The 57,671-nt window shown below is 69.8% G+C and carries 51 protein-coding genes and 1 pseudogene (1 of these 52 running past the window's edge); 27 read left to right on the top strand and 25 right to left on the bottom strand.

The features are described 5' to 3' along the window. On the top strand, positions 1–445 hold the final stretch of the coding sequence (locus NXI30_22230; GenBank protein MCR9096948.1) for an MFS transporter. Its footprint begins 836 nt before the window's first position; the window shows 445 of its 1,281 coding nt (coding positions 837–1,281); its start codon lies off the left edge, out of view; the stop codon is at positions 443–445. Here the strand turns inward: NXI30_22230 and NXI30_22225 are convergent. Beyond that, the gene (locus NXI30_22225) at positions 442–1,623 is read right to left on the bottom strand and encodes a PfkB family carbohydrate kinase (protein MCR9096947.1); all 1,182 of its coding nucleotides are present in this window, start codon (positions 1,621–1,623) and stop codon (positions 442–444) included. The two genes, NXI30_22230 and NXI30_22225, sit on opposite strands and share 4 nt — an antisense overlap. Before the next feature lie 130 nt (positions 1,624–1,753). Next, a complete protein-coding gene (locus NXI30_22220) occupies positions 1,754–4,783 on the bottom strand; it encodes a PQQ-like beta-propeller repeat protein (protein ID MCR9096946.1) in 3,030 nt (1,009 codons plus the stop codon). A 150-nt stretch (positions 4,784–4,933) separates the two neighbouring features. On the opposite strand from NXI30_22220, the gene NXI30_22215 reads away from it, so the two are divergent. After that, a complete protein-coding gene (locus NXI30_22215) occupies positions 4,934–6,028 on the top strand; it encodes an aldo/keto reductase (GenBank protein ID MCR9096945.1) in 1,095 nt (364 codons plus the stop codon). Beyond that, positions 6,025–7,290, top strand: a complete 1,266-nt coding sequence (locus tag NXI30_22210; GenBank protein ID MCR9096944.1) for a beta-lactamase family protein — start codon at positions 6,025–6,027, stop codon at positions 7,288–7,290. Before NXI30_22215 ends, NXI30_22210 begins: the two co-directional genes overlap by 4 nt. A 26-nt stretch (positions 7,291–7,316) precedes the next feature. Here the strand turns inward: NXI30_22210 and NXI30_22205 are convergent, their stop codons facing one another. Next, positions 7,317–8,342 (bottom strand): alpha/beta hydrolase, encoded by a 1,026-nt coding sequence (locus NXI30_22205; GenBank protein ID MCR9096943.1) that lies wholly within the window; start codon positions 8,340–8,342, stop codon positions 7,317–7,319. Between the two features lie 124 nt (positions 8,343–8,466). Here NXI30_22205 and NXI30_22200 point away from each other — a divergent pair, with 124 nt between their 5' ends. The 3 genes from NXI30_22200 (at position 8,467) to NXI30_22190 (ending at position 10,837) form a co-directional block, all read left to right on the top strand. Further along, complete coding sequence (locus NXI30_22200; protein MCR9096942.1) at positions 8,467–9,654, top strand: cytochrome P450; 1,188 nt, start codon at positions 8,467–8,469, stop codon at positions 9,652–9,654. Between the two features lie 46 nt (positions 9,655–9,700). Next, positions 9,701–10,180 (top strand): VOC family protein, encoded by a 480-nt coding sequence (locus NXI30_22195; GenBank protein ID MCR9096941.1) that lies wholly within the window; start codon positions 9,701–9,703, stop codon positions 10,178–10,180. A 102-nt stretch (positions 10,181–10,282) separates the two neighbouring features. Then, positions 10,283–10,837, top strand: a complete 555-nt coding sequence (locus NXI30_22190; GenBank protein MCR9096940.1) for a superinfection immunity protein — start codon at positions 10,283–10,285, stop codon at positions 10,835–10,837. A 68-nt stretch (positions 10,838–10,905) separates the two neighbouring features. Here NXI30_22190 and NXI30_22185 read toward each other — a convergent pair whose 3' ends face one another. Then, positions 10,906–11,856 carry an LLM class flavin-dependent oxidoreductase gene (locus tag NXI30_22185; GenBank protein MCR9096939.1) on the bottom strand — a complete coding sequence of 317 codons (951 nt, stop codon included), beginning with the start codon at positions 11,854–11,856 and terminating at the stop codon, positions 10,906–10,908. A gap of 112 nt (positions 11,857–11,968) precedes the next feature. On the opposite strand from NXI30_22185, the gene NXI30_22180 reads away from it, so the two are divergent. The 6 genes from NXI30_22180 to NXI30_22155 all read left to right on the top strand — a co-directional run bounded on the left by NXI30_22180 (position 11,969) and on the right by NXI30_22155 (position 17,842). Next, positions 11,969–13,156 (top strand): transporter, encoded by a 1,188-nt coding sequence (locus NXI30_22180; protein MCR9096938.1) that lies wholly within the window; start codon positions 11,969–11,971, stop codon positions 13,154–13,156. Then, complete coding sequence (locus NXI30_22175; protein ID MCR9096937.1) at positions 13,153–13,590, top strand: Zn-ribbon domain-containing OB-fold protein; 438 nt, start codon at positions 13,153–13,155, stop codon at positions 13,588–13,590. Before NXI30_22180 ends, NXI30_22175 begins: the two co-directional genes overlap by 4 nt. 56 nt (positions 13,591–13,646) lie before the next feature. Further along, entirely contained in the window at positions 13,647–14,732 is a 1,086-nt protein-coding gene (locus tag NXI30_22170) for an acyl-CoA/acyl-ACP dehydrogenase (protein ID MCR9096936.1), read from the top strand. Further along, the gene (locus NXI30_22165; protein MCR9096935.1) at positions 14,732–15,895 is read left to right on the top strand and encodes an acyl-CoA dehydrogenase family protein; all 1,164 of its coding nucleotides are present in this window, start codon (positions 14,732–14,734) and stop codon (positions 15,893–15,895) included. The genes NXI30_22170 and NXI30_22165 overlap by 1 nt, the downstream gene beginning before the upstream one ends. Before the next feature lie 61 nt (positions 15,896–15,956). Continuing rightward, on the top strand, positions 15,957–16,520 hold the full coding sequence (locus tag NXI30_22160) for a nuclear transport factor 2 family protein (protein MCR9096934.1): 564 nt from the start codon (positions 15,957–15,959) through the stop codon (positions 16,518–16,520). 2 nt (positions 16,521–16,522) lie between these two features. Continuing rightward, positions 16,523–17,842 carry an amidohydrolase gene (locus NXI30_22155; protein MCR9096933.1) on the top strand — a complete coding sequence of 440 codons (1,320 nt, stop codon included), beginning with the start codon at positions 16,523–16,525 and terminating at the stop codon, positions 17,840–17,842. Here NXI30_22155 and NXI30_22150 read toward each other — a convergent pair. Continuing rightward, complete coding sequence (locus NXI30_22150; GenBank protein MCR9096932.1) at positions 17,825–20,113, bottom strand: FG-GAP-like repeat-containing protein; 2,289 nt, start codon at positions 20,111–20,113, stop codon at positions 17,825–17,827. The two genes, NXI30_22155 and NXI30_22150, sit on opposite strands and share 18 nt — an antisense overlap. A gap of 275 nt (positions 20,114–20,388) precedes the next feature. On the opposite strand from NXI30_22150, the gene NXI30_22145 reads away from it, so the two are divergent. Continuing rightward, complete coding sequence (locus NXI30_22145) at positions 20,389–21,159, top strand: glucose 1-dehydrogenase (GenBank protein ID MCR9096931.1); 771 nt, start codon at positions 20,389–20,391, stop codon at positions 21,157–21,159. A gap of 37 nt (positions 21,160–21,196) precedes the next feature. Further along, entirely contained in the window at positions 21,197–21,598 is a 402-nt protein-coding gene (locus NXI30_22140; protein MCR9096930.1) for a GFA family protein, read from the top strand. Positions 21,599–21,652: 54 nt separating this feature from the next. Here the strand turns inward: NXI30_22140 and NXI30_22135 are convergent, their stop codons facing one another. From NXI30_22135 to NXI30_22110, 6 genes are all read right to left on the bottom strand, one after another. Continuing rightward, complete coding sequence (locus NXI30_22135) at positions 21,653–23,563, bottom strand: NAD(P)/FAD-dependent oxidoreductase (GenBank protein ID MCR9096929.1); 1,911 nt, start codon at positions 23,561–23,563, stop codon at positions 21,653–21,655. Between the two features lie 65 nt (positions 23,564–23,628). Then, a complete protein-coding gene (locus tag NXI30_22130; GenBank protein MCR9096928.1) occupies positions 23,629–24,405 on the bottom strand; it encodes a ubiquinone biosynthesis protein COQ4 in 777 nt (258 codons plus the stop codon). 82 nt (positions 24,406–24,487) lie between these two features. After that, on the bottom strand, positions 24,488–24,961 hold the full coding sequence (locus NXI30_22125; protein MCR9096927.1) for a nuclear transport factor 2 family protein: 474 nt from the start codon (positions 24,959–24,961) through the stop codon (positions 24,488–24,490). Between the two features lie 36 nt (positions 24,962–24,997). After that, a complete protein-coding gene (locus tag NXI30_22120; GenBank protein ID MCR9096926.1) occupies positions 24,998–25,582 on the bottom strand; it encodes a DUF1990 domain-containing protein in 585 nt (194 codons plus the stop codon). Positions 25,583–25,668: 86 nt separating this feature from the next. Further along, on the bottom strand, positions 25,669–26,595 hold the full coding sequence (locus tag NXI30_22115; GenBank protein MCR9096925.1) for a sterol desaturase family protein: 927 nt from the start codon (positions 26,593–26,595) through the stop codon (positions 25,669–25,671). 20 nt (positions 26,596–26,615) lie between these two features. Further along, complete coding sequence (locus NXI30_22110; GenBank protein MCR9096924.1) at positions 26,616–27,434, bottom strand: SDR family oxidoreductase; 819 nt, start codon at positions 27,432–27,434, stop codon at positions 26,616–26,618. Between the two features lie 103 nt (positions 27,435–27,537). On the opposite strand from NXI30_22110, the gene NXI30_22105 reads away from it, so the two are divergent. Together NXI30_22105 and NXI30_22100 are read left to right on the top strand one after the other, a co-directional pair. After that, positions 27,538–28,422 (top strand): SMP-30/gluconolactonase/LRE family protein, encoded by an 885-nt coding sequence (locus NXI30_22105; GenBank protein ID MCR9096923.1) that lies wholly within the window; start codon positions 27,538–27,540, stop codon positions 28,420–28,422. Positions 28,423–28,719: 297 nt separating this feature from the next. After that, positions 28,720–28,884, top strand: a pseudogene (locus tag NXI30_22100) (cation transporter). Between the two features lie 67 nt (positions 28,885–28,951). Here NXI30_22100 and NXI30_22095 read toward each other — a convergent pair. The 5 genes from NXI30_22095 to NXI30_22075 all read right to left on the bottom strand — a co-directional run bounded on the left by NXI30_22095 (position 28,952) and on the right by NXI30_22075 (position 34,478). Next, positions 28,952–29,845, bottom strand: a complete 894-nt coding sequence (locus tag NXI30_22095) for an oxidoreductase (protein ID MCR9096922.1) — start codon at positions 29,843–29,845, stop codon at positions 28,952–28,954. Positions 29,846–29,987: 142 nt separating this feature from the next. Next, positions 29,988–30,455 carry a DUF3465 domain-containing protein gene (locus NXI30_22090; protein MCR9096921.1) on the bottom strand — a complete coding sequence of 156 codons (468 nt, stop codon included), beginning with the start codon at positions 30,453–30,455 and terminating at the stop codon, positions 29,988–29,990. Next, a complete protein-coding gene (locus tag NXI30_22085; GenBank protein ID MCR9096920.1) occupies positions 30,452–32,911 on the bottom strand; it encodes a DUF87 domain-containing protein in 2,460 nt (819 codons plus the stop codon). Before NXI30_22085 ends, NXI30_22090 begins: the two co-directional genes overlap by 4 nt. A gap of 52 nt (positions 32,912–32,963) precedes the next feature. Then, positions 32,964–33,374, bottom strand: a complete 411-nt coding sequence (locus tag NXI30_22080; GenBank protein ID MCR9096919.1) for a cupin domain-containing protein — start codon at positions 33,372–33,374, stop codon at positions 32,964–32,966. A gap of 63 nt (positions 33,375–33,437) precedes the next feature. Further along, positions 33,438–34,478 (bottom strand): AraC family transcriptional regulator, encoded by a 1,041-nt coding sequence (locus NXI30_22075; protein MCR9096918.1) that lies wholly within the window; start codon positions 34,476–34,478, stop codon positions 33,438–33,440. Positions 34,479–34,675: 197 nt separating this feature from the next. On the opposite strand from NXI30_22075, the gene NXI30_22070 reads away from it, so the two are divergent. Beyond that, positions 34,676–35,434 (top strand): ubiquinone biosynthesis protein COQ4, encoded by a 759-nt coding sequence (locus NXI30_22070; protein MCR9096917.1) that lies wholly within the window; start codon positions 34,676–34,678, stop codon positions 35,432–35,434. Between the two features lie 70 nt (positions 35,435–35,504). Here the strand turns inward: NXI30_22070 and NXI30_22065 are convergent, their stop codons facing one another. Next, a complete protein-coding gene (locus NXI30_22065; protein ID MCR9096916.1) occupies positions 35,505–36,971 on the bottom strand; it encodes an NAD(P)/FAD-dependent oxidoreductase in 1,467 nt (488 codons plus the stop codon). 215 nt (positions 36,972–37,186) lie between these two features. On the opposite strand from NXI30_22065, the gene NXI30_22060 reads away from it, so the two are divergent. From NXI30_22060 to NXI30_22040, 5 genes are all read left to right on the top strand, one after another. Beyond that, entirely contained in the window at positions 37,187–37,900 is a 714-nt protein-coding gene (locus NXI30_22060; GenBank protein ID MCR9096915.1) for a peptidylprolyl isomerase, read from the top strand. Positions 37,901–37,998: 98 nt separating this feature from the next. Next, positions 37,999–38,460: a hypothetical protein gene (locus tag NXI30_22055; GenBank protein ID MCR9096914.1), complete on the top strand. Its 462-nt coding sequence runs from the start codon at positions 37,999–38,001 to the stop codon at positions 38,458–38,460. 67 nt (positions 38,461–38,527) lie between these two features. Next, positions 38,528–39,436: an amidohydrolase family protein gene (locus NXI30_22050; GenBank protein MCR9096913.1), complete on the top strand. Its 909-nt coding sequence runs from the start codon at positions 38,528–38,530 to the stop codon at positions 39,434–39,436. A gap of 9 nt (positions 39,437–39,445) precedes the next feature. After that, complete coding sequence (locus NXI30_22045) at positions 39,446–40,360, top strand: TauD/TfdA family dioxygenase (GenBank protein MCR9096912.1); 915 nt, start codon at positions 39,446–39,448, stop codon at positions 40,358–40,360. A 21-nt stretch (positions 40,361–40,381) separates the two neighbouring features. Beyond that, on the top strand, positions 40,382–43,681 hold the full coding sequence (locus tag NXI30_22040; GenBank protein MCR9096911.1) for a DUF1080 domain-containing protein: 3,300 nt from the start codon (positions 40,382–40,384) through the stop codon (positions 43,679–43,681). A gap of 13 nt (positions 43,682–43,694) precedes the next feature. Here the strand turns inward: NXI30_22040 and NXI30_22035 are convergent, their stop codons facing one another. Beyond that, the gene (locus NXI30_22035) at positions 43,695–44,606 is read right to left on the bottom strand and encodes an alpha/beta hydrolase (protein MCR9096910.1); all 912 of its coding nucleotides are present in this window, start codon (positions 44,604–44,606) and stop codon (positions 43,695–43,697) included. 133 nt (positions 44,607–44,739) lie between these two features. On the opposite strand from NXI30_22035, the gene NXI30_22030 reads away from it, so the two are divergent. Then, positions 44,740–45,795 (top strand): hypothetical protein, encoded by a 1,056-nt coding sequence (locus NXI30_22030; protein MCR9096909.1) that lies wholly within the window; start codon positions 44,740–44,742, stop codon positions 45,793–45,795. Here NXI30_22030 and NXI30_22025 read toward each other — a convergent pair. The 7 genes from NXI30_22025 to NXI30_21995 all read right to left on the bottom strand — a co-directional run bounded on the left by NXI30_22025 (position 45,776) and on the right by NXI30_21995 (position 53,816). Further along, positions 45,776–46,897, bottom strand: coding sequence for an alginate lyase family protein (locus NXI30_22025; protein MCR9096908.1), 1,122 nt, complete (start codon positions 46,895–46,897; stop codon positions 45,776–45,778). The two genes, NXI30_22030 and NXI30_22025, sit on opposite strands and share 20 nt — an antisense overlap. A 115-nt stretch (positions 46,898–47,012) precedes the next feature. Continuing rightward, positions 47,013–48,545, bottom strand: coding sequence for an oligosaccharide flippase family protein (locus NXI30_22020; GenBank protein ID MCR9096907.1), 1,533 nt, complete (start codon positions 48,543–48,545; stop codon positions 47,013–47,015). Then, positions 48,542–49,888 (bottom strand): O-antigen ligase family protein, encoded by a 1,347-nt coding sequence (locus tag NXI30_22015; protein ID MCR9096906.1) that lies wholly within the window; start codon positions 49,886–49,888, stop codon positions 48,542–48,544. Before NXI30_22015 ends, NXI30_22020 begins: the two co-directional genes overlap by 4 nt. Continuing rightward, entirely contained in the window at positions 49,885–51,057 is a 1,173-nt protein-coding gene (locus NXI30_22010; protein ID MCR9096905.1) for a glycosyltransferase, read from the bottom strand. Before NXI30_22010 ends, NXI30_22015 begins: the two co-directional genes overlap by 4 nt. Further along, positions 51,054–52,313: a glycosyltransferase family 4 protein gene (locus NXI30_22005; GenBank protein ID MCR9096904.1), complete on the bottom strand. Its 1,260-nt coding sequence runs from the start codon at positions 52,311–52,313 to the stop codon at positions 51,054–51,056. The genes NXI30_22010 and NXI30_22005 overlap by 4 nt, the downstream gene beginning before the upstream one ends. After that, complete coding sequence (locus tag NXI30_22000; protein MCR9096903.1) at positions 52,313–53,125, bottom strand: hypothetical protein; 813 nt, start codon at positions 53,123–53,125, stop codon at positions 52,313–52,315. Before NXI30_22000 ends, NXI30_22005 begins: the two co-directional genes overlap by 1 nt. Before the next feature lie 4 nt (positions 53,126–53,129). Then, on the bottom strand, positions 53,130–53,816 hold the full coding sequence (locus tag NXI30_21995) for a sugar transferase (protein MCR9096902.1): 687 nt from the start codon (positions 53,814–53,816) through the stop codon (positions 53,130–53,132). A 366-nt stretch (positions 53,817–54,182) separates the two neighbouring features. On the opposite strand from NXI30_21995, the gene NXI30_21990 reads away from it, so the two are divergent. The 4 genes from NXI30_21990 to NXI30_21975 all read left to right on the top strand — a co-directional run. Continuing rightward, a complete protein-coding gene (locus tag NXI30_21990; protein MCR9096901.1) occupies positions 54,183–55,637 on the top strand; it encodes a hypothetical protein in 1,455 nt (484 codons plus the stop codon). After that, entirely contained in the window at positions 55,634–56,668 is a 1,035-nt protein-coding gene (locus tag NXI30_21985) for a polysaccharide deacetylase family protein (protein MCR9096900.1), read from the top strand. The genes NXI30_21990 and NXI30_21985 overlap by 4 nt, the downstream gene beginning before the upstream one ends. A gap of 27 nt (positions 56,669–56,695) precedes the next feature. Next, the gene (locus NXI30_21980) at positions 56,696–57,331 is read left to right on the top strand and encodes a polysaccharide export protein (GenBank protein MCR9096899.1); all 636 of its coding nucleotides are present in this window, start codon (positions 56,696–56,698) and stop codon (positions 57,329–57,331) included. Continuing rightward, the coding region (locus tag NXI30_21975) for a hypothetical protein (protein ID MCR9096898.1) at positions 57,331–57,671 on the top strand (341 nt) is incomplete at its 3' end. The genes NXI30_21980 and NXI30_21975, both read left to right, overlap by 1 nt.

The raw sequence follows: 57,671 nt of genomic DNA, 5'->3' as shown, positions 1-57,671 counted from the left end.
CCTCACGATGCTGTGGGGCTCCGCGGTGCTCGCGGTGATCGGGCTCTGGATCCTTCCCCTCGCGGACTCGCCGATCAGCGGCTTCCTCGCCGCGACGGTCTGGGGGCTCGGCGTCTGCTTCCTGTGGCCCACCATGCTCGCGAACGTCTCCGAGCGCTATCCGAAGGGCGGCGAGCTCTTCATCGGACTGATGGGCGTCGCGGGGGCGCTCTCGATCCAGTACGTGCTCCCAGCCCTGGGCTCGATCACCGACTCGGTCAAGAACGAGCTGGCGGGGAGCGCCGACGCCTTCGCGACGCTCTCGGCGGCGGAGCAGGCCCCGCTGCTCCAGGCCGCGAACGAACGCGCCTTCCACACCCTCGCCGGCTTCGTGGCGCTCCTGATCGTCGTGTTCGGGGCGATCGCGATCTCCGAGCGGGCGCGCAGCGATTCGGCGGAGCGCTAGGCGTCGAAGGCACGATCGATCAGGAAGAGCTCGTGCTCGGACAGGTCGGTCTGGACGCCGCGCTTTCGGCCGGGGAGCCGCCCCTTCTTCTCGAAGGCCACCAGACGATCGAGGTCGGGGCAGTCCGCGGCGCCACCGATCGTCGTGCAGGCGTGGGCCGCGCAGGCCCGTCCCGCCGCGAGGGCCATCGCGAGCGGCGATTCCGGTCCGTCGTCGGACTCCAGTACGAAGCGGTCGAGGGCGAGGCTCGCGACGATCCCGGCGCCCATCGCATCCCCGGCCCCGGTCGAGTCGACCACCTCCTCGATCAGGTAGGGCCAGGCCGCCACCGGTCGGTCGCTGCCTGCGAGCTGGCCGATCGCGCCGAAACGCTCCAGGGAAACGACCACCGTACAGCGATCCCGGAACCAGCCGAGGATCGAGGCGAGGGAGCCGTCCGGGAGGTCGGCGTCGCGGCAGAAGCGGCGCACCTCGCCGATGTCGAGCTGGAACACGTCCACGTGGTCGCGCAGCGTCTTCTCCCATCGCTTCGTACCGAGCTTGAATTGGGCGCTGCCGAAATTCACGACCTTGGGAATGCCCTGCAGCTCGGGTGCGGCCAGGACCCGTTCGGTGATCTCGCCGGCGAAACCGACCTCGCCCCGCGACTTGCGCTTGCGGTCCGCGTGGACGTGACCGACGACGACCACGTCCGGTCGACCGCGCGGCGATCCGAGTCGCTTCAGGTGCCGCTCGACGTGCTCCGGGAAGGCCGCCATCAGGTCCGGAGAGAACTCGTTGAGAACGGCGCGGGAGGCGCCCTGTCGGATGATCGTCGTGTACGGCGTGACGAGCTCGCCGCCCGGCACGAAGAGATCCCGGGTGTGGAACGCGGCGCCGCCCGTGCGCGCCGCGGCGTCGAGCGCGTCGACGATCACGCTGCTCTGCGGGTCGGCCTTGGCGAGGGGCAGCACCGGATGCACCTCGACGCCCAGGGCGAGCAGCCGACAGGCGTGATTCACCGAACTGCCCCCGGCCTGACGCGGCTGGGGCGGGACCGAGTACTTCGCGTCCGCCTCGAATTCGCCCGGGAGCGAGTACCCGTGTTCGACGTTCGCGCCCCCGATCGTCGCGACCCGCAGCGCGGCGAGCTCTTCGCGTCGCTCGCGAAGACGTCGGCTCGCGAAGTCGGTCTTCATGGGGGGCTCTCCCGAGAATCGCCGCGACGTGCGGCGGCGGAAGCGTATCGCAATCACGCCCCGCTCCGATCGGGGGCGCCGCGAATCCAGGTCGCCGTCGGAGACGAACCGCCCTCGCGAGGCGGACGCCCTAGAACCCGATCAGCCCCATCAGGAAGTCCACCCCTTGCGAGTACCATTTCTCCGGCATGGACGACGCAGGCGTCGCGGGATCCACGGCACCGACCGCCGCAGCGCCGGACTCGTCGTCCTTCCCGTCGTCTCCCGGGTCCGGCTTGGGCGCGTCGTCGAGCGCCGCGACCGCCCGATCGAGCTCGTCGATCGAGCCCGCCACCAGGTCTTCGGTCAAGGTCGCCTTCTTGAGGACCATGGCGGTATGACCCCTGGCAGCGGCCGCCGCGTCCGGCGTCGGCGGTCCTTCGCGCTGCTTCTTCGCCACTTCGTCGAGGACGGCGAGCGCGGCTTCCTCCCGCTGTCGAGCCTCCGACAGGATCCCGTCGAGGCTCGAACGAAGGAGCCGAGCTGCCTCCAGATTCCGACGGATGAAGTCGTCGATCGATCCGTCGATCACGACCCGGGCGTCGGTAGAGGCCATCACGACGACGTCGTCCTCGGTATACGTCGCGAGGATCTCGATGTCCTGCTCGGGCACGAAGAGCTCGGGAACCGTGAGGATCCCCTCGTCGATCGCCGCCATCGTCGCGGGGTCGATCCGCCAGTCCGCGAGCGCCGTCCGCTCCCGCACGCGCCCGTCTTCGTAGGTGACCCACGCCGTGTAGTGGGCGGTCGAGTTCTCCGGAACCGAGGACGGACCGGTGATCGACATCGACACGGGATCAACCGGGATGTAGGCCGGCATCGAAACCGCCGTGATCGTCTGCTCGTTCGCGATGTAGAGCGTGTCGTCGGCGAGCGACATGTGACCCGCGCGGTCGATCGTCCAGTCGTTGCGACGCGAAGCGATCTCCACGGCGTAGGTGCGCGTCCCGTCCCCGACGAAGATATGCGAGTCCGTCACGATCATCTGCCCGACGAGCGTGCGGCCCGGACCGGGAGACCAGCTCCAGATCGGCGTGCCGGTCTCCTGTTCCAATCCAGTGAGTCCCTGCGACGTCACGCCGTAGACGACCCCGTCGCGGATCGAAGGCTGCCCGTCGAAACCGTAGTTCTGGACGTATCCGATTCGCTCCGTCTCGAGATCGAAGCGGATCAGCCGACCTCCGTTGATCACGAAGACGTCGTCCCTGCCCCCGAGCACCGGTGCGAGATCCATGTCGTACCCGCGCCAGGTCCAACCGGGATCGTCGATCTGCAGGAACTGCTCCCCCGTGGCACGGTCGATCGCGAAGAAGTCACCTCCGACGTACGCGTACGCGTAGTCGTCTTCGACCGCGGGCGTCCAGTTGTCGTACTGGGGCAGCTGCGCGAACCACTCGTTCTCGCCGGTGAATGCGTCGAAGCTGTACATCCCGCCGTAGTAGCCACCGTTCACGTAGACGTGACCGTCGAAGGGCGTCGGCGCCTTGTAGCGCTCCCATTGCGCACCGAAGCTCGCTCTCCAGATCTCGTCGCCGGTCTCGCCGTCGAATGCCCGGACGAGCGGCGGCAGCGCCGCGCTCGACGTGCTCTTTCCAGTCTGGACGTAGACGGTCCCATAGAAATAGGCCGGTGGGTTGACCGACGAGGCTTCCCCGAGATCCCGGGACCAGACGACTTCACCATCTCGCGCGTCGAGCGCCACGAGATGCGTCCCCGCCCGGAACCGGCTCGGGACCGTCGCGAAGACCATGCCGTCACCCGCCGCGACGGGATGGAGCGAGCCCTCGAGCGCGTACGCTCGCTCGAAGCGTACGCGGAAGTCGTCGGGATCGACTTGCATCGGGACGTAGCCGTCGTGCCTGCGATTGCCCTGGAATGTCGGCCAGGTCCCGGCGGCGCCTTCGAGCACGTTCCGCGGGAGGACCTCGACGGTGTTGGAGCCGAAGAGCGGCCCGTTCGGCGTCGTGAGGATCGCAGTGATCGTGACTTCGATCCCCTCGACGGGCACGGCGCCGACGGTCAATCGTCCTGCATCGACCGAAGCGATGGAAGGTGACGTCGCCGTCCAGAGGGCGTCCGCATTGAAGTTGTCGGTCACCCCGTTGTCGTAGGTGCCGGTGGCGAAGAACTCGACCGTCGACGACCCGGCGATTCGCCCGGGCCCCTGAACCGCGAGGGAGACCAGTCGCGGCGTCGAGATCGGGTTGGCGAAGTCGACCCAGCCCGCCTCTCTCCGGTAGTCGAAGTCCCCCTGGAAGGTCGTCGCGTTCCAGACCCCGCCGACCAGGGTGTAGGGGAGCGAGAAAGGCACGACCGAGCCTTCGATCGCATCCCAATGATTGAATCGCTCGTCCTGGTAGTTCGCGAAGCCGTTCGAGACGATCAACGCGCCGCCCCGAAGCTGGGCCGTCGGAGACCCGATCGTCGCTTCGAAATAGAGCTCTCCGGCGGCGTGCAGGGTCCCGGCCGATGAGTGGTCACCGGAGTCGTAGTCCGTCTGTCGATAGAGGAGCGGCTCGCCCGTGAAGCGCAGGTAGTGTCGAACCGTGTCGCCGTCGACCTCGGTCCGATCGTAGAGGGCGCTGCCGGTCGTCGTGACCCCTGCGCCGGATCGCCAGGAGCTCCCGTCGCTCAGGGTGTACGTCGCCGCACTCCCCATCAGCAAGATCGACGTCCCGCGTCGGTAGCGCGTGGTGTAACCGGAGCGCGTGGTGAACCGGACGATCGTCGGATGCCCCGGTCGGCGACTCGCCTCGGCTTCCGGCTCGCTCGTCGCCGGCGCCTCACCGAGGACGGTTCCATCGGAGAGCACCTCTCGACCGGACTCGGGGTCGACACTCGACTCGAGGACCACCTCGACCCCATCGGTCAGGCCGAATCCGTTCAGAGCCGCCTCGACCGGAGCGATCGCAGCCCCGTCGGCCGGCTCGATCTCGTCGACACGGCCCACCAACGGGTCGAGGACGGCGATCTCGGCGCCGGAGGCGTCGACCACGGGGAGCGGGTCGACGGTCTGCGCGTTCGATGCGAGCGGCGCGACGGTCACCAGCGCGGCGACGAGGATCGAGGGAATACAGTGGGCAGAGCCCCATCTCCGAAGCGAGACCATGATCGTCGTCAAGCGCACTCTCCCTGCTGGATCCGCGAAAGCATAACATCGCCGCGCGACGACGAGTTTCCGGTCGCCGACCCCGAATCGAGCCGCCGGCCGGAGCGAGGCTTCGTTTCCCATCGGCGATACACTCGGTGACACACCCACGAAGTACGGCGGATGACGAGCACACGACGAAGACGACTCGGCCGATCGGATCTCGAGATCTCGACCCTCGTCTTCGGCAGCATGGGGCGCAGCCGGCAGGACGAGGCCACGCGTGCCCGGATCCTCGACGCGGCGATCGACGCTGGCATGACGTCGATCGACACGGCCCCCCTCTACGATTTCGGCGAGGTCGAATCGTTTCTGGGGCGGGCGCTCGCAGGACGGCGCGACCGCGTCGAGCTCCTCTCGAAGGTCGGCCTCCGCTGGGACGACGAGCACGGCGAGATCCTCTTCTCGGCCGAGCTCGATGGACGGAGACGAACGGTCCGTCGCGACTCGCGGCCGGCCTCGATCCGACGCGACGTCGAAGAGAGCCTCGCGCGCCTCCGGACCGACGTCCTCGATCTCTGCCAGATCCATCAGCCGGATCTGCGCGTCCCCCTCGGCGACGCGCTCGGCGAGCTCGAGCGCCTGCGCGAGGAAGGGAAGATCCGGAACATCGGCGTGTCGAACTTCGAGCCGCACGAGCTCTCGAAGAGCCTGGCGCACTTCGCGAGCGCCGCGCCCCGCTCCAGGCTCGCCTCCCTGCAGCTCCACTACAGCCTCCTCGAGCGCGGCGCCGAAACCGCGCTCCTCCCCGCCGCGGAGGCCGGCGGCCTCGGCGTGCTCGCCTACACGCCCCTCGAAGGGGGCGCCCTGTCCGCCCGCTTCGTGGAAGACGCACAGTGGCGGCGGACGAGAGCCGAGCGTGATCCGCTCTTCGCGCCTCCGAACGAACGGCCCCTCCGAGCCGCTGTAGAGCGACACCTCTCGCCGGCGGCCCGGGCGCTCGGCGTCGCGCCGAGCTCCCTCGCCCTCGCCTGGGTCCTCGCGCAACCGCGCATCACCGCGCCGATCGTCGGCGCCTCGAGCGAGGCCCAGGTCGCGGAACACGCGGCGGCGTGGGAGGTGTCGCTTCCGCCCGAGACCGCCGACGAGGTCGGCAGCGCCTTCGCCGCGCTCACGATCGATCGCACGCCGGGCCTCCCGCTCCGCACGAAGCTGCGCCGGAAGCTGGGAAGGCTCCGGAACCGCGTGAGCCGGCTCGGGGGTGGAGGAGACCGATGAGTAGAAGACCGTCCGGACGCGCGTTCCTCGTCCTCCTTCTCTTGCTGATCGGCTGCGGGGGAGACGAGCCGCCCTTGCCCGCGATCGGGGAGGCGCCGGATCGCGGCGAGCTCTCGGCCTGGCGGCGATTCGCGATCGATCGCGTGCTCGACTACCGGGTCGCCAGCGGCGCCCGGGCGGGATTCGTCGCCCTCGTCGCGCGAGAGGGACGCGTCGTCTACGCGCGCACGACGGGGATGGCGGATCTCGAGAAGCAAGCGCCGATGACCCTCGACACGCGTTTCCATCTCGCTTCGATGAGCAAGGCGATCACCGCGGTCGCCGCGCTCGTCCTCGTCGACGACGGACGCCTCGGGCTCGACGACCCGGTCGCCGGAATCCTTCCGGCCTTCGCCTCCCCGATGGTCGTGACCGGGCGAGACGCGGAGGGGGAGTTCGAGACCGACTTCCTCGAAATGCCGATCACGGTCCGACACCTGCTGACCTTCACGTCCGGGATCGGCGGCTACGCCGAGACCGACGACCCGCTCGACCGGCTCTGGCGATCTCCGGACATCGAGATCGCCGGTCTCGGCACGCTCGCCGACCGGATCGATCACGTCGCCTCGCGCCCGCTCTACGAACGCCCCGGCGAGCGTTGGCGCTACGGCTGGTCGGCGGACGTGCTCGCACGGGTCGTCGAGGTCGCCTCGGGCCAGCCCTTCGACGCCTTTCTGCGCGAGCGGATCTTCGAGCCCCTCGGCATGACCGCGACCGGCTTCGTCGACGACGTCCCCCCGGACGCTCCCTTCGCCCGGATGTACACCCACGACGAAGCGGGCGAGCTCGTTCGGGAGACCCGCTTCGACGAGTACTACGGGCGCGGTTGGACCCCGGGCGGCGGCGGCATGGTCGGGACCGGCCCCGACTATCTGCGCTTCGCGATGATGCTCGCGAACGGCGGCGCGCTCGAGGGCGTGCGCGTCCTGCGCGAAGAGACCGTCGCCGAGATGACACGGCTGCACGTGGCCGAGGGCGTCCTCGCGGACATGGGTCTCGAGGGACTCGGCTGGGGGCTCGGCGTGAGCGTCGTCGCGGACGAGACGGTCACGCTCATGCCTTCGACGAACGGCGACTACTGGTGGAGCGGGCGCTTCGGCACGCAATTCTGGATCAGCCCGGCGAACGAGACCGTCGTCGTCGTGATGCAGCAGACCGAGACGAGCGAGTACAGCGATCTTCCGTGGGCGTCGACCGTGGTCCAGGTCCTCGCGATGCCCTGAGCGCCGCGCAGGCGGACGGACTCGGCCTAGCGTCCGGGCCGGCGACAGAAGTCGGCGATCGCACTCGCCGTGTCGCGGCTGATCTCGGGGCAGGCGATCGGGAAGATCTCGGTCCCGTGGATCGTCCCCATGACCTGACGACAGCGGGCCTCGACGCCGGCTTCGAGCAGCAGGCGGTAGAAGTGGATTCCCTCGTCCCGGAGCGGGTCTGCCTCGTTCACGCTGATCACGACCGGCGGCAGGCCGCGCACGTCGTCTTCGCTCGCGAAGATCGGCCAGGCGAGGGGATCCTGCTTCTCGAAGGCTTCGATCCCGTAGGAGTGCTTGCCCACGTTGTTGTGGAGATCGAGGAGCAGCCCGTTGTTCTCGATCGACGACGGGAAGCGCTCCTGCGGCCACTCGCCGGCGATGTAGGGACAAAGAGCGAAGAATCCGCCGACGAGGTCCGCGCGACCTTCCCTGTTCAGACGCAGGGCCGTCGCCAGCGTCAGGTTCCCGCCCCCGCTCTCCCCCGCCACGATCAGACGATCACGGTCGAAGCCGAGCTCGTCGGCGTGCTCGACGAGCCAGTCGAGTCCGGAGACGCAGTCGTTCAGGCCCGCCGGGAAGGGCTCGACCTCCGGCGCCGACGAGGCGACGACACAATTGCGGAAGTCGACCATCGCGACGTTGACGCCCCGGGCGGCGATGATCTTGCCCCAGGCCCGGTAGTTCCCGTCGAAGCACGACAGGGTCATCATCCCGCCGCCGTGGATGTAGTACACGCCCGGTCGGGTCTCGCCGTCGGCGTGGCAGATCAGCTGGACCTTGATCGTGTTGCCGTCCGGCGCCGAGGTGAACTCGCGGGTCTCGATCGTGAGGCCCTCGGAGGGGGCGACGTCCTCGTTGTCGCAGAGGTCCATGAAGTTGCGGAAGGCCGCCGCCCCTTCGCGGGCGGTCTCGCTGTTCATGCGGGCGAGGAGCTCCTCGCGATCCTTCACGTCGCCTCCCTGTCCCGAAGGCATCTGGGCGAGCATGGCGCGGAGGCGGGGGTCGAGTCTCGGGTCGGACATGGTCTCTCCTGATGGGTTCGGCGGCCGGACGGTAGCGCCGCCACCGCGCGAAGCGCTCCCGTGCCGCCCTCGATCCCTCGACGCTCCCGGCCGAGGGCCGTACGATTGCGGCTCGAGGAGACCCATGACCGTCCAATACGACCCCTTCTCCGACGACGTGATCCACGGCGACAACCACGGGATCTACAAGCGACTCCGCGACGAGTCGCCGGTCCACTACCTCGAGGCCTACGACGCCTTCGCGCTCTCGCGCTTCGAGGACGTCTGGTGGGCCTGCGCCGGGGATTTCGTCTCGAACGCCCAGGGCGCGACGAACGCCCACCTCCTCACCCGGGTACAGCCGGTCCTGCCGCTGCTCAACCACATGGATCCGCCGGAGCACTCGCGCTTGCGGGGCGGACTTCGCAAGCACTTCATGCCCGCCAAGATCCGTGCCCTCTCGCCGTGGATCCAGGGGGTGGTCGACCGGCTCCTCGAGCCCTTCGCCGACGGCGGCCAGCACGAGTTCGTCGAGGACTTCGCGCAGCCCCTCGCGATGAACGTCGGCTGCAAGGTGATCGGCCTCCCGGAGGAGGACGGGGACTACCTCCGCGACGTCGTCGGTCGGTTCTTCCGTCGCGAGCCGGGCCATTCGGGCATGACCGAAGACGGCCTGGTCGCGATGGGCGAGATGAACGACTACCTGCGCCGGATCTCCGCCGAGCAGCGCGCCAACCCGCCCGCCGAGCCGAACGCGATCAGCGTCCTGCGCGACTATCGCGACCTCGAAGGCGGCGCCCTCGACGACGACGCGATCGGCTCCCATCTCTCGCTGCTCCTGATCGGCGGAACCGACACGCTGCCGAAGGTCCTCGCGAACCTGATGCTCCGGCTCGAGGAGAATCCCGATCAGCGGACCGAGCTCGCCGCCGATCCCGATCTCGCGGTCCCGGCCTTCAACGAAGCGGTCCGGATCGACATGCCGACCCAGAACATGTGCCGGCTGGTGACGAAGCCCGTCGAGCGGCACGGCGTGACGATCGGCGAGGGCCAGGTGATCGTTCTGCTCTATACCGCCGCGAATCGCGACGACCGCGAGTTCCCGGATCCGGAGAAGTACGACATGAAGCGCAATCCGCCGCGCTCCCTCGGCTTCTCCCACGGCCACCACGCCTGCATCGGCCTCCACGTCGCCCGCAAGGAAGGCGAGCTCGCGATCAACGAGATCCTGAAGCGCTTCCCGAACTATGAAGTCGACTCTTCCGGTCTCGAGACCTACGCGACCGAGTTCGTGAAGGGCTACTCCGCGATGCCGGTCACTTTCCGTCCCTAGCCTCCGACCCTCTCCTGCCTCCCTGCCTCCTGCGAAAGGAATCGCCGTGTCCGCCACCGATACGCCTGCCGACCTCGGAACCCTGGGTCTCCCCCCGATCGACCAGGTGGGCTTCGTCGTCCGCTCGATCGCGGAGACCAAGGCGCGCTATGGCGCGATGTTCGGTCCCTGGACCGAGATGGACGGCTCCGTCGAGGACGCCGACTACCGCGGTCGCAAGGAAGACGTCACGCTCTCGATCCTCTTCGGTCACTCCGGTGATCTCGAGATCGAGTTCATCGAGTGGAAGGACGGACACAGCCCCCACCGCGAGTTCATCGAAGCGGGCCGCGAGGGCATGCATCATCTGCGCTATCGCGTGGACGACACCGACGCCTGGATCGAGAAGGTCGCGCCGCTCGGCTACCGCCCGATCTGGTACAAGCAGTTCACCGCGGACACGGTCTTCGCGTACCTCGAGCGCGAGGGCGATCCGCTGCTGATCGAGTTCCTCACGATGCCCGCCGCCGGACCCGGCACCGCATAGCCCCCGACCGGTCACGGACCTGCGCTGTCCCGACGCTCCGCCTCCCGCGGGAACCGTCGGCTGCACGGCCCATTTCGTCGCGAGACCTATTCTTGGGGCGCGATGGAATTTCTCGTTCTCGCGCTCTTCATCTTCTACCTGGCGCCGTGGGTGCTGGCGGAGAGCATCGAGCATCGCCGAGCGAACGCGATCCTCTTCCTCAACCTGGGGCTCGGCTGGACGGGGGTCGGCTGGCTCGCCGCCGCGGGCTGGGTCTATCGCGACTGGCCGCGCGAGGCGACGCCGCCGAGCCTCGTGCTGGTCCGGCCGGGTCCAGCCGTGCAGCCGCCGAATTGGCGCCGCGCGATCGGGCCCGCGCTCGTCTCGCTCGCCCTCGTCGCCGGCGTGGCGACCGTTGCCGGGTTGAGCCCCGGAACCACCGAGCCGGACTGGGAGATCGGTGAAGTCGACCGCGCGAACGCCCGCGTCCACATGGGGGCGGGGTCGGACTGGCCCGAGATCGGCCGACTCGACCCCCGCTGCCGCGTCCGCGTTCTCGATCGGGAGGGCGGATGGCTTCACGTGTGGCGCCTCGAGGACTGCGGCGCGGGCATGACCGGCGGATCGGGATGGGTCCGTATGGAAGCCCTCCGATCCGCCGCGAAGTCCGAGCCCTAGACCGTCTCCCGCGCCAAGCGCGCGGCTCGGACGTCGAGCTCGTGCTCGTGCTCGTGCTCGTGCTCGGCTCAGACGTCGAGCGAAGCGAGCTTCTCCGCCGTCGACGCCCAGCTCGCCCCCGCGACCGTGTACGGCGCGGCCAGGAAGTCGGTCAGTCCCGCGTCCCGGTACGCGCGCAGCCTCCGCGCGACCTCTTCCTCGTCCCCAATCACGGCCACGTCCGCGATCCGCTCGGCATCTCCCGAATCGATGACCCGCTTGTAGGGCATGTTCTGCTCGTAGAAGCCGAACTCCGCCTGCGCAGCCTCGCGCGCCTCTTCCGTGCGCGCCCTGGGTACGATCGCCGTCGCGATCACGCTCGCCACGACCGGCGCCCGACGGCCCGCCGCCTTGGCGGCCGCGCGCACCGGGGGCGCGACGTCGCGTTCGATCGCGCCTTCGTCGCACCAGGTCCCGATCACGCCGTCCGCGAAGGTCCCCGTGACCTCGAGCATCTTCGGTCCGATCGCGCCGACCAGGACCGAGCCCATCGGCGCAGCACCGGGCGTTCCGTAGATCGAGCCGAGCTCGAAGATCTCTCCCGCGTGCTGGACGAAGCCGGCCTGCTCTCGCGGACCCGCGGGCTTCGCCCCGACCTCGAAGGCCGCGTTCAGGATCTCGAGGTATTCCTGCACGTGACGCGCGGGACGCTCGAAGGCGAGCCCGTGCATGGCGACGATCGCCGGGTTCGAGCAGCCGATCCCGAGATGGAGCGGGCGGCCGATCGCCGCCTGGGCCGTCACCGCCTGACGCGCCATGGCCAGGGGATGGAAGAAGAAGGTCGGGATCACCGCGGACCCGATCTCGATCCGCGACGTTGCTGCCCCCGCCGCCTGCATCGAAGCGAACGCGTCCAGGGACCACGGCAGGTAGGGCACCCACGCGCTCGGGTAGCCCAGGCGCTCCGCCTGCACCGCGCGCGCACGGATCTCGTCGAGCGTCGACCCCGGTCCCCACGTCTCCGAAACGAAGATGCCCACGCGCACGTCTTTCCTCCAAAGGGCGTTTCGCGCCCTCGCGGGTAGGTTGCCCCGCGATCCCGCGCGCGTCGAATCCGTTATGATCGAAAGCCCTCTCCGCTCAGGTTGCGACATGCCCTCCCTCGCGTCCCTCCGCGCAAAGACCGCCATCGTCGGCATCGGCCAGACCCCGTTCACCCGCGGAACCGAGCTCACGACCCTGGGCCTCCATCTCGAGGCCGCCCACGAAGCGATCGCCGATGCCGGGCTCACGCCGGCGGACATCGACGGCGTGATGCCGAACGAGCTCGCGGGGACCGTCGCCGAGGATTTCATCCTCGAGCTCGGCCTCCCGAACCTCGCCTTTTCCTCCACGATCCGGACCGGCGGCGCGAGCTTCGTGTCGGCGATCCAGAGCGCGGCCCTCGCCGTCGCCGCGGGGATCGCGACGAACGTCCTGCTCGTCGCCGGTCGCCGCGGCTACTCCGCCCAGCGCGTGTCGAAGACCAGCGAGGGCGCGATCCCGCCCCACCCGGTCATGCGCCAGATCGACGAGTTCGAGCGCCCCTTCGGCAATACGGTCGCCGCCCAGTGGTTCGCCCAGGCCGCCCGTCGGCACATGCACGAATACGGCACCACGAGCGAGGACTTCGGCCACATCGCCGTCGCCGTCCGCGGCCACGCCAACCTGAACCCGCGCGCCCTCATGCACGAGAAGACGATGACCCTGGAGCAGCACCAGGCCTCGCCCTTCATCTCGGATCCGCTCCGTCTCTTCGACTGCTCCCTCGAGACCGATGGCGCGACCGCCCTCGTGATCACGAGCGCAGAGCGGGCGAAGGACGCGAAGAAGCCCGCCGTCCCAATCCTCGGCGTCGGTGAGGGACACGGTGATCCGCCGACCTCGATCACCCACAAGCGGGATCTCACGCGGATCGAGGGACTCGAACGCGCGGCCGAGCGGGCCTACGCCATGGCGGGCCTGGGACCCGACGCCATCGACTGCGCCCAGATCTACGACGGCTTCACCTGGATCGTGCTCGCGAGCCTCGAGGCGTGCGGCTTCTGCGCGGCCGGCGAGGGCGGCGGGTTCGTTCGGGACGGACGGATCGCACTCGGGGGAGTGCTTCCGGTGAACACCTCCGGCGGGCTCCTCTCGGAAGGCCACTGCTCGGGGGCGAACCTGGTGAGCGAAGCGGTCCGCCAGCTCCGGCGGGAGGTCGAACCCGCCCGCCAGGTCCGGGACTGCGCGCGCGTCCTCGTCACCGGCGAGGGCGATTTCCACGAGGGCGCGGCGTTGATCCTGGGAGAGAGCGCATGACGACGACCGACGACACGCCGGCGCGCCCGCCGATTCCCAGGACCGAGATCAGCCAGGGCTTCTGGGACGCGATCGCGGAGGGCCGCCTCGCGATCCAGCGCTGCACGGACTGCGGCCTGCTCCGCCACTACCCCCAGCTGCGCTGTCCCGCCTGCCACTCCGACGCTTCGGACTGGCAGACGGTCTCCGGGCGCGGACGCGTCCATTCCTATACCGTCTCGCACCGCGCCTTCCACCCCGCCTGGAAGGATCACGTGCCCTACGTGATCGCGACGATCGAGCTCGACGAGGGCGTCCGGATGGTCTGCGACCTGCTGGACGCGGATCCCGAGACGATCGCGATCGACCAGGCGGTCGAAGTCCGTTTCGAGGACCTTCCAGGGCAGGGCCCGGTCCCCCGCTTCGAAGTCCTCGACGACGCGGATCGGGGCTAGAGTCCGAGCGCGACGCCCCGCCCCACCTCCCCCAGCCAGCCGAACGAGAAAGAACCATGGATCTCTCCCTCGACGAATCCCAACAGATTCTCGTCGACACCTTCTCCGAGATGCTCGAGAAGGAATGTCCGACGACCCACGTCCGCGATCACGAGGACACCGGCTACTCCGAGTCGCTCTGGGCGCAGTACTGCGAGCTCGGCGCGAACGTGATGGGCCTGCCGGAGACCGCCGGCGGTCTCGAGATGTCGCTGCTCGACCTCGGCCTCGTCGCGAACCTCTCCGGACGCGCGCTCGCCCCGGTGCCCTTCCTCGAGGTCGCGACGGTCGGACGGCTGCTCGCGAAGATCGCGCCGGAGCACGCCCTGCGCGCCCGCCTCGCCGAGGGCGAGCCCGCCGCGTCGATCGCCCTGCCCCGCCCGAACGCGGTCCTCGGAACCGCGACGACCGCGGGCGGACGCACGCTGATCCCCTTCGGCACGATCGCGGAGTCCGTCCTCGCCCTCGACGGGGACGCGCTCTTCGTCGCGGAGAACGGGAAGGCCCGCCGCTCCGATCGCGTGCAGGACATCGGCGGCGGTGCCCTCGCCCACTGGAACCTCGATTTCGGAACCGACGCCCTCGTGCTCGCGACCGGAGACGACGCGGCCGCGGCCATGCGCCGGGCCGACGCCGAGTGGAAGCTCCTCGCCGGCTTCTGGCTGACGGGGATCGCCCAGCGCGCCCTGCAGATCGGCTCCGAGTACGCCCGGGAACGGATCCAGTTCGGCGTGCCGATCGGTGGCTTCCAGGCGATCGCCCATCCGCTCGCCGAATGCGCGATCCGCACCGACGGCGCAGAGCTGCTCTGTCAGGAAGCGGCCTGGGCCGACACCGAGGACCCCGATCGCTTCGAGATGCTCTGCTCGATGGCTTTCGCCTGGGGCTCGCAGACGGCGATCCGAAACGCGGACATCGCCCTCCACACCCACGGCGGATACGGCTTCTCGACCGAATACGACATCCAGCTCTTCTACCGCCGCGCGCGGGCCCTCTCGTCGATCGCGGGCGGCGCCACCGAAGAGCTCCAGACCGTCGCGGAACTCTGCTTCGATCGCGACGGGAGCGGCCAGGCCCCGTCGCTCCTCGGAGGTGCGCAGTAATGGATTTCCGACTCGGAGAGAAGGCGGAAGAAGTCAAGCGGGAGATCCGCGCCTTTCTCGCGGAGAACTTCAGCGAAGAGGATCGCAAGGAAGCCGCCGAGGACGGCGGCGGCCACAACTGGGAGCTCTACCGCAAGCTCGCCGCGGCGGGCTGGGTCTCGGCCGGCTGGCCCAGGGAGTACGGCGGCGGCGGCCGCGACCCCTACGAGATCCTCACGCTCTACTGGGAGCTCTGCAAGGCGGGCTTCCCGTGGATCGGGCTGCTCAACAACGGCTTCATCGGCCACACCCTGATGGCGATGGGCACCGACTACCACCGGGAGCACTTCGTCCCGAAGATCGCGAACGGCGAGATCGCCTTCGCCCTCGGCTACTCCGAGCCGGGCTCGGGCTCGGACGTCGCGGGCGCGCGGACGCTGGCGACCCGCGACGGCGACGACTGGCTGATCAACGGCGAGAAGATGTGGACGACGACCGCCCACACGGCGCAATACATCTTCATGCTCACGCGGACGAGCACCCAGGATCGCCCGCACCGCGGCCTCACGATCTTCCTCGTGCCGACCGACGTCGAGGGCGTCGAGGTCACCGCGATCCACACCATGGGCGGCGAGCGCAGCAACGGCGTGTCGCTGACCGACGTGCGCGTGCCGGACGTGAATCGGGTCGGCGAGGTCGACAAGGGCTGGTCCGTGGTCCGCTTCGCTCTCGGGCTCGAGCAGGCGATGGGCTACGCCGACCTCCAGGAGCGCTTCATCCAGCAGGCCGGAGCGTGGTCGCTCGAGGTCGGGCCCGACGGCCAGCGCCCCTTCGACGACGGGCGCATCAAGGAACAGCTCGGGCAGACGGCGATCCACGCCGAGGTCTCGCGCCTCCTGCGCCATCGCTCGACCTGGCTCGCCGCCGAGGGCAAGGACCTCGGAGGCAAGGGCGCGATGACGAAGTCGTTCTCCGGAACGTCCTACCTCGACGACGCCCAGCGCTGGATGGACCTCGTCGGCCCTGCTGGTCTCCTCGAGGAGGACGAGGACGGCGCGCTCGCCGGGGGCAACTTCGACGAGGCCTTCCGCCAGACGCCGGTCAACACGATCTACGGCGGCACGGCGGAGATCCTGCGGAGCCTGGTCGCCGAGGTGGAGCTCGGCCTGCCGAAGAGCCGGTAGCCGGGCGCGGTCCCGCTCGGCGGGGTCTATGCTCGGGCGACACCCGAGAGGAGCCCCGCCGATGCCGGAACCCAAGCTCGACCCGAACAACACCTGGACCCTCGTCGAGAAGCGACTCGCCGAGGAAGAAGACCCGATCGTCCGTCGGAATCTCGAGCTCGTCCTCGAGCACATGAAGTGCGAGGCGAAGGCGGACATCGAGGGGGTCGTCGCGACCCTCGTCGAGAAGCCGAAGTACGTGATGCATGACGATCCGCACACGGAGGTCATGAATCCCGACGGCAGCAAGGACGCGGTCCGTCAGTTCTACGACCTGACGATCGTCCAGAGCGGTGCCCACCGCCTCGAGCTCGACTGCCAGCGCGTGATCGCCGATCGCGACTGCGTCGTGACCGAGGGCGTGATGCGCATGGCCTATCCCGGCTACGCCCTGAAGGCGCAGGGGATCGAGGTCGACGACGATCAGGCGTACTACCTCTACGAGGCCCGCATGGGGATCGTCTGGCCCGTCGACCGGGAAGCGGGTCTCCTGATCGGCGAGGAGAGCTACACGGGCGGCGACGGCTTCGCCGGGATCGCCGACAGGAAGCTCTCGAAGGACGACATCGCCGAGCTGCGCGTCTGAGCATGCGAAGCGGCCCGGCGCTCGTCGCTCTCGTCCTCCTCCTGCCCGCGGCGGCGCTCGGGGAATCCGTGGCCGACGCCGTCGCGCGCGACTACGACCGCCATCTCGAACCGCTCTTCGAGCACTTCCACCGCAACCCCGAGCTCTCCTACCTCGAATTCGAGACGTCGAAGCGCCTCGCGAAGGAGCTGCGAAGCGCGGGGGCGGAGGTCACGCAGGGCGTCGGCGGAACCGGGGTGGTCGGCGTACTCGCGAACGGCCCCGGCCCTCGAGTCCTGATTCGTGCCGACATGGACGGACTCCCGATCCGGGAGGACTCGGGCCTGGACTTCGCATCGACCGCGACCCAGGAGCGCCAGGACGGCGAAGTCGTCCCGGTGATGCACGCCTGCGGGCACGACATGCACATGACGAGCCTGGTAGGCAGCGCGCGCTGGCTCGCGAAGCACCGCGACGCCTGGTCCGGGACGATCGTGTTCGTCGGCCAGCCCGCCGAGGAGCGGATCGGCGGGGCGAAGGCCATGCTCGCCGACGGGCTCTACGACCGCTTCGGCGTCCCCGACTTCGCGCTCGGTCTCCACGTCCACAGCGGCGGCCCGACCGGTCGCGTCGTCCTGCACGAGGGGGCCAGTGCCGCTTCGTCCGACAGCATCGACCTCATGGTCTTCGGCGCCCAGGCGCACGGCGCCGCGCCCCAGAACGGCAAGGATGCCGTCTACGTGGCGGCCCAGATCGTGGTCGCGCTCCAGAGCCTGGTCAGCCGCGAGATCAGCCCGATCGACAATGCGGTCGTCACGGTCGGCTCGATCCACGGCGGCGTGAAGCACAACATCATCGCCGACGAAGTGAAGCTCGAGCTCACGGTCCGCTCGGACGCGGTGCGCGTCCGCGACCACCTGATCGAGGGCATCGAGCGGATCGCCCGGGGCGTGGCACGGACCCACGGCGTCTCGGACGACCGGCTGCCCACCCTCGAGATCCTCGCCTCGACGCCGCCGGTCGTGAACGACGATGCGTTGATCGCGCGCCTTCGCGCGCCGATCCTGGCGGAGCTCGGACCCGACGGCCTCTACACGCGGACGCGCGACAGCATGGGCGCCGAGGACTTTGCCGAATACGGTTCGACCGAGCACGACGTACCGAGCGCCTTCCTCTCGGTCGGGGGTTCGCCGCCCGAAGCCGTCGAGGCCGCGGACGCCGGCGGGCCGCCCCTGCCCTTCCACCACTCACCCGGATTCCGGATCGAACCACGGGGCTCGGTCACGACGGGAGTCCGCGCGACGGTCGCCGCAGTGAAGGAGCTGCTACCGCCGCCGGAGTGAGCCGGAGCGACGCGACGCCGATGCGGGGAGGAGAGAGAGGGCGAGCACGGCCACGCCGACCCCGAATCCGGGCTCCGGGGCCGCCGACGCATCCTCGAGGACCGCGCACTCGAGCGCACCGACCCCCGACGCACAGAGATCCGCGCGACCGTCTCCGTCGACGTCGGCCATCGCGAACGTCGTCGCCCGTTCGGGCGGAAGGAAGCCCGCCGCGTTCGAGAAGGCGTCGGAAAGCAGGTGATTCGGCGCGGAGAAGCGTCCGTCCATCGAGTAGAGGCAGAGCACGCCGGCCCCGCCGCGTCCGCAGAGATCGGCCTGCCCGTCGCCGGAGAAGTCACCGAGACGGAGCGTGCCCCAGTAGCCTTCCGCGCCTCCCCAACCGAGCGCGTCCGAATACTCGCTCTGGGATCGCATCGCACGATCGCGAAACACGCTCGCCGCCGGGTCCGCGATCGCGCAGAAGACGCCGGTCGTCCCGCGCTCGCAGAGATCGTCGGCGCCGTCGCCGTCGACGTCCCCGAGCATCATCGTCCGTCCCACCTGATCGGCGGGGAGTCCGAGCGCCGCCTCCCAGGCGGACGTCTCCCAGAAGGTCGGCGCGTCGAAGGTCGTGCCGTTGCTGCGGAGGCAGGCCACGCCGCCCGCGCGATGGCCGCAGAGGTCGGCGTCTCCGTCGCCGTCGATGTCTCCCAGTCGAAGCGACCCGTAGGTCTGCGGGGCGGTTCCGCCGTCCGCGTCGGAGAAGGTCGAGGTCCAGAGCCGGAAGTCGGTGAAGCCCGTGCCGTCGGAACGGACGCAGTAGATCCCGAGACCGCCGCGCCCGCAGAGATCGGCGCGTCCGTCGCCGTCGACGTCCCCGAGCCGGATCGTGGTTCCGTGCTCGGGCGGGCCCCAGCTGTCGTCGTCGCCGAAGTTCGGGTGCCAGGGAGCCGACGGCCCGAAGAGCCCGTCGCCGATCGCGAGGGCGCAGTCGATGCCCAGCGCGCGCCGGGCGCAACCGTCTTCCAGCCCGTCGCCGTCGAGGTCTCCAAACGTGAGGCTCCGGTAGCGCGACGGGTCCGTCCCGAACTCGATGCCCGAGAAGTCCGCGCCCGCGCTCGCCAGGAAGCCCGGGAGCGTCGCCACCTCCCAGATCCGGCTGCCCCCGTCGCAGGGCTCGAGGACGAGGGTGCCCCCCGCCGGGGCAACGCACTCTCCCCCCGGTCCGCGGATGTGGCCGTCCGTGAAGAAGGTCCAGGTCTGCCCCGGCCCCAGGCCACAGGGTGCGAAGCCGACGCTTCCGGGCAGTCCGCCGATCGCAGGCGAGACCAGGCAGTGGTCGCCGTGTCGCAGGTCGCGCTCGGTCAGGAGGAAGGATTGCTCGGCCACGTCGGCGCAGGTCGCGAACCCGATCGACTCCCCTGGCCCACCGGCGTCGGTCACGTCGAGACAGAGGCCGCTGCTCCCGCCGACGTTCGGAATCAGCACCGCGTGGGTCCCGTCGGCGTCGGCGAGCGGAATCTCCCGCTGGTTCCAACCCGTCGGCCCGACGCCGGGGTCGAAGGCGCCGTAGGTCGTGATGATGGCGTTCGACTCGGCGATCTCGTCCGCGGAGAGGTTCACCGCCTGGGTATCGATGTTGTAGGCGCGGTAGGCGCGCAGGCGGTGGCGATTGCCGCTCGCGAGGTGGGCTTCGAAGGCGAAGCGGCCCGCATGGAAATGATCCGAGTGATCGCTGCCGTGGTAGGCCGTCATGTCCTGGATCCGGAGGACGTCGGGATCGAAGCTCCGGACGAGGGCGTCGAGGGCATCGATCAGCTCCGTCCGGGAGTAGGTGTCGGCACCGTCGACGCTCGCGATCGTCGGAATCGCCCCCTCCCAGAGGTAACGGAGGCTCTGGTTGCCCGTGATGCCGTAGCCGGTGCCGCCGGGATTCCCGTCCGGCAGGCGAAGGAAGACGACGCGCACCTGGGGTGCCGCGTCGAGGGTGAAGCTCGTGATCAGGTTTCCCCCGACCTCGATCGGATCGCTGCTCCACAGATCGGCCGCCGCCATCATCGACGCGTAGGCCGCGCGGATCCCGAGCTCCCGGGACTGCCAGTGCCCATCGGTCCGACCGGCGTCGCCAGCGGTCAGGAACACGGTCCAGCTCGGGGCGCCGGTCGCGAGGCCGTCGGGCACGGCCGGAGTCATGAAATAGAGATCGTCGTCTTCGTGAGCGACGATCTGCAGCTGCCCGTCGGCGAAGGCCGCGAGCCCGGGGATCACCCCCAGGACCCCACCGAGGAGCATGACCGCGACGCGGAGGAGCCCCGGATCGCGTCGCCGTCCTCGCCTTCCCGCCCGCATACCACTCCGCCTTCGTGCGATCTCGTCGCGCTCCCCCCTCTTCCCACGTTAGTCGAAGCGGGTCACCGATCAAGCGGAGGTGATCTGCCGACGAGTTGCGCATGGCACGGCCGACCCGCATCCGACGAAGAGGATCCCGGACGTCCGGCATCGACCGGGGCCGCCGGCGTCCCGCCGCCCCCTCCGTTAGGATCCGGCTCCACCCGAAAGGACCCCCCGTGCCCGACCGATTCGACCTCACCGACCGCGTCAGCCTCGTCACCGGCGCCACCAAGGGCCTCGGCCGCGCGATGGTCCAGGGCCTCGCGGAAGCGGGCAGCGACGTGGTCGTCGTGAGCCGGAAGCAGGACCTCTGCGACCAGGTCGCGAAGGAAGTCGAGGCGGCCACCGGCCGGCGAGCACTGCCCATCGCCTGCCACCTCGGCGAGTGGGACGCGCTGCCCGCCCTCGTCGACCGGGTCTACGACGAATTCGGCCGGATCGACGTGCTCGTCAACAACGCGGGCATCAACCCCGCGATGACGCCGATCACGGAGATCAGCGAGGCCTACTTCGACAAGCTCTGCGACGTGAACCTGAAGGGTCCGATCCGCCTGGCCGCACTCTGTGCCCCGCGGATGGGCGAAGCGGGCGGGGGCAGCATCATCAACGTCTCGACCCTCGGCGCCTATTCGGCCGGACCCGGCGTCGGGACCTACACGGGCCTGAAGGCCGCGCTCCTCAACTTCACGAAGACGATGGCCTCCGAGTGGGTGTCTCTCGGCGTGCGCGTGAACGCGATCTCTCCCGGGCCCTTCCTGACCGAGATGATGAAGGGCACCGCCAAGTACGACGACGGTTTCGTCGATCGTTCCGCCGAGGCGACGCTCATGAAGCGCGTCGCCGATCCGGACGAGATCGTGGGGCTGACGCTCTTCCTGGCGAGTGATGCGTCGTCCTACGTGACCGGAGAGGACTACGCGATCGCGGGCGGGATGCGCAGCAACTAGCATTCGGCCCGCGGTAGGCCGAGAGGAGGGTCCAGGGATGAGCATGGAAGGCGGCTGCTATTGCAGGCAGGTCCGGTACGAGATCGACGGCGAGATCGCCATGAAGGCACAGTGCTTCTGTCGAGAGTGCCAGTACATCACGGGCGGAGACTCGCTCCTCACCTTCGCCGTCCCGGAGGCCAGCTTCAAGGTCACGGACGGGGAGCTCAAGGACTTCTCCCGCGACGACCTCGAGAACGCGGTCACCCGTCAGTTCTGTCCGAACTGCGGGACCCACATCGCGTCGATCGCGATGCCGGGCATGGTCCTCGTCAAGGTCGGCACCCTCGACGACCGCTCGAACTTCGACGGCCCCGACATGGCGATCTTCACCTGCGACGCGCAGGGCTACCACCAGATTCCGGAGGGCATCCCGACCTTCGACAAGGTCCCCGGATAGGCCCCCGGACAAGTCCCGGGTCGCCTTCGCGACGGCGCGCGCCCTCGCTGGCCGCTAGGCGATGTCGTAGTCCTTCAGGTCCACGCGGCGCGTCATGTCCCAGTACTCGTACATGGTCCAGGGGGCGTTCGTGATCACGCGACCTTCGGAGTTGTTGTAGTAGCTCTTCACCTTCGGATGGCGCCAGACCATCGACTCCATCTTCGCGTCGAGCCGGTCGTTGAACGCGTCGTGGACGTCCTTGCGACAGTCGATCGCGCGGTGCCCCCCTTCGATCATTTCGCGCAGACAGCCCAGGACGTAGGTCGTCTGGCACTCGAGCATGTAGATCACGCTTCCCACGACCGGGTTCGTGTTCGGACCGTAGAGGCAGAAGAGGTTCGGGAAGTCGGGCACCGTGATCCCGAGATAGGCCCGGGGATTCTCGCCCCCGTCCCAGCGATCGTGGAGGACGGCCCCGCCCCGCCCGACGATCTCCATCGGCCAGAGGAACTTCCCCGCGTGGAACCCGGTCGCCAGGACCAGCACGTCCAGCTCGATCGTCCGGCCATCCTTCGTCACGACGCCCTCGGGCACGACCCGCTCGATCCCGGCGGTCTCGAGGTCGACGTGGTCCTCGACCAGGGTCGAGTACCAGCCGTTGTCCATGAGCGGCCGCTTGCCGAGCGGAGGGTAGTCGGGGAGACACTTCGCGATCAGCGCCTCGTCGCCCCCGAGCTGCTCCTTCATGTGCGCGATTGCCCCCTGCCGGAAGAAGTCGTTCGCCAGACTCGTGGAGTTCTCCGGGTCCGTCCATTCGGGATCGATCTGGAAGACCGGAAACGCTTTGTCGGCGCCCGCCCAGAACATCAGGAACCGGTACCAGCTGTGATGGAAGGGGATGTGGCGCAGACACCAGCGAAAGCCCTCCTCCGTCTTGGCGCGGTAGTTCGGGTTGAAGCTCACCCAATGGGCCGCCCGCTGGAAGATCGTGAGGCGTGAGACGTCCTCGGCGATCCTCGGTACGAACTGCATCGCGCTCGCGCCGGTACCGATCACGCCGACCCGCTTCCCGGACAGGTCGAGGCCGTGATCCCAGGACGACGAGTGGAACGCGGGGCCGGCGAACGTGTCGAGGCCGGCGAGGTCGGGGACCTGGGGCCGGTTGAGCATGCCGACGGCGCTGATCAGCGCGTTGGCCGTCAACACTTCTTCCTGCCCGTCCGCGCCACGGATGCGCACCTTCCAGAGCGCGCTCTCCTCGTCGTAGTCGGCGCGTACGACCTCGGTTCCGAACCGGACGTGACCGTCGACGCCGTACTCGCTCGCGACGTCCTCCGCGTACGCCTTGATCTCGTCCCGCATCGAGAAGTGGTTCGACCAGTCCGGATTGTTGGCGAACGAGAAGGAGTAGAAGTGGTTCGCGACGTCCACGCGAAGGTCGGGATAGCTGTTCTCGTGCCAGGTCCCGCCGAGCTCCGCGTTCTTCTCGCAGATCGTGTACGGGATCCCCGCCTGTCCGAGACGGATGCCGGCACAGATCCCCCCGAAGCCGCTGCCGACCACCACGACGTGGAAATCCTCGAGGACCTTCGGGGCCGGCCGCTCGTTCCAGGCGAAATGGCGCGGGTCGTCCTCCTCGAGGGCGCCCTCCTCGATCGCGAGCGGGACGTACTCCGCCGGGATCGACTCCCCGGCGCACCAGTTCATCATCGCCACCAGCGTCTCATGGGTGGGCAAAGGCGGAAGCGACCCGTCCCCGTCCCGGTAGGCGACCAGTGCGTCGAACGCGACCTGCCGGATCTCCTCCCGGACGTCCTCGGACAGATCGCCATCGACGGCCCCCATCATCGGCGTCGTCGGCGGCGCGAACCGCGACAGCAGACCCGTGTCCCCGGTCAGCTGGACGATCGCCGGCAGGAGCGCGGGCAGGTTCGCGTGTTCGAGGTGGGCGCGGAGGGTCTCGTCGTCGGCGGGAAGATGCATTCGGTCGATGCTACCCCGCTGGACGACGGTCGCGAGACGTCGCGGACGCGAAACGCCGGGGCGGGCTAGACCGCCGGCGGCGGAGGAAGCGCGTCCGGAGCGCCCGGGGCATCGGCCATGTGGAAGAACGCGTAGTCGGGGCGCCGCTCGAGGCCGAGCTCGGCCCGCACCTCCTCGAGCGGCCGCGCCACGAGAGGCTCCCAATCGACCGCGAGGAGCTGGGGGGAGCGGCGTCCGTATCGAAACCCCTGCCAGACGGTGCGGAACACGTCGGGACGGCCGCGCCGGGTGCACATCATCGCGTTGAGCACGCAGATCAGCAGGTACGCCTTGTTGCGCATCATCCCGTAGGTCCACGCGATGATGCCCGCCTCCCCCGCCATGTCGATCCCGTAGCCCGTGAGTACGTGCCAGAAGTCGTGGCTGTCCCGGGTACGGTTGTAGAGGAAGCGGTGCTCCGCCGTCGCGGGGATCTCCGCCGCCACCTTCTCGCTCTCCTCCGAGATCACCTTCGGGTCGAGATCGTTGTGTCGGCAGTGCTCGTAGTACGTGCGCCCGAGGCTGCCCTCGGGAAGCTCGGCCCAGCGCTCGGGCTCGAGGATCCCGGCCGGCAGCGGTCGCCGTTCGCGCAGGATCACCGCCCCCGTCGGATGCGCGCGCATCGTGCGCAGGATCCAGCCGTCGTCCCGTCCCCCGAAGCCGAAGAAGGTCAGCACCGCGCCGCGGAACGCCTTCGGATCGCGCTTCCGGATCTCGCCCGCCTCCCGGAGCATCGCGAAGTCGAGCTTCCAGCCCCACGTCGGCGCTTCGGGTTCGGTCTGCGTGATCGTACCTTCTGCCATGGGAAGAGCCTATCGCGACCGAGGAGGCGCTGCCGAGGGCCTCGCTACGACCCGGTCGTCGCCGCGGCGACCGAAGGCCTCGCTACGACCCGGTCGGCCCCGCGTAGGACTGCAGCAGGTGATCCGAGAGGTCGCCGGTCTCGCCGACCAGCTCCCGGCGTTCGGTGAATCGCCAGTCGCCGTCGACCTTCTCGAGACGATCGTGATAGCTGCCGGTGATGATCGGCTGGAGCGAGACCTTCTCGGTTCCCTGGAAGACCACGAAGTAGGTCCGCGTGCGGGCGTGGGCGTCGTCGTCGAACTCGATGATCAGGTTGGTGCAGAGGTGCCGGGTCCGCGGGGTCCCGCCGGTCTCGTCGAAGCGCCGCGTCCACTTCGCGAGGTGGGCCCCGAAGTCCCCGCTGCCCGCCTTCACGGCGGGCGCGTCCTCGCCGGGGAAGTAGACGTCGGCGTGGCGGAAGAGTTCGCCCACCTCCTCGAAGGCGCCGCGGTCGACGGCCTCCGAGTAGAGGTGGAGCAGGTTCTGGATCCGGAAATAGTCGATCGCATCGGGCATGGCGCGTCTCCTCGTCTCGTTCCGACGTTCGCCCGCTCAGTCGAACTCCGCCAATCGCTGCATCGCGGCGCACGACTCGGCCCGGAACCGTCCCTGGACCCGCCGCATCAGCGGGCGTCCGAGGCGAGCCAGCCAGACAGCGGGCCTCGAGATCGCCTGTACGTCGTAGCGAACACGCCCGGTTCGGGGGTCGATCGAGACGAGGAAGCGCTCCTCCCCCGCCGCCGCGTGGCCCGGCAGGGTCCCGAGGCAGAATCCGAAGCGACCCGCGTCCGGGTCGTCGATCACGCACGTGATCCGGCAGGGGTTCATCGACGCGAAACCGAAATGCGAGGCCACCGTCCCGAAGACGGTCCCGAGCGCGAACGTCCCTTCGAGGCGGACGACCCGGGTGAACGAGGCCGGATAGTTCGCGAACGCGCGCAATCCCTCGCAGGCGGCCTCGAAGGCGCGGGCCCCTTCGCCGAGGTCGACGCCGTAGCGATCGAGGACGAAGCCCGGCGGCGCCGAGACGACATCCTCCCGCGTCACCCCTTCGTGGGGATGCGTGACCGGCGCCTCGGCCACCGGGCGCAGATCGGCGCGAACGCGCTCGTCCGCCGGCCATCTCGCGTAGAACATCCGCTGCGCAACCCCTTCGAGGCGAAGACGATGCCGTGCGCAGCGCGATCGCGCCAGCGCGCGCGGTCGGAGTCCCGCCCCCTGGACTAGCGCGCGCCCGGCTCCGCATCCGCGGCGATCGCGCGACTCTCCTCGGCGATCGCGCCGAAGCGGAACGGCGCGCGCATCTGCCCCCACCAGCTCATCGGGAACGCCTCCATCCCGCGGATCCCGACCTCCTCGGGCGCGGGGCGATCCTTCGGGAGGTAGCGCGTACCGAAGACCGTGTCCCAGACGATGAAGGTGTCACCGTAGTTGTGGTCGCACTCGTCCTTGGCGGCGGCGTGGTGCCAGCGGTGGAGCTCGCCGATCGAGAAGAGCCAGGCGAAGGGCCCGAGCGCGAAGTCGATGTTCGCGTGCTGGAAGAGTCCGCCCACGCGGGTGAGGATCGTCCACCAGGCGAGGACCTCCGGCGGCGCGCCGAGAACGGCGAGCGGGATCCCGGACAGGAAGCCACGGAACACGTGCTCTCCCGGATGGGCCCGCAGCCCGTTCAACCAGTACACGCGGCTCGGCGAGTGGTGAACCGAGTGGAAGCGCCAGAGGAACGGGTTCTCGTGCATCCAACGATGGGGCCAGTAGGCGAAGAGCTCGGCGATCGCGCAGGCGAACACGACCTGGACGGCGACCGGCCACGCCGCCGGCCAGAAGGGGCTCCCGATCGCCTGCTGGAGTGCGATCGCCGCCTTCAGGTAGAGCACGGCCCAGAGTGCGGACAGGCCACCGGCGATCAGGATGTTCGTCGGGAAGTAGATCACGTCGGTCAGGACGTCACCGTGGGAACGGTTCCAGTCCGGGTAGCGCGGCAGCCACCGTTCGAGGAAGACGATCCAGGGCATCAGCCCGAACCAGATGACGATCACGCTCTCGGGCGGCCGGTCACTCGAGAGGATCCGGTCGCCGACGAAGAGCATCGCGACGAGGGTCGCCGGAAAGACGACGTGGCGGGCGAGCGAGCGAAGTGAAGAGGACATGTCGAGCCTCCGCCCCGAGCCTAGCTGCCGCGCGACGTGCGGTCCGCCATCGGCGTCGCACCGCCGCCCATCAGGTGATTGCCCCCGTCGACGTCGAGAATCTGTCCCGTGATCTGTCTCGCTTCGTCCGAGAGCAGGAAGAGGATGGCGTGGGCGATGTCGACGGCCTCGGTCAACCGGCCGACCGGCAGGCTCGCGGCGGCGCCGGCGCCATCGTCCTCGCCCCAGAGATCCTCGGTCCCGAGCGTCTTCGTGAAGCCGGGGGCGACCGCGTTCACCCGGATCCCCAGCTCCGCGAGGTCTCGCGCGATCGTCCGTGTCATCGCGTTGAGCGCCGACTTCGCCGCGGCATAGGCCAGCATGATCGGCGTGGTCTTGTAGACCGTGCCGCTGGAAACGAAGATGACGGCGCCGCCTTCGGAGAGTCCGTGGGCGAGCGCGGCCTGGGTGAGCGCGAGCGGGCCCCAGGTATTCAGCTCGAGGGTGTCTCGGAGTGCTTCGCGGTCGATCGTCCGCGGCGGCGCGAGCGCCCGGATCCCACCGACCGTCGGCACGACGAGGTCGACGCCCCCGAACGTGTCCTGGGCGAAGGCAGCCAGCTCGGCGCAGAAACCCTCGTCCTCGGCATCACCGCGCAGCGCGCGCACGGCGAGTCCTTCGTCGCGCAGCACCGACTCGGCTTCGGCGAGGGGCTCGGCCTTCCGACCGTTGATCACGACGCGCGCGCCCTCGCGCGCCAGCGCGGTCGCGGTCGCGCGTCCGATGCTCGGCTCGTAGGACGCCCCGGTCACGAGGGCCACGCGCCCCTCGAATCGCCCGCGCCCTTCCGCTTCGCCCACTCGAATCTCCTCGTCCTCGGCGCGAGTCGCGCCGTCGCCCCCGGCCAGACTATCAGAACGCCGGCCGGCGGCAGCAGGCCGATCGCTGAGCCATCCTAACCGCATGAAATACGAAGTCGTCACGAACTCGGCGCCCCTCGGCGAGGGGCCGGTCTGGTGCCCCGATGGCACGTTGGTCATCTCGCGAATCTCGCCCGGCGGGCTCCTGCGAATCGATCCCGCGAGCGGGAAGACCGAAGAGCTGGTCGCCTTCCTCGGCGGCGGGAACAGCGCGCAGCTCGCGAGCGACGGCGGCTTCCTCGTCTGCAACAACGGCTGCATCGACTTCACGCAATTCGCCGACGCCCTGGGCCTCGACGCGTCGAAGATCCCGTACACCCCCGGCCCGCCCGGCCTCCAGCGCGTCTTCCCCGACGGCGAGGTCATCACCCTCGCCCACGAAGGCCTCCAGGCACCGAACGACCTGATCGTCGCGCCGGACGGCACGGTCTTCTTCACCGACCCCCCGCCCCACGGCGGCACCCAGAGCGAAGGCGGACAGGGACGCTTCTGGCGCTACGACCTCGCCAACGGACTGCGCAAGCTCGCCGGCGGCTTCGACTACGACAACGGCGTCGCCCTCTCCCCCGACGGGCGACTGTTGATCGTCGAGGGACGCGGACTGATGTGGATCGACGGCGAGACCGGGGAGAGCGACTGGTGGATCGAGCAGCTGCCCGGCGAATCGCCCGGGGACGGCTTCGCCTTCGACGTCGACGGTCGGCTCTACTGCGCCTGCCCGATGGATCACTGTATTCGCGTGTTCGACCCCGACGGCCGGGAGGTCGACCGCGTCGAGCTCGGCGACGGCGCCTATCCGACGAACGTCTGCTTCGGCGGCGCCGATCGGCGCACGATCTTCACGACCGAGCTCGCGCCGGGGCGGGTCTGCGCGGTCGAGGGTCTGCCCAGCCCGGGGCTCCCGCTGACGCCCTGGCCGGCACCCTGACCCGGTCTTCGCCCGACCCGACGACGCCCGAATGGTCCGATCGATGGCGGGATCGCGCCCCGAAGCGTGAGGAGCGTCATCAAGCGACGCCTCCGACGGGCCGATTCTCGGGGGACGGCGCCTGGAAACCAGACTCCGGCGTCGTCCGTATTCCCGACGGGAGGAGATCCGATGAAGATCCTGAAGTCCATCCTGGCCTTCGCCAGTGTGCTCGCGTTCGCGGGTACGGCGGCGGCCGCCGACGTCTCGTACGTGCTCGAGACGCCGGGCGTCACCTGAGGCGGCTCGTCCGCGAAGGCCCGTGCGGCCGTCCAGAAACTCGGCGTGGCGTCGGTCGAGACCGACATGAACGAGAACACCGTGAGCGTGACCTTCGACGACGAGAAGCTCTCGATCGACGACGTGGTCACGGCCCTGCTGAACGCCGGCTACGCCGTTCCCGAACACAGAATGACGAATTGACGTCTTCGCGTCCCCGACGCGAGCACTCGATTCCGATGCGGTCTGCCGGCGTTCCGGCGGGCCGCGTTCATTTCGGGGTGTCGTCTTCCCCGGCCGCGACGCCGTAGGCCTCCCAGCGCCCGATCGTCTCCGCGAGCGCGTCGATCTTCCCGCGCGCGGCCGCGATCGCGTCGGCGCCAAGCAGCAGGCGGAGCGGCGGCGACTCGAGCCGCGACAACATCACGACCGCGTCCCCGACCTTGCGCGGGTCGCCCCCGAACCCCTTCGGCCCGGCGCGCAGGAGCGCACGCCGCTCGCCGACCGTCGGTGCGTAGTCGTCGATCGTCTCCGGCGACTCCTGCATCGAGCGCGCGTTCCAGTCCGTCCGAAACACACCGGGCGCCACGGCGCTCACGCGGATGCCGAAGGGCGCGAGCTCCTCGGCGAGCCCCTCCGAGAGACTCTCGAGCGCGAACTTGGAGGTGCTGTAGTAGACGTTGCCGGGCCGCGCGACGTAGCCCGTGACCGACGACATGTTCACGATCAGTCCGGAGCGTCGCGCCCGCATGCCGGGCAGAACCGCCTTGATCAGGTCGATCGCGCCGAAGAAGTTCGTGTCGAACATGCGGCGCACGTCCGCGTCGACCCCTTCCTCCACCGAGCTGACGTAGCCATAGCCCGCGTTGTTCACGAGTACGTTGATCCGGCCGAAGCGCGCCTCCGTCTCGGCGACCGCGGCGCGGACCTGGTCGGGCCGGGTCACGTCGAGGGCGACGGCGAGCGCGCGATCGGGCGCCTCGGCGACGAGCGCCTCGACCGCCGCGGGATCTCGCGCCGAGACGCCCACCCGGTCGCCGGCCTCGAGCGCAGCCCGCGCGATCTCGCGACCGATGCCCGTCGAGCAACCCGTGATCAACCAGACCTTCGATCCGCCGGTCGGCTCGCCCCGTGAGCGAGGGGCCGAATTCGATTCGGATGCCATGTTCACCTGCTCCTCGCTGCTCCCGACGTCCGCCCGACCGTAGCCGGTCTCGCGGCGCGCGAGCAGCGACTCGAAGCGGCGCCGGCCTCGCGGCGCGCGAGCAGCGACTCGAAGCGGCGCCGGCCTCGCGGCGCGCGAGCGGCTACTCGAAGCGGCGCCCCGCGTGCTCGATCCAGCCGCCGGGGTGCCGGCCACGCGGATCGTGGTGGGTCCAGTGCAGGACGCCGCCCTTGTCGTTCCACTCGAACTGGCCGCGGATCCGGACCGTGTCCTGGCGATCGAGGGGAACCCGCTCGGCGAGATCGATGTTGTGGGCGACGAGGACCGTCCGGCCGCGACCGACGTCGAGCAGGAAGCGCTGGTGACGGGAACCGTCGAGATCGTCGGGCAGGACCTTCACGACCCGCGCATCGACGGTCATCATGACCCCGGACGCGCGGGCCTCGAGGGCGCGCTCGAGCGCGGCGTTTCCGCCTTCCGCATGCGGCGCCGCCGCGACGGGCGCGGACGAAGGCGCCGCGTCGCCGCCGATCCACCCCGCCTGCTGCGCGATCGCCAGCGCGACCGCAGCGACGATGCCCAGCAGCGCACGGCGCAGGCGCGGACTCACTCGATCTTCTCGAGCCGGGCCAGTGGCTCCGGGAATCCGTCCGCCGAAGATCGGAAGGGCACCCAGACCAGCGCGATCCGCTCGACGTCGAGGTCGGCCTTCTTCGTGTTGATGCGCAGCGACTCGACCTCGGGCTCGAAGTCGGCCGCGCGATCCTCCGCCTCGGCCAACGCTTCCTGGAAGTCGGCGTCGAGATCGGCCAGCTCCTGCTGGTACTCCTCGACGCGCGCCTCGGCGCGGGCGATGTCCCCGCGCTCGCGCTGGGTCCGGCTCACGTTCTTCGCGGTGCTCGCGGCGCGGCGGACGTTGCCGACGCTCGCGAGCTTGCGACCGAAGAGCGCCCCCACGACGGTCGCGAGGCCGGAGACCATGGTCTGGTTCCGACGATCCTCGTACTGCTCCTCTTCGCGCGCGACCCGCTCGACGGCGCGATCGATCTTCTCCTGGAGCCGCGCGAGCTTCGGTGCGTATTTCTTGCGCAGCTTCTCGAGCTCGGCCTCGCGGCCTTCTCGACGCAGGTCCGCGAGGCGGCCGAGAAATGCCCCCTCGCTCTCGCCGATCGCGGAGACCGCCTTCGGCTTCTTCGACTTGAAGAGCGAGATCGGGTGATCGCGGTAGACCGCCGTCTTCGCCTGCTTGGCCCACCGCGTGAAGCTCTTCTCCCGCTCCGCCGCCGCAGGCACCGCGCCGAAGGCTGCGCCCTCGCGCGGCGTCTCGTCGAGCTCGGGCCATCCGACGAGTCGGTCGGCCCCCTCCCAGGGTGCGCCCTCGAGGTCGCTCGCGAGCGGCGCTGCGAGCACGACCTTCGTCCACTCGTCGACCCCGGCTCGCGCGTTGGCGTAGTGGGCCGACACGCGCGTGAGCAGGACCGGTCGGTACACGACGCGATCGCCCGGGGCGAGCGGCTCGGCGATCGGCAATACGGACTCGTTGGCCGACGCCGGGAGCACGACCCGTGCCGCTTCGGGCGCCGCGTCGGGGGCCGACGTCTTCGCCGCGGCCTCCACCGCAGAAGCGACGGGCGGCGGCGACGGAGGCGGCTGCGCTTCCCCGAGCTGCTTGATCTGCGCCCGCGAGAGCGGCCCCGCCAGATAGGAAAGCGCCCAGCGCGACTTCATCAGGACCGGTTCGTCCTCGTGCACGTTGTTCACGACGAAGGTCCGCGGCGCGAGACCGGACAGGGTCCGGTCGAGCGTCGCGCGATCCATGCGCGCGGCGACGCCACTCGCGGCGCTCTCGAGCCCGTCGATCACCCGCGCTTTGTCGCGCTCGGTCTGCAGCCGGCCCAGGAACCACGTCCCGCAGTTCGAGAGCCCCTTGTAGTCGAGGTCGACCGGATTCTGGGTCGCGAGGACGCAGCCCACGCCGTAGGCCCTCGCCTGCTTCAGGAGCGTCAGCATCGGCCGCTTGCACGGCGGATTCTCCGTCGGCGGGAAATAGCCGAAGACCTCGTCCATGTAGACGAGCGCACGAAGCGAAGGCGAGCCGGACTGCGTGCGCATCCAGGAGACGATCTCGGTGAGCAGCCGCGTGACGACAAACATGCGCTCCGCTTCGCCGAGATGGGCGATCGAGATGATCGAGAGCCGTGGCCTTCCGTCGGGCGCACGAAGCAGCGCCGACACGTCCATCGGCTGCCCCTCCATCCACGCCGCGTAGCTGGGCGACGCGAGCAGGTTGTTCAGCCGCATCGCCAGCCCCATGCGATCCGCCGCGGGGAAGAAGGTCTCGATCTCCATCACGCCGACCCGCTCGACCGGCGGCTTCTGGATCTGCTGGATCAGCGCGACGAGATCCAGGGAGCGTCCCTCGCGCCAGGCGCGATCGACCAGGGTCGAGAGCAGGATCGATTCCCGACTCTGGAGGGGGTCCGCGGCGATGCCCAGGAGGCCGAGCAGACCCGCCACGCTCGCCTCGACCCGCTCGCGGAAGGTCTCCTCGTCCTCGAGCAGGGCCGCGGGCGGCGCGTCGAGGGCCCGCAGCATCGAGAGCGGCGTCCCCGCGCGACTGCCGGGCGTATACAGGACGCGCTCCCCGGCGGCTTCGAGCCGCGCGATCCGATCCGGTGACTGGCCCCAGTCGGCCAGGCCCGCTCGCCAGGCGGCCGCCTGCTTCGCCGCGAAGGCGTCCGGCGTGTCACCCTCCCGGGCCGCCGCCGCCTCGTCGATCCAGGGCCGAAAGTCCGACGGAGCGAGATCCGGGAACGAGAGCATGAGGTTGCCCAGGTCGCCCTTCGGATCGATCGCGATCACCGGAACCCCGTCGATCAGCGCCTCCTCGAGGAGCGAGATCGCGAGGCCGGTCTTCCCGCTGCCGGTCATGCCGAGGAGGACCGCGTGGGTCGTGAGGTCCTTCGAGTCGTAGAGCAGCGGAGCCGGGAGGGTCTCGCCGCTCTCCGCGTCCACCGGGCGTCCCAGGTAGAACGCCCCCATGTGTTCGTAGTCGTCGCTCGTCACCGGCCGCTCCTGGCGTCCCCGCGGCGCGCTCCCGGACACGAGGTCGGGGCCGCTACTCGGGGGGCTCGATTTCGTTCCGGGTGCCCTCTCCGGCCGTGACGAAGAGCATCGACGTCGGCTGAAGCGGCTCCGCGGTATGCCAATGCCCGCGCGGCACCATCACGTAACACCCGGGCTTCGAAACGCGGATCCTCGTCTCGGACGCCCCGGGCGCCTTGACCCGGAACTCCACGTCTCCTGAGAGGAGGTACACGAATTCGTCGGCCTCCGGGTGCATTTCCCAGGTCGGCCAGGGCGAATCGAAGTCGAATTTCTGGATGAGATGATGACCCTTGAACGTCGGAAACTCGTCGTCGAGCTTCTGATAGAAGTCCGGGGACGTCTCGTGGAGGGTCGCGTTCCCGTCGGGCGCGAGAATCGGGCGCAAGCGGTCGAGATCGTGGGGGCCGGGATCGATGGGCATGGGTCGGAATCCTCCTGCGCCGTCCGCGGCGCGCTTCGGCGGACGAAGGAGAGCGTGGCACGGCTACGGCTCGCTCGCCTCTGCCGCGACGTCACTCGGCCGTTGGCCGGTCCAGCGACGGAAGGCCTTGTGGAAAGCCGAGGTATCGGAGAACCCGAGCTCGAACGCGACCTCCCCGACCGAGGCCCCGGGCCGGGCGAGCGCCGCGCGGGCCCGCTCGCAGCGGACCCCGTCGAGCAGGGCCTGGTAGGTCACGCCTTCGTCCCGGAGTCGGCGCCTTAGCGTGCGTGCCGAGAGACCGAGCGAGTCCGCCACGCGCTCCGCCGTCAGGTCGCCCGTCGAGAGCAGCGACTCGATCCGCGCGCGCACCGAGCTCGCGAAGGTCGAGATCCGGGGCAGCCGCTCGAGCGCGTCGGCCGCCTGTCGCTCCAGCATCGTGCAGAGCACTTCGTCGGCCCGCGGCAGCGGCCGGTCGAGATCGGCGGGAAGACCGACCACCGCGTCGTGAGGCATGTCGAAACGAACCGTCGCGTCGAGGATCCGCGCGTACTCGTCGCCATACGCGGGCTCCGCGTGACGGAACCAGACTTCCTCGAGGCGCTGCGCCCCGACGACGTGGGGTGCGATCTTGACCATCAGGCCCACGAAATGGTCGACGAGCATCCGCTCGCCGGCCCAGCAGGAAGCGTCCATCCGACAGAAGGTCCGACCCGCGTCCTCGAAGAGGTCCACCCGCATGCCGGTGTGGTGCTGGCGGATGAAGGGCGAGACGCGTTCGAAGGCCTCTCTCGGCGTCGCGCTGGAAGAGGCGATGTAGACGATGTTGCTGAGCACGTCCTGAAGGTCGAAGCCCTCCAGCACGTGGAGACCGATCGCGTCGTCACCGGTCGCCCCGTGCGCGGCGCGCCAGACGGTCACGTACTGAGTGACGGTGATGCGCCTCTCCCAATCGTCGATCTCGTCGACTGCGAGGCCCGCGGTGGCCAGCACCGCATCGACGTCGACGTTCCACCGATCGAGCGCGGAGACGAGGGTCGACAGCGTGCGAATCGCACAGGTCTGCCCCGACTCGGGCCGGATCGTTTCAGCGCGGTCGACCACCATGGCAAGCTATCCGTGCCGCTCCGCGCCCGCAAAGTTCCCGAGAACGAGGGCGAAGCGACCTTGCCGATCCGGCCAGGCGGTGGCCGCGGAGGACAAGGGCCGTGGCCCTTTCGGACATCGATCGAGACCGCGCCGGACAAGGCGTCGCGAGCCGATCGACCGATGCTCGCGACGTGCCCGCCGAGAAGGAGTCTTCGATGGCCCAGGATCCGAACCGAACCGATTTCCGCTCCCGCCTCCGTCGGCTGCGTGGGCTGATTCGGTCCCTCGTGGCGATCGCGCGGGATCCGGAACAGACCGCCCACGGCGCCCACCTCGTGATGCATTTCGATCGGGAGAACACGGAAGAGCGCTACCGGTCCTTCCTCGAAGAACCGGTCGGACGTGCGATCGCGGAGGGCGCGCCCTCGCTCTTCGACCTTCTGACGGACCGCGCTTCGCTCGCCCGTCTGCCCTCGGGCTCCCTCGGGCGGACCTATCTCGAGTTCATGCAACGCGAAGACATCTCGACCGAAGCGCTCGACGAAGCGGTCGCGCCGGTCGAGAGGGAAGTGCACGGCGAGCGGGGACTCGCCTTTCGACGGTTCCAGCAGCACGGGCGCGCCTCCCATGATCTCTGGCACGTCCTGACGGGCTACCACCGCGACCTGCTGGGCGAAGCCCAGCTGATCGCCTTCAGCGTGCCCCAGACCGGGAGTCCATCCTTCGAGTGGCTGCGTCGCCTCACCGAGTTCGGGATCGGACGCCGCGTACCGGGCGGCCGCGAGCTGATCCGTCTCGCCGACGAGCGCGGGCGACGCACTCGCCCCCTTCTGACCGTCGACTGGGCGCCCCTGCTTCCGCGCCCGATCGCCGAGGTGCGCGAGATCCTGGGGATGGGATCACCGCCGACCTACACCCGGTACGTGCAGGCCCCCTCCGGTCGTGGTCTCGTGCCCGAGGGGGCTCGATCGTGATCAGTCTGCTGGCGGGAATCGCAGCGGCAACCTGGATCGCGCTCGGGCGAATCCGGCGACGATCCCAGCGCTAGCGCTTCTGCGTTTCGAAGGCGTCCGGGTCGATCTCGGAGATCAGCTCGCGGTAGGCCGTCATGTTCTTGGGCCACTGCGTCACGACGCGACCGCTTTCGTGGCGGTAGTAGTTGTTGCAGCCGTCGGTCCACGGCTCCACCGCCTCGATGTCCTTCTGCATCTGCTCGTTGTACGCGGCCTGGAGATCGGCGCGGACGTCGACCCAGGCGAGGTTCTCCTCCACGATCCGCTCGATGTGATCGACCGCGTGATCGACCTCCCATTCGATCATCGTGATCAGGGATCCCTGGTTCGTGTTCGGTCCGTAGAGCATGAAGAGGTTGGGGAAGCCCGAAGTCGTGACGCCCTGGTAGGCGACGGCCCCGTCGGACCAGGCGTCCTCGAGATCGAGACCGCCACGACCGGTCACCGAAATCGCCGACAGGTACTCGATCGACGAGAAGCCCGTCGCCAGGACGAGGGTGTCGAGCCTCCGCTCGCGACCGTCGGCGGTGACGACGCCGTCCTTCGTGATCCGCTCGATCCCCTCGGTCACGAGCTCGAGGTTCTCGCGGTTGAAGGCGGCGTAGTAGTCGTTCGAGAAGAGCGGTCGCTTGCAGCCCCACTCGTGGGTCGGCACCAGCTTCTCGCGGACCTCGGGATCCTCGACGACGGCCAGCGCGTCGAGCACGACCTTCTGGGTCTCTTCCCGTACCGCGCGGTCGTAGAAGGCCTGCCCGGTCTCGATCCCGTCGAAGATCGTCTGTCGAACCTCCGCGGCCGCGCTCGGGTCGTTGCGGAAGTGCTCGAGCTGCTCCTCGGTGTACGGGTCGTCCTCCTTGGGAAGGACCCAGTTGGCCGTGCGTTGGAACATGTGGACCTGCCCGGCCTCTTTCACGATCTCGGGCACGAGCTGGACCGCACTCGCTGCGGAGCCGATCACACCGACGGTCTCGCCTTCGAGGGAGTGCTCCCAGTCCCAGCGCGAGGAATGGAACACGGTGCCCTCGAATTCGTCGAGGCCCGGGATGTCGGGCATCACGATCGAGTTGAACATGCCGATCGCACTCACCAGGACGTCCGACTCGAGCTTCGACCCATCGGCGAGGGTGACCGTCCAGGTCGACGTCCCGTCGTCCCAGTTCGCTCGCTCCACGCCCTGACCGAAACGGCAGAAGGGCAGGATCCCGTACTTCTCGGCGATGCCTTCGAGGTATTCGAGGATCTCGGGCTGGGGCGCGTACGGCCGCGACCAGTCGGGCTTCACGTCGAAGGAGAAGGAATAGAGGTGGGACGGGATGTCGCAGGCGCAGCCGGGATAGCGATTCCAGTTCCAGGTCCCGCCGATCTGGTCGCCCTTCTCCACGATCGTGAAGTTCTCGAATCCGGCTTCGCGCAGCTTGATCGCCATGCAGAGGCCGCCGGGGCCGGCGCCCATGATCGTGATCCGAAGGTCTTCGCGCGTGCGAGCGCCGTCCGCCATGGAAGTGTTCTCCTGTGGTGCAACGCGTTGGGTAGGTCAGTCGTCGACGCGGTGTCAATGTCACACGACGAGAGGTCCGGCGCGGCTCGCCCCGAGCGCCGGCCGCCCGAAAGCGGTCCAGTTCGCCATGGAACGGGACGATTCGGTAGATTCGTCGCACGCCTCGAGCGGCCCGGCCGCTCCATCCCGATCCGAAGACCGGAGGTTCCATCCGCATGTCCCGTCGTCCCGTCATCGCCTGCGCCCTCGCCCTCGCCGCGATCGCCCTCCTCTCGCTTCCGGCCTCGGCCGGCCACCACGAAGCCGGGGAGTCCGGGAAGAAGCCCGAAGCGCCGGCACCGCACAGGCTCTCGGACGAAGACCTGACGCGCGTGACCACCAACGCGACCGAGACCGCGCCGGAGAAGTTCAAGGTCGAGTTCGACACGACGAAAGGGAAGATCGTCCTCGAGGTCCACCGCGAGTGGTCACCGAACGGCGTCGATCGCTTCTACAACCTGGTGAAGATCGGCTACTACGAAGACATCGCCTTCTTCCGGGTCATCCAGGGCTTCATGGCCCAGTTCGGCCTTCACGGCGATCCGCGCGTGACCCGCGTCTGGAATCGACGCGCGATCAAGGACGACCCGGTCAAACAGTCGAACCTGCGTGGCTACGTCACTTTCGCGAAGCGCAACCAGCGGAACTCGCGGACGACGCAGCTCTTCATCAACCTGGTCGACAACAAGGGACTCGATCGGCAGGGCTTCGCGCCCTTCGCCCAGGTCGTCGAGGGCATGGACATCGTCGATTCGATCTTTGCGGTCGGCGAAGGCGGCCCCCGCGGTCCCGGCCCCAACCAGCGTCAGATCACCGCCCAGGGCAACGCCTACCTGAAGAAGCAGTTCCCGAAGCTCGACTACCTGAAGAGCGCGCGCATCGTCGAGTAGCGCGCCCATCGGGGCGCGGCGAAGGCCGAAGCGCCGGGACGCGAGCCCCCTCGCAGGGCGTACACTCGGGGCTCGCTCTCGACGGAGGTCCCGAACCGATGCGCCCTGCCCTGTTCATTCTTCTCGCCCCCTTTCTCGTACTGCTCGCGCCCATCGGCTGCGGTGGCGAAGGGGGTCCCGCCGGCCTGCTGCCCGGCGGTCGCCTGTCGGGCGAGGTCGCCGAGACGCCCGGCGACTGGCGCTTCGCCGGCGAGGCCGGAACGATCCAGCTCGAGACCAACCCGGCCGAGCCCTACAGCGTGAACCTCGCGTACACGGTCCTCGACGGCCGGATCTACATCAACGCGGGGGGAACCGAGACCCGGTGGGCCACGCACATCGCCGACGATCCGCGCGTGCGTCTCCGCCTCGAGGAACGCCTCTACGACCTGCGCGCCCGGCGCGTGGAGGACGGCGCCGAGCTCGAGCGCTTCGCCGAGGCGTGGACCTCCCAGTCGTTCTTCCGGCGCGATCCGCGCCGATACGACGAGGTCTGGCTCTACGAGCTGCTGCCGCGTTGACGCCACCGGGCCGCTTGGCGGCCCCGCCGCAAACGCGACACAATCGAACGTCCCACTCGGAGGCGACATGGGTTTTCCCGACGACATCGGCATCATCGACTGCGGCGTAGGCTTCCCCTACACGGACGTCGAGAAGAAGAAGGCGGCGTACGAGTTCATGCGCCCGCTCTACAAGGACAAGGAAACGCTGGACCAGATGGAGTTCCCGGCGGAGTACATGTTCAAGAACGTGCCCGACATCGTCCCCCCCGACACGGACGTGGTCGAGTGGACCCTCGCCGAGATGGACAATTGGGGCGTCCAGGTCGGAATGTGCAGTCTCTCCGACAACGGCATCGAGGCGAAGAAGCGCCATCCCGACCGCTTCGTGCTCACGATGGAAGCCACCAACACGAACGACGTGATGGGCACCGTCCGCCAGATCAAGGAAGCCAAGGCCGAGCACGACATCGTCGCCGTCGGTTGCTTCCCGTGCGGCCAGTTTCCGCAGGTGCCGATCTGCGATCCGAAGATGTACCCGCTCTACGCGACGTGCGTCGAGCTCGACCTCCCGCTCTTCATGAACGCCGGGATCGTCGGCCCCCGCATGCCCAGCTACCCGCAACACGTCGAGCACCTCGACCGCGTCTGTTACGACTTCCCCGAGCTCACCCTCGTGACCCGTCACGGCTGCGAGCCCTGGGAGAAGCTCGCGATGAAGCTCATGCTCAAGTGGCCGGGCCTCCACTACTGCACGAGTGCCTTCGCGCCGAAGCACTACCCCGAAGAGATCGTGAAGTACGCGAACACCCGCGGTGCGGACAAGATCCTCTACTGCGGCTACTTCCCCGCCGGCATCTCCCTGGAACGTCAGTTCACCGAGATGCGGGAGTTCAATCCGTTCAAGGACCCGGTCTGGCCGAAGTTCCTGCGCGACAACGCCCTCCGGGTCCTGAAGCTCGACGAGAAGCTGGGGCTCGAGAAGGCCTCCGAGTAAGGAGCGATCATGCCGACGTCCCTCCCTTCCGAGCTGACGCGCTTCGAGCTGACGCGCGCCGGTGCCCTCGGCGCGATCGTCGACGGGATCGACCTCAAGGAGCCGCTCTCGGACGAGGACTTCGATGCGCTGCGCCATGCGCTCGCCGCCAACGAGGTCCTGTTCTTCCAGAACCAGTTCCTGGACGGGGACCAGCAGCTCGCCCTCGCCCGGCGGTTCGGGGAACCTTCGCTCTATCCGATCGAGAAGCTCTTCGGCGCGGACGAGCCCGGCCATCAGGTGATCGTGGACGACGCGGAGAATCCGCCGGGCGTCGACATGTGGCACACCGACGTGACCTGGCTCGAGCGCCCGCCCGTGGTCGCCTTCCTGACGGCGCTCGAGGTGCCGGATTGGGGAGGCGACACGATGTGGGCCTCGACGACGCAGGCCTACGAGGCCCTGTCTCCCGCGATGCAGAAGCTCCTCGATGGACTCGAGTGCGTCCACTCGTGTCACGAGGAGTTCGTCGAGATCGCGGCGCGTAAGTCGGGGATCCCGGAGCTCGCCGACAAGATCAAGGCCGCCTATCCGGCGCTCCAACACCCGCTCGTCCGGACCCATCCGGAGACCGGCAAGCGGAGCCTCTTCATGACCGATCGCGGCGTCATGCACAACATCGTGGGGCTTCCCTCGGACGAGAGCGACGCGATCCTCGACTTCCTCGATGCCCACGTCGACCAGCCCCGCTTCCACGTCCGCTGGAAGTGGTCGCCGGGGGAGCTCGCGATCTGGGACGAGCGCACGACGCTCCATCGGGGCGTCTCGGACCACTACCCTCGGCGCCGCGTGATCCGACGCTGCACCGTCGACGGCGAAGTGCCCTTCTTCGACCCGCAGCGCGAGCCCGACCCCGGCTACGTCCGGGCCGGCGAAGCCGCTTGATCCCATCCCGAGAAGCATGGCGTGAAGCGGTTCCTCCTCGTCGGCGTAGCACTCCTCGTCGCGCTCCCTCTCCTCCTCTGGGCCGGTTTCCGACTCTGGCTCGTGAACCAGCCGCCGGACTTCCGGGCCCAGATCGAGCAGCTCTCCCCCGCCGAGTTCGGACAGGCGCTCCGCCACATGGTCGCCCCACGCGAACCGGTCGACCGCGCGAAGTACGGACGCCGCCCCTACCCGGGCCGCGGCGACTCGCCCTGGGTCCGCCGCAGCGCCCTCGACGGTCGACCGCGGATCCTGACCGCTGCGTTCACCGAAGACGTCCGCGCGGCCTGGAGCGCGGAGACGGCGGCGCCCCACCTCTTCTGGCGCGGCGACGTCGACTACACCGGCCCCGTCTACGACAACGCCCACGGCCGGGAGCCGACGAGCCGCGGCGACGCCTACTGGCAGCCGCCCGCGACCCCCGCATGGTCGATCGAGACACCGACGGGGTGGCAGGTCGCCGACGTTCGTTGGCGCGGCCACGGCTTCGATCCCGGGACCGGCGCGCTCTGGCTCCGCTACGACCTGCGCGACCCCACGGCGCGGGAACGCACCCGGACGCTCGTCGAGCGACCGGAGATCGAGGGCTTCGCGGTCGATCCGGCCGCCGGAATCGAGCGCCGCTTCGTCCTCTCGCCGGGCCCGCCGGTCGCGTTCGCGATCGACGAGGCAGCCGGCCTCGAAGTCTTCCAGGGCGTCGACCCTCAGGACGGCCGCCTCGTCTTCCCGAAGGACACGCGACGCGCACGCCTGGTCCATCGCTACGCGACCCCGACCGGCCCGCTCGAGATCGCCGCAGCACCCGAGGCGAGCGACGACCCCTTCGCCCGCCACGACTGCCACACCTGCCACAACGAACGGGAGCGCGTCGTCGGGCCCGCCTGGAGCGAGATCGCGTTGCGACACGCCGGGGCGAACCGAAGCGTGACCGTCGAGCAGCTCGTACGCCGGATCCGCGAGGGCGGGAGCGGCGAATGGGGCGACGCCATGATGACGCCCCACCCTCACATCCCCGTCGCGGAAGCCGCCCGCCTCGCCGAGATCATCCTCGATACGCAGCCCTCGGAGCCGCCCGCCGTCGTCGTCGACACCCGCGGCGCCGAAGCGACCTGGACCTTCCAATCCGAGACGCAGCCGGCACCGGAGACACTCCACCCGAGCCTCGCGACGACGCCGATCCACGGCGGCGACTTCACGCCCAAGGTGGGCGGCCTCGCCTGGCTGCCCGACGGGCGGCTCGCCGTCTCGACCTGGGATCCCGACGGCGCGGTCTTCGCCGTCGACGACTGGGACGGACCGCGCGAGAGCGTCCGCGTCGAGCGGATCGCCGAGGGCCTGCACGAACCGCTCGGCCTCGCCGTCTCGGGCGACGCCCTCTACGTGATGCAGAAGCAGGAGATCACGCAGCTCGTCGACGCGGACGGCGACGGCTGGACCGACGAGTACCGCACGATCGCCTCCGACTGGGCGGTCACTTCGAACTTCCACGAATTCGGCTTCGGTCTCGTCGCCAAGGACGATGCGCTCTACGCGGGCCTCGCCGTGTGCGTCCTGAACGGCGGCAAGAGCTGTCGCAAGCAGACCGCCGACCGGGGTCACGTGATCCGCGCCGACGTCGCGACCGGCCGTGTCGAACGCATCGCCAGCGGATTCCGGACACCGAACGGCCTCGCCCTCTCCCCCGCCGGCGAGCTCTTCGTGACCGACAACCAGGGCGACTGGATCCCCTCGAGCAAGCTGATCCGGGTCGAGCGCGGAGCACGCTACGGCTGGCGCGCCCCGATGGACACGACCCCCCCGGACTCCGTCGCGGCGCCCGCCCTCTGGCTTCCCCAGAACGAGGTCGGCAACTCCCCGACCCAGCCCCTTTTCCTCGAAGAGGGTCCCTACGCGGGACAGGTTCTCTTCGGCGACATCTACAACGGCGGTCTCAAGCGCGGCTTCCTCGAAGAGGTCGACGGAACGCTCCAGGGCGCGGCCTTCCACTTCTCCGGTGGGTTCGAGGCGCCCGTCAACCGGCTGGTCGCTGCACCGGGCGGCGGCTTCGTCGCCGGACAGATCGGCAGCCTCGGCAACTGGGGCGAATACGGGAAGCCCTGGTTCGGCCTCGAAGTCGTCCGCTTCACCGACGAGATCGCTTTCGAGCCGGCCTCCGTCTCCGTCCGTCCCGACGGCTTCGAGATCCAGCTGACCCGGCCGCTCGCGGAGGACGCGCGGCCCGCGCCGGAAGACTTCGTCGCGCGCGACTGGTTCTACGTCCCCGCCGAGATCTACGGCGGCCCGAAATACGACCTCCGCGCGCTGACGATCTCCCGCGTCACGGTCTCGCCGGACCGGAGACGCCTCCACCTCGTGCTCCCCGAGCTCGAAGCGGGCCGCGTGGTCTACCTCCGTCTTCCGCCGGCGCTGCGATCCGAGCAGGGCGACCCGCTCTGGGTCGACGAGGCGTGGTACACGCTCAACGCGCTGCCCGTCGCGGCCCCCTCGGAACGAGACGCCCCCGCGTCGCAGGCCGAAGTCCCGGCCGACGCGCCCGCCGAGGAGGCGCCCCCGAGCGAGCCGGCGGAGGACGCCCGCCCGCCGGTCGCGGAAGCGCCCACGAACGCGCTCTCGGAAGCGGAGCGCGACGCCGGCTGGCGTCTTCTCTTCGACGGCGAGAGCTTCGCCGGCTGGAAGATCTACGGTGCCGACGACGACAGGATCGAACACTGGGAGATCGACGACGGCGCCCTCCACTTCACCCGCGACGTCTCGTTCGCCGGACTGCTCTGGAACCACCTGAATCCGTTCACCCGGGGTGCGGTCGATCTGATGACGGTCGAGCGCTTCGGCGACTTCGAGCTCCGGATCGACTGGCGGATCAGCGAGGGCGGCAACAGCGGGATCTTCTACCTCGTGCCCGACGAGTCGACGACGCTCTCCTGGGACCTCGCCCTCGAGATGCAGGTCCTCGACGACGCGGGCCACATGGACGGCGAGATCGAACGTCACCGCGCCGGGGACCTCTACGACCTCCAGTCCCTCGCCCGGAACGCCGCGCGGCCCGTGGGCGAATGGAACACGGCGCGAATCCGCGTCGAGGGAGACCGGGTCCGTCACTGGCTGAACGACGTCCTGCTCGCGGACCTCCTCCGCGGCAGCCCGGAATGGGACGCCGCCCTCGCCGCCAGCAAGTTCGACGGCACCGAAGGCTTCGGCGAAGCCTTGCGCGGACACATCGCGCTCCAGGACCACGGCGATCCCGTCTGGTTCCGGAACGTGAAGCTCCTGCCTCTCGAGTGAAGAGGCGTCCGCCTCAGGCGCTCGCCGGGTCCTCCGACGCCAGAAAGTCGAGGATGTCCGCGTTCATCTGAGCGGCGGCGTCCGACGTCCCGAAGTTGAAGAAGCCGTGGGGCTCGCCGGGGTACTCGCGCAGCAGGACCTTGCCGGCGCCCGCGCCCAGGCGTTCCGCCATCAGCCGCGACGATCGGAGCAGCGGATCCTCGGTGCCGACGGTCAGCAGAGTCGGCGGGGCCGATGCGCAGTCGAGGTCCATCGGCGTGATCGCCAGCTCCGGATCGACCTCGGGCTCGAAGGCCGCCGGCCCCGCATAGGACTCGAGCATCATGTCCGCGCCCGGGAAGCCGTCCTCGATCCAGCTCAGGCGGTCGAGGACCCCGTAGATCGACACGATGCTGTGGCAGGTGAGCGGAAGCCCGTCGGTCCGCGCAGGATCGATCTCCGCGACGCGCTTCGGGTCGCGCGCGAGCAGCCCGAGCATCGCGCAGAGGTTCCCCCCCGCCGAGTCGCCCATCGTGTGGTAGCCGGTCACCTCGGGATGGTGCTCCGCGATCCAGTCGAGGGCGCGGAAGAGCGAGCGGAGAATGCCCGGATGCGGGTTCTCGGGGGCGAGCGGGTAGCCGATGTTGAAGACCGGGTAGCCCGCCTCCGCGAGGAAGCCGAGGAAAGGCGTGTAGGTCTCCTTCGCGCCGATGATCCAGCCGCCGCCGTGGAAGTAGAGGACGGCACCGCGCGGGGTCACGCCGGGCTTCGGCGCGAGATGGACGAGCTTCTCTTTCGGGTCGTCGCCGTAGGCGTGCTCGACGGGCTCCTGCGGCGGCGGGACCAGTTGCCTGCGCATCCGTGACACCGCGCCAAAGGCGCGGATGGCCGGACGCATGAGACGGATCTTGATGGGGGCGGGACGGGACGTAACGGTCTCGGACATCGGGGACTCCTCGGCGACGCGAAGCGCGGTGCAGCGTCTCGTTGCGCTCGCGACACGATGACACAACGGCGCGACACTTGCGTGGAAGATGCGAACGGAGGGACGCGGTGATCCGCTACCTTCCGAAGTTGCGATGACCGCGCGCGCGCCCTCGATCACCACGCCCACCCTCGACGTCATCATGACCGGCGGCCTTTCGTTCGTCGCGATGGTCGCGATCCTCGCGTGGTCCTTCGCAACCGGACAGGAAGCCGGCTTCGTCCAGGGCGACTGGCTCGTCCCCATGATCCTGGTGAACGCGACGCACTTCACCGCGTCGTACCGGCTGCTCTACGTGTCGAAGGAGGAGATCCTCGGCAATCGCTGGTCGGCGATCTACGTCCCCGCCGCGCTCCTCTGCGTCCTGGCCCTCGCCGCCGCCGACGTCGAGCGCGCCTGGATCGTCGGGAACCTCGTCTTCGCGAGCTCGGTCTATCTGGCCTGGCACTACACGGGCCAGGCCTGGGGGATGGTCTCCGCGTTCTCGCGCGTCCTCGGCCTCGACTTCACCCCGTTCGAGCGTCACTGCATCCGCGGCGGAATGCGCGTCCTGCTGGCCCTCCACGTGCTCTATGCGCTCTCCGGCCGGCTCCCGCCGGCGGACTGGATCGAGCCCGCGCGCTACGTCGCGATCTACGGCGCCGTCTTCGAGACGATCGTCGCGCTCGCCGCCGCGAGCCTCCTCGCCGGCGGCTGGGCCTTCTGGTCCGCACGGCGACGCGCCGGCCAACTGCCCCTCCGCGTCGTCTTTCCCTGGCTCGCGCTCTACGTCTGGTATCCGTTCTGGTACTTCGTGCCCGGAGGCTTCGCCTGGGTGCAGATGTCCCACGCCCTCCAGTACCTGGCCTTCCCGCTCCGCGTCGAAGCCAATCGCTACGAAGCGAAGACCTCGCCGACGCCGAAACGGATGAAGATCCACATCGGCCTCGTCTATCTGGCGCTCGCCGCCGCCGGCGCGTTCTTCCTCCACGGTCCGCCGATCGCGGCGCACGCGTTCGGCCACGGGTGGTACTCGACGCCGGCGATGCAGCAGCTCTTCCAGGGCTTCATCTCGTGCGTCGCCATCCACCACTACTTCGTGGACGGCGCCGTCTGGAAGCTCTCGAACCCGAAGGTCCGCGGCGAGCTGCTCAGTCACCTGAAGGGCTGAGCGATTCCTTCGCCGCGACCGGCGCCGCAACGGGCGGCTCGACGGGGTTCGCGTGAGTCCAGTCGCTGAACCCGATCCCCTTCCCGGGCCGCGACGGCGAGGGGGCCGGGAAGGACGTGCCGTAGATGCGGTTCACGATGTGCGGGAGCCAGGTGTCGTCGCCCACCGCAGGGAAGGACGCCTCGTCGTGGAGCCAGCGGAAGGCGCGCAGGATCGCGCGATCGCCCCACTCCCAGGCGTCGTAGCCGGCGCGCGAGAGCAGCGCCGCCTGAACGACCGCCCCCTGGAGCGCCTCGTAGACGTAGTTCTCTTTCGGGGGCGGCCAGGTGAAGGGGCCGCCACGCCGCTGGTCGTCCGGAAGGACGCCGTCGATCGAGTGTCCGCGATACGTTGCGCCGGCGGGGTTGATGCCGTAGCGCCAGAGATAGCTCGACTGCCACCAGAGGCGACCGAACTCGAAGCCGTGCCAGCCGCGGGTCTCGCCGACCCAGCCCCGGAAGACCCAGGCCGCCCGGGCGATCTCGTCCTGGTCCCCGAGGTAGATCGCGACCGCGAGCCGCGAGGCCCCGGCGTGGGTGCCCCAGTTGTTCGGTCGATCCTCGTGGGTGCTGCGCAACGTCCGGTGATGGAACTCGCGATCGCGGACGTCTTCGAGCCAGGCGACGAACGCGGCCCGGTCCGGGCCGTCGAGGCCGATCAGATCCGCGGCGACCACGTAGGCGATCAGCTCGCGGGCCACGGCGAGGACACTCGCTCCCCGCTCGGTCCCCCGTGCGCGCTCGAGCGCGCGCACGACCTCGCGGCGCAGGTCCTCGTCGCCGGTCCGCGCCGCCACGAGCGCCTTGGCGAGCACCCGCACGTTCGTCGCATCGTCCTGGTCCGACAGGTCGGGGCGGTTCGTGGGCGACTGCGCCGCGCGCCGAAGCGCTTCCCAGGCCGGGCCCGAGGTCGGCAGCGCCGCGAGCTCCTCGGCGGAGAGCCAGACGCCGGACTTCGCCTCGCGCGTGGGCTGCGCGCTACCGAACGCAGTCGCCACGCCGACCATCAGGCAAGCGACGAGGATCGCCACCCCGAGGGCCCGCGCAAGGGCGGCGCGGATCACGCGCCCATCCATCGCGCGTGCAGTGCCCGAACCACACGCCCACCAGGCGCGCGAAGCGCGTGCAGTGCCCGAACCACACGCCCACCAGGCGCGCGAAGCGCGTGCAGTGCCCGAATCACACGCCCACCAGGCGCGCGAAGAAGGGAAGACGGTTCAGCTCGGGGAAGGACCCGGTCAGGTCGAGCGTCGGCGCCGTCGAACGGAGCAGCGCGAGGCCGAGGATCGCGAGCGCCGCGACCTGCACGACGAAGGGCGGCTGCCAGAGCCAGCCGATCGCCACCGCCGCCGCCGTCGCGAGGGCCACCTTGGCCCAGACCACGCGCTGACCCGACGGAATGCGCTCCATCCCGGGCGTCCGCGAGAGCAGGAAGTGCCGCGCGAAGGCACCGACCACCCGGGACACGCTCATCGCAATCGCCGCGCCGAGGGCACCGTATTCCGGGCACAGGAGGAAGGCCAGACTCGCCCCGAGGATCATCATCGCAACGTCGACGGCGACGAGACCGCGGATCCGCGCGAAGACCTGGAGCGCATCGGAGTTGAACGCCATGCACACCGAAACGTAGTGACCGACCGCCAGCACGGCGAGGATCCGCGCGGACTCGGCGTACGCGTCTCCGAGCAGGACGGGCACGAGCGCTGGCGCGACGGCGAAGGTCAGGCCGAAGAGCGGAAACGAGAGGACCGTGACCCAGGCCGCCGAGCGCCAGTGGTGTTCGAGGAGTCCCGCCCGCTCGTCCTGGGCGTGCAGCCGCATGGCGGTCGGCATGTAGAGCATGCCGAAGCTCTGCACGACCAGGCCGATCAGCGCCGCCGCCGGAACGACCGCGCGCAGGGTCGCGACGCCCTCGGCGCCGGCGCTCGCCATCAGCAGGGACGTCGTCACGAAGGTGAGGACGATGAAGACGGCGTCCTGGGAGATCAAGGGGAGCGAGAAGCGCAGCAGCGGCTGCCACGGCACGCGCCACGCGCGCGGGGAGACGGCGAGGAAGCCGTGGGCGGCCAGCTGTCGGAGTGCCAGGTGCAGACACAGGCCGAGACCGATCACGCCGCCCGCGAGATAGGCGACCGCGAGATCGACGACGTTCCCACCCGTGACGAAGACGAAGAGAACGGCGGCCGCACGCAGCGCAGGACCGAGGACGTGCTTGCGGACGAGGATCTCCCGGGGCCGCGCGAAGCAGGCCAGGGTCTGGATCCCGATCGTGTCGAGGGCGCCCACCGGCGCGAGCCAGGCGAGCACCAGCACGACCCCGATCTGCTCGCCGGTCGGCATGCCCGCGAGGCCGAGGTCCGCCACCGACCACAGGACGGCAAAGCCGGCGAGGCCGAGTCCGACGATCACGCTCGTCACGAGCGCGAGGATCCCCATGACCTCTTCGCGATCGCCCCGCTCGGCGTGGTAGGGCACGAAACGATTCGCCCCGCGACCGAGGCCCGCCTTCACGATCAGCTCACCCGCGAGCACGAGGGCCAGGCCATAGGCGAAGACCCCGAAATCGTCCTTGCTGAGGAGCCGCACGATCGCGACCTGGACGCCGAAGTTCACGAGCTTCGAGAGCAGCCTTCCGACGAGCAGGAGGCTCGAGCCGCGCAGCTGCTTCGACGTCGCCGTACGCGAGGGCGAGGGCGAGGGCGAATCGCTCATGCCCGCGCCTCGTCGGCGCGCAGCCGCTCGGCGGTCTGTCGAAGCGCGCGAGAGAGAAACGCCGCGAGGGCGGGCGCCCCGGACTGCGCGCTCGCCGCAGTCGCCAGTCCGATCAGGACCCAGAAATAACGGACGTAGGCGGCATGCAGGAAGAGGCTGCTCGTCAGCGAGATCACGAGGGCGAGCTCGAGGCCGCAGACGATCCCCCAGAGTGCGCGATCGTTCGAAAGGAAGCGCCGGCGGGCGCGCTCGAGCTCGCGGAAGGAGGCCAGGACGACGAAGCCGAAGGCGGCGAGGCCGATGATCCCGGTCTCCGAGGCGAGCTGGAGATAGAGGTTGTGGCTGCGGCGCGTCCCGGCGCGGACCTTGCCGCCGACGACCCCGGCGTGCCGTTCGTAGGCGTAGGGGGCCATGCCCGGGCCGGCGCCGAGGACCGGGTACTCGAGGAAGAGCAGACCCGCCGACTTCATCTCGGTGAGGCGTCCGCGGACGGCACCGTCGGCGTTGCGGATGCCCGTGGGCTCGAGACCGATCGTCTGCGCGATCGTCGTCCCGATGGAGAGGACGCGCTCGGCGTAGTGCGGCATCGCCGCGATCATGACGAGGCCGACGAGCCCGGCGAGGACGAGCTGCCGCCAGCGCAGCATGCCGATCGCGAGGGCGACGGGGACGGCCAGACCCAGCGCGACGATCACGCCGCGGGAGAACGCGAAGGCCATGCCCGCGGCAATCAGGGCGACCGCGGCCCAGGCCGCCACCCGGGCGAAGCCCCGGGACGCGAGCGCGAGCCCGGTCCCGATCGGGAGGAGCACGGCCATGATCTGCGCGAAGCGATTCGTCTCGCCGATCGGACCGGCGAGCCGGATGGCGACGCGTCCGCCCTCGTCGCGGATCGCGGAGTCGAGCTGGCCGAAGCCGGCGAAGGGCCAGTCCGCGGGACCGAGCGCCTGCTGGAGACACGCGATCGCGCCCATCACGGCGCCGGCGGACACCACGGCGAGCGCCGACGCGCGCACCTCGTCCCGCGTGCGGACCGCGTTCGCGATCAGCAGCGCGAGGAGCACGCCTTCGAGGGCCCAGGTCTCGACCTGATCGAGGGATTCGAAGGGGCGCGCGGAGAAGATCGCGCTCGCGGTATGGACGGCGAGGAGCGCCACCGCTGCGGCGAGGACGAGGGGGAAACGAAGGGGCTCTCCGCGGATCAGCACCCGATGGGCGACCGGAACCGCGAGGACCATGGGGACCGCCGCCGCGAACAGGAAGGGCGCGCCGTGGACCCGCACGGCCACCGCCGGCGCGTTCAGATAGACCAGGAAGAGGATGAACGCGGTCAGGTAGATCACGAGGACGACTCCGCCGCGGGGTTCGCGGGGCGCTGCGGATCCCAGCGCGCGACGCGGCGACCCGACAGCGTGGCGATCGTCGCCCAGGCGCACGCCGCCTGCACCATCACGACGTAGGCCGCGACCGAGAGGAGCTTGATCCCGCGCAGCCCGGGCAGCGCCAACCCGGCAGCGCCGCCGGCCACGGCGAGGGCCGCCCCGCCCGTCACGAGCGCCGACGGACCGCCTTGCCCGACCGCGAAGGGCGCGAGCAGCACGAGCCCGAGGAGCGGGATCCAGGTGAGCCGCCGCAGCAGCTTGTGCACCGCGAGCTCGAACGCGTAGAGCCCCGTCCGCGCCGGGTTCAGCAGCGCCCGCCGATAGAGCACGCCGCGGAGGCCACGCGTGATGATCCGCGTCTTGCGCCGGAACTCCCCGCCGACGGGCTCCGCCGTCGGCTCCCAGGCGATCGCGTCCTCGGCGAAGACGAGCCGCTCCCCCGCGGCGATCACGCCTGTCGAGATCATGAAGTCGTCGGTCGCGTCCGGCGGCGGCGCCTCGAAGCAGCGGCGTCGCACGGCGTGGATCGCGCCCGTCGACGAAATCGCATTCCCGGCCCGGGTCTGCCAGCGCTTGAGCGCGCGATCGAAGCGCCAGTAGCCGCGCTCGCCGAGCGCGTCGTCGCCGGCGTCCTCGACGTAGCGCTGGTCCCCGGCCACGCCGCCGACCCGTTCGTCCGCGAAGGGGGCCACCAGCTTGCGGAGCGCGTCCGCAGGCCAATCGCTGTTGGCATCGGAGAAGGCGAGGACCTCGCCGCCGCTCTCCTCCGCGGAGGCGTCGACCAGGGCGCGCAATGCGGCGGCCTTGCCTCCGCGCGGCAGGTCCAGGACCCGCACGCCCTCCGCCTCGTAGCGACGGGCGATCGCGACCGTGTCGTCGGTCGAGCCGTCCGAGCCGATCCAGATCGTCCGCCGATCCGCGGGATAGTCGAGCGCGAGGGCGTTCTCGATCCGCGCGCCGATCGAGGCGGCCTCGTCGTGGGCGGCGATCACGAGATCGACCGACGGCGTGACGTCGCCCCGGACGACGGGATCGGGCACGAGGGTGGCGCGCAGCCAGAGCAGGAAGGGATAGGCCGCGAAGGGCAACGCGATCGCGGCGAGACAGAGCGCGACGAGCAGATCGATCATGCCTGCGCCGCCCCGCCGAAGAAGAGCTCGACCAATCGATCGACGTTTCGCTCGAGGGAGAACTCGTCCTCGACCCGCGCGCGGGCCGCCGCGCCCATCCGCAAGGCGGTCGCCGGATCGGACGCGAGACGGACCAGGGCGGCGGCCAGGCCGTCCACGTCGCCGGGCTCGACGAGCAGGCCGGTGACGCCGTCCTCGATGATCTCGGGGAGGCCGGAGAGGCGACTGCCGACCAGCGGGAGTCCCGTCGCACCTGCCTCCATCAACACGACGGGAATGCCCTCGCGTCGTCCGTCGGAAGTCGGCACGCTCGGCGCGACGGACACGTCGGCGCCGGCGAGTACGCCACGCACGCCCGCGCGGTCGAGGGCCCCGTGGAAGACGACGTGATCGGCGATCCCGAGGCGGCCGGCGCGCGCCTCGAGGGCCGCGCGATCTTCCCCGTCCCCGACGAGATGCAGGCGCCAGGCCACCCCTTCCTTGTCGAGGGCGGCGCAGGCGTCGACGAGGAAGCCCTGCCCCTTCACGGCGTGGAGCGTCCCGACGCAGACGATCTCGAACACATCGCCCGCCGCGGCCCGATCGCCGCCGAAGCGATCGACGTCGACGCCGCAATGGACCACGTGCACCCGATCCGCGTGCCGTGCGGCCGAAGGCCCGGCATGGTCGAGGAGGAAGCGCCGGTTGTAGTCGGAGATCGCAACGACGCAGGCCGCCTCGGCGACCTTCTCCGGGAGCATCGCCTGCTCGCGGTGCAGGTCCGAGCCGTGCGCCGTGAAGCTCCAGGGAATCCGCGCGAAGCGGCCGACGACGAAGGCGCAGGCGGCGGGGTGACTGGCGAAGTGGGCGTGCACGTGCTGCACGCCGAGCGCGCGCATCCGCCGCGCGAAGGACACGGATTTGGGAAAGATTGCGAGCGCACCGAGCAGGAAGCGGAGGCTCGATCGGTTCGCGACGACGAGGCGCGCCAGGGTCCGGAGATAGGTGCCGGGCCGGGAGAAGAGCGCGGCGACGTTGTCGCGCAGGATCGTGAGGTCGAGGGTCGGCGTGAAGTGCGCACGCTCGACGACCGGGACCGCTTCGGGATGGACGGGGCCACCGCGCTCCCGCCAGAGCGGGAAGACCTCGACCCGCACGCCGCGCGCTTCGAGCGCGAGGATCTCGTCGAGGACGAAGGTCTCCGTCAGCTTGGGAAAGCGCGACATGACGTAGGCGACGCAGGGGCCGACCCCGTGGCGCGCGTGCGCGGTCGACATCAGCTCGACGCGTCGCGGGCGATCGCGGCCCCGTCCGCCGCCGGTCGAGGCGCCGCGCGCTGCTCCCTCGCATCGTCGGCGAAGGCGATCAGGTCGTCGGCCACCAGTGCATCACCGGGAAAGACCGCGACCCCGACTTCGAGGACGAGTCCGTGGGTCGCTTCGACCCGCTTCGCGAGCCGTTCGACCAGCGCCGGCGCCGCATCGAGGTCCGCCTCGGGCACGAGGCAGAGCACGCGGCCCTCGGTCGCGGCGACCTTCGCGTAGCGGTGGAGATCGTCCCGCAGGACCATCGCCGTCTCCAGGACGCCGCGGGCCGCGAGGAGCTTCTCGTGCACGCCCTCCTCGGCGCCGACTCGGCGCTCGGGCGAGAGCGAGAGGACGAGGAGGCTCCGGTCGTGACGGCGCGCGCGGGCGATCTCCGACTCGATCCCGGCGTGGAGCTCGCGCAGCGAGGCGGCCGCCTCCGGTCCGAGGGCCAGGTGGCCGGCCAGCGCTTCGAGCTCGTGCTGGTCGTCGACGGCCCGCGCGCCGAGCAGGACCGCGCCGATGAAGACGGTCCAATCGATGACGAGGCGCCAGACGGACGCGTCCTGGGCATCGGCGACGGCGAGCAGACCGATCGCCGGGAGCCCGATCGCGAGCAGCAGCTCGCGACGCGTCCGCCGGTCCGCCGAGAGCACGAGCGACCCGACGCAGGCGACGAGCTCGGGCCAGCCGAACGCGATCGCTGGATTCGCGAAGAGGAGGACCGACGCGGTGACCGTCCAGGCCGCCCAGAGCGCCCAATGTCTTCGGAGGATGGGGAACATGGGTTCAGTAGGCCCCGCGCTGGAAGAGCACGGCGGGGATCGTGCTGAGGAGGATCGAGACGTCGAGGGCGATGCTTCGATTGCGGACGTAGGCGATGTCGAGACGAACCCGATCATCGAAGGCGACGAGGCCGCGCCCGCGGACCTGCCACAGTCCGGTCAGACCCGGCAGCACCTCGAGGCGCTCGGTGTGCCAGAGCTCGTAGGTCTCCGCCGCGAACGAGGTGGGTCTCGGGCCGACCAGGCTCATGTCGCCCTTGAGGATGTTCCAGAGCTGCGGTGCCTCGTCGAGGCTGGTCTTGCGCAGGAAACGACCGACGACGGTAACGCGGGGATCGTTCTCGATCTTGAAGTCGGGGCCGCCCATCTTGTTGCGCGCCGCGAGCGACGCCTTCATCTCGGCGGCGCCGACCACCATCGTCCGGAACTTCACCATGCGGAAGCGGCGACCGCGCCATCCCGTTCGTTCCTGGACGAAGAAGACGGGGCCGCGACTCGTGAGCTTCACCGCGAGGGCGCAGGCCGCCAGGATCGGGAGCGCCACGGGCAGGGCCAGGCCACAGAGCAGGAGGTCGAGTGCCCGCTTCTTGTAGGGGTAGCCGGGGGTGCGGTGGCGCTGGTTCGAGCCCGAACGAATCGGGAGGGCGTCGGTCGTCGACGCCCATAGCCGGCTCAGCTGCTCAGCACTCACCACCACGGACCCACCTCGAGCTCCTGCGAAACCCTGTTCGCTGTTCTCGTGATGCCAATGCGTCCGCCTCGCTCGTGGACACAGATCGGATTCGAGAAGAAGTTCGACCGTAGCATTTTTACTACGCGTTTTGAGCGTGATCCAGTCGGCGAATCCTGCATTGTTTCATCGAAGCCGGCGGCGCGTGAAGGGATTCGCGCACCTGGGCGCAGGCCATCGGCAGATCACGCGCAGAGTGCCGAGGGCTCCTTGAGTTGTTTCTCCGGATCGATCATCGTGGTAAATAACACCCTTTTCAGCCTTCGTTAATCTGCGGCTCCAACCGCCCCCGGTCGGCCCCCGACCGCCCACATCCCGGATCCCCCCTTGAGCGACCCGCATCTCCCGACTCCGTCGGAATCGAACGAAGACCAGCCCGAGGTCCGCCTCGAGCTGACCCGCGCCGGCGTACAGGAAGTCCTGTCCCTCTACTCGCAGGAGCAGCGGACGCGCCCCGACGAGCCCGTCTTCTCGCTCAGCCTCGAGGACCTCGAGCAGGCGATCCGCGAACGCCGGCAGCTCCTGCTGGGCGGCGGGGGGATCGGTCTCGTACTCGCCCTGCTGGTCTGGGCCGTCAGCACACCGCTCTATCCCGTCGGTGCTCAGGTCGTGCTCGAGCGGCACGACATGACCCGCGTGGAATCGCCCGGGCGCGCCAATGCGACGGGCTCGGCCTTCGTGGCGACCCAGGCCGAGGTCATGCAGAGCGAATCGGTTCTCGCCGACGCGCTCTCGAAGATCCCGCGCGCCGCGCATCTCGACGAGGAGGACAACGCCCTCGCGGACGCCGTCGACAGCGTCACCGCCTCGCCCGTCAGCGGAACCCAGGTCGTCGCTCTCGGTTATCTCGGGCCGGATCCGAATCACGGCGTGGCGCTCCTCGACGCGATCGTCGACGCCTATCTCCGGGCGCTTCGAAGCAACGAGGTCGCGGTCCAGCGCGAGAAGCTCCGGGCGAAGCAGGCGGAGATCGACGTCCTCGAGGAAGAAGCGGTCTCCCTCGAGGCGAACCTGACGGCGCTTCGCGTCGAGAAGGGCACCACCGGCAGTGCCGACGACACCGCCCAGGCGCAGACCGATCTCCTGCGCGGTCTCGCGAGCCAGCTCGCGGACGTACGCAACGAACGCATCACGCTCGAGAACCGGCTCGAGACTGGCAGCGATCAGCTCGCGATCCTCGACCCCGCGACGCGCTCGCTCCAGGAGCAGCTCTGGGCCGCGGAAGCGGAGCTCGCCCGGGTCAAGCTGACGCTGACCGCGCGCCATCCCGCCGTCGAGGCCGCCCAGCGCGAGGTCACGGTCCTTCGGCGACAGCTCGACCAGACCGCCTCCGCGACGCCGGAGGCGCTGAAGCGCGACATCGAAGCCTCCAAGGGTCTGGAGGCGCAACTCCAGGAGCTCTACGAATCCGAGCGCGCGCGCATGTCGTCGATCGAACGCGACCGGCGCGAGGAATCGCTCCTGCTCGACGAGCTCGAGCGCGTCCGCCAGCTCTCGGATACGCGCCGCGCCGAGCTCCTCGACCAGCGCCTCGTGAGCCGTCTCGCGGAGTCCGGCGAGCTCGGCATCTCCGCGCGGCTGATCGCGCCGCCCCAGCTCCCCACCTCCGCCGTATGGCCGCGTCCGCCGCTCCTGCTCGCCGCGGGACTCGGACTCGGCCTGGCCGCCGGCCTCGTCGCGGCGATCCTCGCCCTTCGACGGGAGCGGCTGGCCATGGAGTCCGAACCGACCTGGGTCCCCCCGACCCACGCGACCGGTCCCAGCGGGTCGGCGAGCCGATGAAGGCCCTCGCCGGTGTCGCCGCGGATGCGTTCGCCCGGAGCGGCCTGCTCGGCCTCCTCGAGTCCCTCGACCGGAACAGCGAGCGCGTCCGCATCGTCGCCTATCACCGGATCGCCGAGCCCGGAGAAGAGCCGGATCTCGACCCGGGGCTCGTGAGTGCTTCGCCCGAAGACTTCCGGGCCCAGGTCGAGCTGGTGGCGCGCCACTACTCGCCGATCTCCCTCGACGACCTGGTCGCCGCCCATCGCGGCGAGCGGCGACTGCCCCCGCGCCCGGTGCTCTTCACCTTCGACGACGGCTACCGCGACTTCGCCGAGCACGCCTGGCCCATCCTGAAGCGGGCGGGGGTCCCGGCGGCACTCTTCGTCCCGACCGCGTTTCCCGACCAGCCCGGCCCGGGCTTCTGGTGGGACCGGCTCCACGCCACCCTCGCCCGCACGGACCGACGAGAGATCGACGCCCCCGGCGTCGGCCGGCTCCCGCTCGAAGAGCCCGGCGATCGCCGCGCCGCCCACCGCGCGATCCGAACGCGCGTGAAGGATCTCGTCCACGCCGAAGCGATGGAGTGGCTCGACGCCACCCTCGCCTCCCTCGCGGACGTCCCGAGCGTCCACCGCGTGCTCGGCTGGGACGCGCTCCGGGCGTTGGCGCGCGAAGGTCTCGCGGTCTGCGCCCACGGACACGTCCACGCGCTCGCCACGCGGCTCGAGCCGGTCGACCTCGCTTCCGACCTCGCGACCTCGAAGCAGACGATCGAGCGGGAGCTCGGCGACGACGCCCCGCCCCCGGTCTTCGCGTATCCGTCGGCGGCCGAGGACGCGCGCGCGCGCGCAGCCGTCCGCGACGCAGGCTTCGAGCTCGGCTTCGGGGGAGGCCGCTCGATCGACCAGCTGCCCTTCCCGGATCCCGCCTGCGTCACGCGCCTGCCCATGTTGAACTACGCGAATGCGCTCTTCCGCGCGCAGCTCCGTCCCAGCGTCGCGACCCTCGGCCGCTGGCTGATCGACGAGCGACCGGCCCGAGCCGCCTGACCGATGCGCCCTCCCACGGAGACTCCGATGCGACCTTCCCATCCTGCCCGTTCCTTCCGCGTCCTCGTCGCCGCGAGCACGCTCGCCGCCTTCGCCGTGACGGGCTGCGCGAATTTCGACCCCTTCGCGCCGCCGCCGTCGAGCCCGCCGCCGATGAGCGAGGAAGACGCGAACCGCGAATACCGGATCGGCGTCCCGGACCTCCTCGAACTCACGGTCTGGCAGCACGAGGACGTGTCCGGGCCGCTGCTGGTCCGCAGCGACGGCAAGGTCTCGGTCCCGCTCATGGGAGACGTCCGCGCCGAGGGACGCACGCCGACCGAGCTGGCCGCGGTCATCCGGAATGGCCTGCGCGACTACATCGCCAAGCCCCGGGTCGACATCGCCGTGACCGAGATGAACAGCCAGGTCGTGAGCGTGATCGGTGGCGGCATCGAGCGCGAAGGCCAGGTCGAGCTCCAGCGCAACACGCGGGTGATCGAGGCGATCGCCGCGATGGGCGGGCTGACGCCCTTCGCCAAGAAGCGCCGCATCCGCGTCCTCCGCAACACCCCCGAAGGCCAGGTCGAATACAACTTCGACTACAACGCGTTCGTGAACGGGGAGGCCCCCGACTCGAATCTCGTCCTGGAGGCGGGCGACACGATCATCGTGCCGGATTGATGACGCCGCTCCGACCTCCGATCCTCCCGCTCGCTCTCGTCGCGTTCCTCTCGCTCGTTCTCCCGAGCGCGGGACGCGCGGCGGAGCTGCGCCTCGGCATCGACGGCAACTACACCTACAACTCGAACTATTTCTCGGACAACCAGAACGAGGACGAGGCCAACTCGTTCCAGTTCGGTCCCTCCGTCGAGCTGCTGGATCAGGAAGGTCGTTTCCGGTACGAGATCCAGTTCGGCGGGCTCTATCAGGCCTACGTCGATCAGGACGGCGTCGATGCGTGGGAGAGCCGGCTCCGCGCCCGCGCGACCTACGACCTGACCGAGCGCACCCGCGTCCGCGT

This window comes from bacterium (assembly GCA_024742285.1).
In the GTDB taxonomy this organism is placed as follows: Bacteria; Myxococcota_A; UBA9160; order UBA9160; family UBA4427; genus UBA4427.
The sequence above is the reverse complement of the archived record's forward strand: the minus strand, read 5'-3'. Positions and strand labels throughout refer to the sequence as shown.

Bases quoted from the DNA above. Each gene is read 5' to 3' on its own strand.
- NXI30_22225 (MCR9096947.1), bottom strand. From the start codon at position 1,623: ATGAAGACCGACTTCGCGAGCCGACGTCTTCGCGAGCGACGCGAAGAG.
- NXI30_22215 (MCR9096945.1), top strand. From the start codon at position 4,934: ATGACGAGCACACGACGAAGACGACTCGGCCGATCGGATCTCGAGATC.
- NXI30_22210 (MCR9096944.1), top strand. From the start codon at position 6,025: ATGAGTAGAAGACCGTCCGGACGCGCGTTCCTCGTCCTCCTTCTCTTG.
- NXI30_22205 (MCR9096943.1), bottom strand. From the start codon at position 8,342: ATGTCCGACCCGAGACTCGACCCCCGCCTCCGCGCCATGCTCGCCCAG.
- NXI30_22200 (MCR9096942.1), top strand. From the start codon at position 8,467: ATGACCGTCCAATACGACCCCTTCTCCGACGACGTGATCCACGGCGAC.
- NXI30_22190 (MCR9096940.1), top strand. From the start codon at position 10,283: ATGGAATTTCTCGTTCTCGCGCTCTTCATCTTCTACCTGGCGCCGTGG.
- NXI30_22180 (MCR9096938.1), top strand. From the start codon at position 11,969: ATGCCCTCCCTCGCGTCCCTCCGCGCAAAGACCGCCATCGTCGGCATC.
- NXI30_22175 (MCR9096937.1), top strand. From the start codon at position 13,153: ATGACGACGACCGACGACACGCCGGCGCGCCCGCCGATTCCCAGGACC.
- NXI30_22170 (MCR9096936.1), top strand. From the start codon at position 13,647: ATGGATCTCTCCCTCGACGAATCCCAACAGATTCTCGTCGACACCTTC.
- NXI30_22165 (MCR9096935.1), top strand. From the start codon at position 14,732: ATGGATTTCCGACTCGGAGAGAAGGCGGAAGAAGTCAAGCGGGAGATC.
- NXI30_22160 (MCR9096934.1), top strand. From the start codon at position 15,957: ATGCCGGAACCCAAGCTCGACCCGAACAACACCTGGACCCTCGTCGAG.
- NXI30_22155 (MCR9096933.1), top strand. From the start codon at position 16,523: ATGCGAAGCGGCCCGGCGCTCGTCGCTCTCGTCCTCCTCCTGCCCGCG.
- NXI30_22150 (MCR9096932.1), bottom strand. From the start codon at position 20,113: ATGCTCCTCGGTGGGGTCCTGGGGGTGATCCCCGGGCTCGCGGCCTTC.
- NXI30_22140 (MCR9096930.1), top strand. From the start codon at position 21,197: ATGAGCATGGAAGGCGGCTGCTATTGCAGGCAGGTCCGGTACGAGATC.
- NXI30_22135 (MCR9096929.1), bottom strand. From the start codon at position 23,563: ATGCATCTTCCCGCCGACGACGAGACCCTCCGCGCCCACCTCGAACAC.
- NXI30_22130 (MCR9096928.1), bottom strand. From the start codon at position 24,405: ATGGCAGAAGGTACGATCACGCAGACCGAACCCGAAGCGCCGACGTGG.
- NXI30_22125 (MCR9096927.1), bottom strand. From the start codon at position 24,961: ATGCCCGATGCGATCGACTATTTCCGGATCCAGAACCTGCTCCACCTC.
- NXI30_22120 (MCR9096926.1), bottom strand. From the start codon at position 25,582: ATGTTCTACGCGAGATGGCCGGCGGACGAGCGCGTTCGCGCCGATCTG.
- NXI30_22115 (MCR9096925.1), bottom strand. From the start codon at position 26,595: ATGTCCTCTTCACTTCGCTCGCTCGCCCGCCACGTCGTCTTTCCGGCG.
- NXI30_22105 (MCR9096923.1), top strand. From the start codon at position 27,538: ATGAAATACGAAGTCGTCACGAACTCGGCGCCCCTCGGCGAGGGGCCG.
- NXI30_22095 (MCR9096922.1), bottom strand. From the start codon at position 29,845: ATGGCATCCGAATCGAATTCGGCCCCTCGCTCACGGGGCGAGCCGACC.
- NXI30_22080 (MCR9096919.1), bottom strand. From the start codon at position 33,374: ATGCCCATCGATCCCGGCCCCCACGATCTCGACCGCTTGCGCCCGATT.
- NXI30_22075 (MCR9096918.1), bottom strand. From the start codon at position 34,478: ATGGTGGTCGACCGCGCTGAAACGATCCGGCCCGAGTCGGGGCAGACC.
- NXI30_22070 (MCR9096917.1), top strand. From the start codon at position 34,676: ATGGCCCAGGATCCGAACCGAACCGATTTCCGCTCCCGCCTCCGTCGG.
- NXI30_22065 (MCR9096916.1), bottom strand. From the start codon at position 36,971: ATGGCGGACGGCGCTCGCACGCGCGAAGACCTTCGGATCACGATCATG.
- NXI30_22060 (MCR9096915.1), top strand. From the start codon at position 37,187: ATGTCCCGTCGTCCCGTCATCGCCTGCGCCCTCGCCCTCGCCGCGATC.
- NXI30_22055 (MCR9096914.1), top strand. From the start codon at position 37,999: ATGCGCCCTGCCCTGTTCATTCTTCTCGCCCCCTTTCTCGTACTGCTC.
- NXI30_22050 (MCR9096913.1), top strand. From the start codon at position 38,528: ATGGGTTTTCCCGACGACATCGGCATCATCGACTGCGGCGTAGGCTTC.
- NXI30_22045 (MCR9096912.1), top strand. From the start codon at position 39,446: ATGCCGACGTCCCTCCCTTCCGAGCTGACGCGCTTCGAGCTGACGCGC.
- NXI30_22035 (MCR9096910.1), bottom strand. From the start codon at position 44,606: ATGTCCGAGACCGTTACGTCCCGTCCCGCCCCCATCAAGATCCGTCTC.
- NXI30_22030 (MCR9096909.1), top strand. From the start codon at position 44,740: ATGACCGCGCGCGCGCCCTCGATCACCACGCCCACCCTCGACGTCATC.
- NXI30_22020 (MCR9096907.1), bottom strand. From the start codon at position 48,545: ATGAGCGATTCGCCCTCGCCCTCGCCCTCGCGTACGGCGACGTCGAAG.
- NXI30_22010 (MCR9096905.1), bottom strand. From the start codon at position 51,057: ATGATCGATCTGCTCGTCGCGCTCTGTCTCGCCGCGATCGCGTTGCCC.
- NXI30_22005 (MCR9096904.1), bottom strand. From the start codon at position 52,313: ATGTCGACCGCGCACGCGCGCCACGGGGTCGGCCCCTGCGTCGCCTAC.
- NXI30_22000 (MCR9096903.1), bottom strand. From the start codon at position 53,125: ATGTTCCCCATCCTCCGAAGACATTGGGCGCTCTGGGCGGCCTGGACG.
- NXI30_21985 (MCR9096900.1), top strand. From the start codon at position 55,634: ATGAAGGCCCTCGCCGGTGTCGCCGCGGATGCGTTCGCCCGGAGCGGC.
- NXI30_21980 (MCR9096899.1), top strand. From the start codon at position 56,696: ATGCGACCTTCCCATCCTGCCCGTTCCTTCCGCGTCCTCGTCGCCGCG.